The organism is Nonomuraea sp. NPDC026600 (assembly GCF_040638335.1).
GTDB lineage: Bacteria > Actinomycetota > Actinomycetes > Streptosporangiales > Streptosporangiaceae > Nonomuraea.
This window is the reverse complement of record NZ_JBEZYD010000004.1, coordinates 223,164-280,834: the sequence shown is the minus strand read 5'-3', so window position 1 is coordinate 280,834 and position 57,671 is coordinate 223,164. Positions and strand designations below refer to the sequence as shown.

The window sequence follows — 57,671 nt, the reverse complement described above, 5'->3', positions numbered from 1 at the left end:
TCGGACTCCGAAAGGTAGATCTCCGGCCCGCTGTCGTCGTCGGGCCGGTCCTCCACCGGGAGCCAGGTCTGCCAGGACTTCCCATCGAACTCCTCATAGGCCACGGTCAGAAGATGGTGGATGGGCTGTCCGCACCTCTCGCAGCTGAACGAGGTCGTCGAGCCGTTCCAGCCGCGCGGATGACCACCGACCTTGGTTCCGGGGGCGGTGCTCAGGTGGTAGAAGTAATCCCACCCGGTGGTCTCCTCGGACCGGTGCAGCCGGTCGTCGATCTCGTTGTGCAGTTCCTGCGGTATGTCGTCCCAGTCGGGGTACTCCGTCACCTGCTCTGGGTGCACCACGCAGGGGATGGGAACGTGACCCTCGGGAGCGTCGGAGGGTTCCGGGGGCGTGCCGAGCACATGGCGGACATCTGCCGCGTTCCTCCAGCGCACCTGCGGCAGGGGGCAGCGCTCGTAGGGCTCATCCCCGTGGTTGAACGGGCACCATAACACTTGGAGCAGATCGCTTCCCGGCGGGAACGGCACACCAGGCGCGTCCGCCGCGTAGAGCTGCACGACCGGCACCATGGGCACCACGGCCTCGTGGCGGGTGGCGTCCTCCAGACCATCGTCGTTGTAGTGTTCCTCGGCGCACCACGGCCACGGCTCATCGGCCGGCCACTTCAGCGGCCCCCCGACGGAGCTGTCCTCGTACGACGGGACTCCCGCACGCGGATGCAGCCGGAGCGCGTTTCTGCTGAGCGGCTTCAGCTCGGGAAAGAGTTCCTCCACGGCTACCGGCCGAGGCGGAGTATGACGGGCCATTGCTCACTTCTCCGATGACGTTCCGTTCCGGACGCGAGGACCTTACCGGCCGGCTCCGACACAGTCCGGTGCACTGATGGCGCCGCCCCCGGTTGTACTTGTGCACTAGCGACTACTCATGTTTTAGTACTCATATGCGAGCAACTCGCCTTTTCATTCTCGGCGCCCTGGCCGACGGCGGCCCCATGCACGGGCACAAGATCCGAACCGCTGCGCAACTCGACCGGGTCGAGCTGTGGGCGGACATCAAGCCCGGATCGCTGTACGGCGCACTACGCCGGATGGCGGACGAGGGCGTCGTCGAAGTGGTCCGCACTGAGCAGGAAGGCAACCTCCCCGCCCGGACGGTGTACGGGATCACCGACAAGGGCCGGACCGAGCTGGTCTCGGTGATCAGGTCCGTCCTGGCCGACACCGGGCTCCGGCCGGATCCGATCCAGCTCGTGCTCCTGCACGTCAGCGAGATCGGCCCCGATGAGTTGCGGACGGCTGCCCAGCAGCGACGCGACTCGTACGCCACGCAACTCGACTTCTGGCGCAATCTGCGCATCGAGGCCAAGCCCTACCTCACCAGGCTGGAAGCCATCGCCTTCGACCAGACCCTGATGCGGCTCGAGATGGAGGTCACCTGGCACGAACGCCTGCTGGCGGAGCTCGCTGACATGGCCGACAACCCTGACGGCACGGGCTCGCCTGGTAGCGCGCCCCTTACCGGAAAGTAGGAACTCCATGTTGTCTCGGCGCTTGAACGTCGCCGTGATCGGCGGCGGCATCGGCGGGCTCTGCCTGGCGCAGGGCCTGAAGCAAGCCGGCGTGCGCGTCACCGTGTACGAACGCGACCGCACGGCCGACTCGCGACTCCAGGGCTTCCGGCTGAACATCGAGCCGACCGGGAGCATCGCCCTGCACGCCTGCCTGCCACCCGCTCTGTGGGAGCTGCTCGTGGCCACCGCGGGCGATCCAGGGCCCGGGATCGGCTTCCTCGACGAGCGGATGCGGCCACTCATCCTCATCGGGCAGAACGGCCCAGAGCATGATCCGCTCGACCCCACCACCAGCGAGCACGCGGTCAGCCGCATCACCCTGCGCAAACTGCTGCTGGCCGGCCTGGACGACGTCGTCCGCTTCGGCAAGGAGTTCACCGGCTTCTCCCGGGCGGACGACGGGACGGTCACGGCGAAGTTCACCGACGGCACCACCGCGACCGCCGACGTGCTCGTCGCGGCCGACGGCGCCAACTCCCGGGTATGGGCGCAGCTCCACCCGGCGGCCGACCGCACCGCACTTCCGGCGATGGCGGTCGCCGGCAAGGTGTTCCTCACCGAGGAGAACCGCCGGTGGCTGCCGGAGCGGCTGCTGGCCGGCCGGAACGTCTTCTGGCCGCGCAGGGACTTCCTGTTCACCGCGATCTTCCGCAGGCGCGAGGACCCTGCGGCGATCATCGCCAGACTCGGCGACCGGGTACGCGCGCTCGGGCTCGATCCGGAGCACCTGCTGGCGGACTCGCGCGACGACGACTACGTCCTGTGGGCGTTCATCATGCACCGCGACTCCCTCCCGGCGAGCTTCACGTCGAAGGCTCAGGACGACCCGGCCGCGGTGCGGGAGTTACTGGCCGAACGGACGGCCAGGTGGCATCCCGACCTGCGGCGCCTCGTCTCCGCCTCGACCCCGGACACTCTGTACCAGACCGGGTTCAGCGCCGCCGAACTGCTCGACCAGTGGGAGACCGGCAACGTCACCGGGCTCGGAGACGCGGTCCACCACATGCCCCCGGTCGGCGGGCTCGGCGGCAACACGGCGCTGCGCGACGCGCACCGGCTCTGCGCCGCGCTCACCACGGCCGACCGCGGCGAGGAACCGTTGCCGCAGGCGTTGCGCGCGTACGAGGCGGACATGCTGCGCTACGGGTTCGAGACGGTCCGCGAGGTCGTTCGCAACACCGAAGGCGCGATCACCAGAAGCGCGCTGAAGCGATCAGCGGCGCGATGGTTCTTCCGGACCTGCGGGGCCGTCCCGCCCCTCGGACGCGCGGTGTTCGGGGAGCGCTGAGTCCGCCGCGGTCCTTGGCCTCAGGTTCGGTGGGCCTGTCGAGCGGGAGCGCGGCTCTGCTGAGCGCGTGCGCTTCATCGGGGAGCTATCGGCTCAGGCCGGCGACAAGGTTGATGGCGAGCGCGACGATGACCGTGCCGAACAGGTACGACAGCAGGGCTTGGCGGAGCACGTTCGCTCGGAACGTGGCGCTGCGCAAGTCGGTGTCGGAGACCTGGAACGTCATGCCGACGGTGAAAGCCAGGTAGGCGAAGTCGGAGAACTGCGGCTGCGCATCGGGTTCGCCGTAGTGGAAGTCCACGCCGCCGCGAGCCGCGTAGTACAACCGGGCGTACCGCAAGGTATAGACGGTGTGCACCACCGCCCACGAGGTGGTCACGCTGGCGACACCGAGCCCCGCGTGCATCACGACCACGGACGGCTCGGTGGTGTCACCCTGGACGATCATGTAGCCGACGGCCATCAGGCTGGCCACCGCGGCGACGAGCAGCAGCAGATCCGCACCCGCGCGAGTCGGGTCTTCCCGTACCGCGTCGGCGGCGGTCGCGGCACCGTCGAGCCGGGCGATCCGCCACCAGGTGACGAGCAGGAACACCAACGCCGCCACGTCCCAGCCGATCAACGGCACATATGGCAGCGGCACTGCCACCGCGGCCACAGCCAAGGCCAGCAACCCGCTGGCGGCAGCGATCAGCGCGGTCCGGCGCGGCGAGATTCCGGCCGGCCCTGACGCCATCTTCGGCCGCATCGCAGGTCACCCTCTCTCCGACCAACTCTTCCCAGAGTAGGGTCTTCCGGCAATCCGGCCTGTGACGGGGTCGCCCCGGCAGCCTCATCGCCATACGGCGCCGGGGAGGCGGTTCGGAGATCCTCACCGCCCTGCCCGACCGCCACGATTACCGAGGCAGCCGGTCTGCGTCAGCGGGATAGCTCTCAGCCGATGGCGTAGGCGCGGGTGATGGTCTGCGTGAGGCCGGCGCCGGACGCGTCGGTGGCCGTCACTCGCAGCGAGACGAATCCCGGAGTGCGCCGGCGTGACGACGATCGTGCCCGCCAAAAGGATGGTGACGAGTCCGTTGCCTAAAATCATGAAGTACCTCTTCGGTAATCAAGGGGGATCGCGGCGACCGCTTCAGGGCGTGCTTCGCCCCCGCGGGAGCACACCCTGAAGCTCGTGTTCCGTTGGCTGGAGTCAGCCCGTCGCGCAGCCCGTCTTCTTGTTCCGCGACGCCACCATCTCGGGGGGCATCGGTTCGTCGGCGACGGTGAGGGTGGCCATGCCGTACCTGCTCAGGTGGCCGCCGGTCACGTACACGGAGTTGGGCACCGACGTTCTGACCTGCTGCTCATTGCCTTGCGTCACGTACTCGCCGACGGCCAGCCCGCGCCCTTTCAGCAGCGCCCGCACCTCGCTCACGGGCCTGTTGTAGAAGGGCTTGCAGTGCAGGGGTTCACCGGGCGCGTCAAGGCTCCCGATGATCTCGTACTCCTCGCCGGGACGGGCTTCGCGGCCGAGCGTGATCTCCGCCGAGCCGGCGAAGTCCTTGGCGATGGTGACCCCGATCGGGCAGCTGCGGTGCAGGACGCACTGTTCTGGCCGGTCGATGGTCTTGATCTTGTCCTGGTAGCTGGACGGGCCTGGGTCGATCTCGCCGACGAAGCTCGGCGTGGCGGGTACGACACTCAGCGAGATGTCGAGACCGGCCCCCCGCAGCTGGCTCTCGTACACCTTCGGGTCGGCGGTCAGGTCTTTGACCTCGATGACGTAGTGGTCGCCCTCCTCCTTGATGTCGAGCGCGGAGGCGGTCGCGGGAGTCAGGATCGCCCAGACCGCCGCCGAGATGACCGCCGCGGTGATGGGGAGCGCGAAGAGCGGGCGGCGCCATCTCCTGCGAGTGACGGCCGCAGGCGCGGGCTCCGCGTCCATGATCGCGTTCATCATCTCTCGCGCGACCGGGGTCAGGCCGGGGCCGGGGGCGGAGGCGAGGCTTCTGATGGCTTCGTCGATGTTGGTGTTCACGCGCTCTCCTCCGCGAGCTTCACGGCTCGCGAGCCGTACCTGTTGAGATCGACATCGGTGGCGGCCAGTTCGGCCGCGAAACGCTTGCGGGCGCGGTGCAGGCGTTGCCGTACGGCCATGCGCGTGCAGCCCAGCACCTTGGCGATCTCGGCGTTGCCGAGCCCCTCCCAGCCGACCAGGGACAGCAGTTCCCTGTCGTCCTCGGACAGGCGCATGAAGGCCTCGCGCGTCGCCCCGGGAGCCTGGCCCACCTCCGAGCCGAGCCAGTCGGTGAGCTCTTCGCTCAGGCGCGTCGTCAAGGCCGTCCTGCGCGACTCGCCGCGGCGGTGGTTGGCCAGGGTGCGCCTGGCCACGCCGTACAGCCAGAGTCTGGCCCTGTCACCGGGCGGCACGTGGTCGAGCCGCCGCCACGCCGTCGTGAACGTCTCGGCGATCACGTCGGCGGTGTCGTCGGGGTGGTCGGTACGTCGCCGGACGTAGGTGGAGACGGCCGCGTAGTGCTCCGTATAGAGCGCCTCGAAACGCCGCCGGGGCTCCGCTGCTCCCACGTCGTCGTCCTTCCGATAAGGCAATGTCACGTGAGAGTAGGCGTCCGGATATTTCCTCCTGTGACACGACATCTCGTTCGCGATGCGCCGAGGCCGCAACGCCGCACGTGCCCCGCAAGCCGCCGCCCGCTACACCCCCGCCTGCGAACTCACCCGAGAGCGAGGAGAACCCGGCACCCCGACGACTCTGGAACTCGCCGCAACCGTTTCACGCTGGGGAGTGTGAGCAGGTACCTGCCCTGCTGGGCTAGCGCAGCCACCGTAGAGCCGCGTCGGCGCAGTCCTCGGGGCTGGTGTTGAAGGCGATGGCCGCGTCGGGCGCGTGCTGCCGGACCAGGTTGACCGCCTTCTCGAAGAATTCGAGTAACGGCTCGTGCTTGCGGATGCCGCCCCCGATCACCACGCAGGCGTAGTCTCCGCGGGTCAGCGCCTCCACGAGTGCTCCTTCGGGGTTCTTGTCGGGTGCCAGCAGGCACCAGTCGGCCTCGATGCCATGATCGTCGAAACGGGCCTGACCGCGTGCTATCGCCGCCTGGACCGGCTCCGGGTCCCAGCCCTGGATCTCGGCGGGATCGAGACCGACCACCAGTACTCGTGCCACTGTCACGCGTCCTCCCTCTCGCAGAACGTCTCCACGCCGGCGCGATGGTCGAAGGTGGAACCTGGGTCTTCCCGCGTGCGCCACGTATCCCGATCTTGCCACGCGCGCTTCTCGACGTGCTCTCGTCAGAGTGACAGGACATTGCGCTAGCAGGAGGGGCTGAGGACTGGGGCCGGCCGGGCATCCGGTGCTTACTGGATGCCCGGAATGGAGCTGTTACGTGTTGGTCGGGGTGACGTGCCACAGTCGGTCGGTGGAGTTCTGATCCACATCGAGATAGATGTGGTCCCAGGTGCCGGAAGCCTCGTAAGTCTGGAGCGTTATCGCAAGGGCGGTGTTGGTGCGTGGACGCAGGCTGCCCCACTCGGTGTTGACGTTGGTTTCGGCCACCTCGTCCCGGCGCGACCAGTCTTGCAAGGGCGAGTCGTCGCAGGTCTTGACGACCAGGGCGTCTCCCGCGACTGGGGCGCCCGTGGCGGGCTGGAGGCACTTACCGGCCAGTTCGTTTTTGAAGACGAAGAAACCGTCGGCCTTCTCGATGATCGTCCAACGGGCTGTCCTGTACTGCTGAAGGCCTGGGGACCGCACCGTATGGGCCCTCGTCCCCTCGGCTACGGCGTCGTTCGTGAGGACAAGGTGGCTGCCGTCCATCCGGTTGTTGATACGCGAGTTGAAGGTCGTGGTATCGGCATGTGCGGCGGGTGGGAACGCCACAAGGGCGACGGTGATGGCGGTCGAGGTCAGCACTGCGCAGCGCCTGGTGCTGGGCATGGGCAAGGTCCCTTTCCGTAGGGGATTCGGGTTGCGGATGTCACTGTGCGTAGTCAATCCGGCCGTCTGTTCGGACAGGCGTCACTAGGTGCAAAGCAGGGAGAAAGGCCAGCTCAAAGCGTCTTGACGGCGCGGGCGGCGGCCAGGTCTCGCGCGTGAATCGGTGAACACGCCGGACACGGTGATCTTACTTTGCGTGCGTTGATCGCTACGGTGTGCGTGCGTCTCTTCGACGCACCTAACCCCATCCGCTCAACTCGCTGGAAAAAGGGCATGCACCGCATCCGTATATTTCTGACATCGGCATTGGGGCTCGCCGCCGTCTGCGCCCTCACCCCTGCGGACTCAGCCGCGGCGGCGACGGCCGCCGCTTCCCCTATCGCCGCTGTCATCCAGTCCGATCCTCCGCCGGAGGAGCCCTGCCCGGGCGGTGAGCCGAAGCCGTGCGGCGCGTCGAACCAGGAACGGGACAGTGTCGACTCCGGCCGCCAGGACGCCAAGAAGGACTCGGCCCAGGCCAAGAAGGACATCGCCGAGGCCAAGGAGAAGACCGAGAAGTGCTCTCCCGGCTCCGCGCAGGGCAAGCAGTGCATGGGGGACCTCCTCGGTGCCGGCGCCGAACAGCTTGAGGGCATAGGCGCCAAGGAGCGTGCGGGTATGGACACGGCCCAGGAGGCGTTGGACGGTCTCCGCCCCGTGCCGACGGACAACGCCGGACCCGCCGTGGGCGCGACGTGCGAGGCGTTCGCCGCAGATCTGCCTGCCATGTTCACGGCCTCTGGCGACCTCGCCGAGCTGACCGGTGTCTGCGAGCTGATGAACCGATGATCGTCATGAACTCCCGAGCCTGGCGGATGGCGCTGCTTCCCGCCGCCGCCCTGGTCGCGCTCGTGCCGGTGGCCGCGTTCGCCGACCCGGAGCCGCACGTGCCCACCGCGCGGGCCTTCGCCGGCGACGAGCCGCTGCCGTCGACGAGGGGAGCGACCAAGTACTGCGCCACGCACCCCGGCGGCTGCCGGTTCGAGATCGACAAAGCCGCGTCCGGCGACTACTACAGCACGGTCAAGTCTTTGGGCAACGCGGCCATCAACTGCACCGACGACCCGATCACGGTGAACCGCCAGATCACCCTGAAGACCGGCAGCAGCGACAATCTCGGCGGCGAGATCACCGGCAACATCACGGTGGAGGGGCAGATCAACGCCTCCGGCGAGGTCTCCGCCGGAGTGAACGCCGAAGGCAACGGCAGCTTCGACACCCCCAACAAGCAGCAGGGCCCCAGCGCCACGGTCGGGGCCAAGGCCGGTGCCAGCGGCAGCGGCAAGCTGGCGGGCTCACTCGGTCTCAAGGGCGCTTTCCAAGGCGCCTTCAAGCTCCAGTACCAGCGCACTTGGACCACCGAGCACACCGAGTCCACCAGCTACAGCACCACCGTTCGCTCCGGCGACGCCCTGGCGTTCGCGGCCAGTTCCGCCATGCAGCGGATCGCCGGCACGATCACCACCCGCGGCGGTCTCCTGGTCCGCGACGTCGTCGTCACCGGCCCCTCAACCGTCAACACCAGCACCTTCTTCGCCCAGACCTTCACCGTGCCCGGAAACACCTGTGACCAGGTGCGTCCCCGCGGCAAGACCGCCGTGGACGACACCATCAACGCTCTCGCCCGCCGCGCCGATCTTTTGACGGTCGTTCCCGCGCTACCGCCAGGCTCCCACCTCAGGGAGCGCACCATGCTGCCCGTCGAGCGTTCCTGACCGTCCCGCCAGAGCACACCATTCCGTGGAGATCACTGTGAGAACCCCGCACACCCGGGTCTGGACCGGCGCGGTCCGCACCGTCGGCATCACCGGCACCCTATGCCTGGGCCTGTCCACAGCAGCCCAGCCCTCGCACGCCGACACATCCGCCAGCCGGCCGGTCGCGGTCATCAACGGCGACTTCGCCCTCCCCGCCTTCCCGCCAGGCAGCGTGAACTGGGCCGCGGTCCAAGGCTGGTCCGTGGGCTCGACCGCCGGATCCGGCACATCATCCGGCGTCGGCCGCTACGCGGGCGCCCAGTCCGGGCATCCTGACGCCAAGACCGCCCTCATGCTGCGTTTCCCGCTAGCCACCTACGGTTTCAAGCAGCGACTGCGTGGCGTACGCGCCGGCGCCCAGGTCACCGTCACCTTCGACGACAGTCCCGGCATCGCCGCCGCGTGCACCCCGGCAGCCGTCGCCGACGGCCAGCCCTACACCGTCGAAGGCGCCGGCGGCCCGGTCAGCGATCGGACCACCGCCCCCGATCCGGACAAGAAGCTCAACACCCTCGGCAAGGGCGTCTGGCGCACCGGGCAGACCTACACCTTCACCGCGAGCGAGCACGAACCGCTGCTCACCTTCACCTCCCAGGTGCCCGCCAACGCCAACGCCAACGGAAACTGCGGCCCCATGATCGCCGACCTACGGGCCGTCCAGACCCCGCCACCGGTGGACAAGACCATCCCCAAAACCGCCCTGCCGCCCTCCCAAGCCTTCTACGGCAACGACAGCAGGCCGGTGACCGAGGCGGTGAGCCACTGCAACAGTGCGCCGGGCAGGTGCACCTTCACCCCGGACAAGCCCTACTCCTACGCCTACTACGAGCCCGCGCAGGTCAACAGCGGCACGTACATCAACTGCACCCGCAACGCCCTCACCCGCACCCGCCCGATCACCGTCGGCGCAACCTCCTACGGCGACCTCCCCGCCGCCGCCGGACTGCCCGGCAGCGGGACCTCGACCAGCAACATGGCCCAGCAGTTCACCGCCGGATCCGCGACCAACCCCCCATGGACCACCACCGCCACCGAGAACGTCACCGAGGTCCTCCAACCCTCAGAAGCCTCATGGATCGAGACCCAGGCCGGGCGCCGGCGCACCGAGGGCTGGTTCACCTCCAACCCCACACCCGCCGACCCGAACACCGAATGGCGCCTGTACACCGTCCTGGACCACCCCGCCACCGAACTCTCCGACCGCGTCTACCAACGCACCGGCCCGATGACCCCTTCGGAGAAGCAGCGCTGCACGTCCGACCGCCCCACCGCCTCCACCCCAGTCGGTGCCGGAGCCCCCGCAGGCACCAACCGCTCCCTCCGCTAGCCGGCTCACTGTGGCCAAGCCGAGTCGGGCCATGAATCTGGAGGTCCACGACTTTCTGCTCGAGCACGACAAACGGGGCCGATCGGGCGGCGCGACGCGCGGTCCGATCGGCCCCGCCAACCATCTCCGCCTACTAAGGTGGGGCGTCCGTGGTGTGACGACAGCATGGCGGCGCAGTGAGCGGTAGCCGAACGCATCATCTGTGACCATGAAGTCGTCGGTACCAGCGCGCCTGAGGCAGCAAAGGAAGACCAGTGAGCACTGGCACCCCTCGCCCCACGGTCGGCGCCGTGGTCCTGACCATGAACGACCGGCCCGAAGAGTTCTCCGTCGCGATGAACTCCCTGCTCTCCCAGCAAGGCATCGACCTGGACGTGGTGGTGGTCGGCAACGGCTGCGCACCCGACCAGGTGCCGGGCGGCGTGCGGACCGTCGAGTTGCCGACGAACGTGGGCATTCCCGAAGGACGCAACGTGGGCGCCGCCAACGTGAAAGGCGACCTGATCTTCTTCTTCGACAACGACGCCGTACTCCCCGCCCCTGACGCGCTGTTCCGCCTCGCGGCGGAGTTCACCCGCGACCCACGCCGCGCCTTCGTCCAGCCGCGCATCGCCGACCCGGTCACCGGCCGTACCCTGCGGCGCTGGGTGCCCCGCCTGCGCGTCTCTCACCCCGACCGGAGCGGCACCGTGACCGTCATGGCCGAGGGCGTCGTCATGGTCCGCCGCGACCTGTTCGAGGCCGTCGGCGGGTGGCCCGGCCACTTCTTCCTCTTTCACGAGGGAGTCGACCTGGCCTGGCGGCTGTGGGACCGCGGTTGCATCGGCCACTACGCGCCCGATGTCATCGTTCATCACCCAGCCACCGACCCGGCCCGCCATGCGGCCTTCTACCGTCTCAACGCCCGCAACCGGGTCTGGCTGGCACTCCGCAACCTGCCCGCCCCGCTGATCCCCCTCAACCTCGCCATCTGGGCCCTGACGACTCTGTGGCGCTTCCGAGATCCCGCGGCGTTACGCGCTTCCCTTGCCGGACTCGCCGAGGGGCTGCGCGGAGGGCACGGCGCCCGTACACCGATGCGCTGGTCCACGGTGGCACGGCTTGCCCGGGCGGGCCGGCCCCCTGTCTGATCCAGGAGCCTGGTTTCTGCGCAGGACGACTGCTTCGTGTTGGTCTCCGCCATTGACCGAGCCGACCAGCCAGAGTTGTGAGGTGTCTGGCACGGGTTACAGGTGAACGCCGGTTTGGCGGGAGATCTGGGATGATGTTGTGGGTTTCGGTGATCGGCCTGAGGAGTCCCTGTACCGGGGCGGCTCGTTGCAGACGACGAGGAGACCATCCGTCTGGCGAACGCGGCGATGGATCTCGGCCTTGGTGGTGTTGAAAGGCCGTCTGAGTGAAGCATGAAGGTGGTGACCGTCCTGCCCGGCCGGATGTGGTTCACAGTGCTGGGCCCGCTGCGGGTGCTGCGGGAGGACCGTGAGGTTCGTCTGGGCGGGCCGCAGGAGCACGCGTTCCTGGCCCTCCTGCTGGCCGCCGGAGGACAGCCGGTCGGCGTTGAAGACCTGGTCGACGGGCTGTGGGGGCAGGACCCGCCGCGCACCGCGCTCAACATACTCCATCGGAATGTGGGGATGTTGCGCCGAGCGCTGGAGCCGGGATTGCGGGCACGAGAGGCGGGCCGCTGGCTTTCGCGCAGGGCGGGGGGATATCAGCTCGCGGTGGACGCGACCAGCGTGGACCTCCTCCGCTTTCGGCAGCATGTCGCTCAGGCCCGGGCGGCCGCCGCCGAGAATCACCCCGACGAGGCGGTGGAACGCTATACGCGGGCTCTGCGGTTGTGGCGGGGGGCCGCCGGCACCGGGATCAGGCCCGAGGTTCAGGCCCGGCCGGTGTTCGTCGCACTGGACCGGGAATATGCGGCGACCGTGGGCGAGGCCGGCGACTGCGCGTTGGCGTCCGGCATGCCTGAGCGGCTGCTGCCCACAGTGCGGGCGGTCGCCGAGCGGGATCCGCTGGACGAACTGTCGCAGGCCCGGCTGGTCCAGATGCTGACCGCGACCGGACGTCAGGCCGAGGCCCTCGCCGTCTATCAAAGGGTCCGCGCGCACCTCGCCGACGACCTGGGCATCGAGCCCGGTCCTGAGCTGACGGCGGCCGGAGAAGGTGTGCTGTACCGACGGGCCGTTCCTGGCGTTAGGAGCACCCTTCCACAAACCACCCGCACTGCGGACAAAGTCACCAAGCCCGCTCAGTTGCCCGCCGATCCGCCGGTCTTCGCGGGGCGGCGCGCGGAGTTGGCGCAGATGCCGGCGCTCGGGCCGGACACGCCGATGGTCAGGGTCATCTGCGGAATGGGCGGCATCGGCAAGACCGCCCTGGCCGTGCACTGGGCGCATCAGGTCGCCCACCGCTATGCCGACGGGCAGCTGTACCTGAACCTGCGCGGCTTTCACCCCAGCGGGCAGGCGATGAGCGCCGGTGAGGCGCTGAGCGTCCTGCTGGCCGGTCTCGGCGTGGCCGCGGAGGAGGTCCCGGCGTCGGTGGAAGCCCGAGCGGCCCTGCTCCGTGGCCGTGTCGCCGGACGGCGGTTGCTCCTGCTGCTGGACAACGCCCGGGACGCGCGGCAAGTACGTCCGCTGCTGCTCGCGGACACCGGTTGCCTGGTCATCGTGACCAGCCGCAACCGGCTCGACGGGCTCGTCGTCGACGAGGGTGTTCATACGCTGCCCCTCGGCCCGCTGTCCACGCGCGAAGCGGCCGACCTGCTTCGCGCGCGGCTCGGCGCGGCTCGGACGCAGGCGGAGCCGGACGCGGCCGCACAGATCCTGTCCCTGTGCGGCGGGCTGCCACTCGCGCTGGCCATCGTCACCGCCCACGCCCTGACGCATCCCACCTTCACCCTGGCGTCCATCGCGGCCGAACTGCGCCAGGCGTGCGACAGCCTGGACGCCTTCGCCGGCTTCGACTCGACGGCCGCCCCCCGGGCGGTGTTCTCCTGGTCTTACCACGCGCTCACTCCGGAGGCGGCACGGCTGTTCCGGCTCCTGGGTACCGCCCCGGGATCCGACCTGAGCGCGTCGGCCGCGGCCGGCTTGGCCGGCCTGAGCCTTCGCCGCGCGCGTCCCCTGCTGGTGGAGCTCACCGCCGCCCACCTGCTGACCGAGCACGTTCCCGGCCGCTATGCCTTCCATGACCTGGTACGCGGGTACGCCGCCGAAACGGCCGCCGCCGAAGATACGGGCCACGATCTCACGGCTGCCCTGCACCGGCTCCTCGACCACTACCTCCACACGGCACACCGCTGTTCGGAGACGATGAAGCCCGGCCAGAACACGCTTCCCTTCCCCCGGCCGCAGAGTCGCGTCACCCCGGACCGGATCGGCGACACGGTTCAGGCGCTGGCCTGGTTCACCGCCGAGGAGAGCGTCATCCGCTCCACGGTCGAGCACGCCGCTCAGCTCGGGCTCGACCACCATGTCGCGCATCTGGCCTGGTCCGCGCATACGTACCTGATCCTGTTCCGTTCAGGGGAGAGCGCGCTGGCACTGGCGCGGGTCGCGGTGCGGGCCACGGCCAGGCTGGGGGACGCTTCCATGCACGCCCACGCCCTGCACACCCTGGCATCGGCGTGTACACGTGCCGAACTGCCCGAAGAGGCGTACGACAACTACCGGCACGCGCTGAAGTCGTTCACCGAACTGGGGGACGTGAAGGGCCAGGCCATCGTGCACCTCGAACTGACTCGCCTGCACGACAGGCAGGGCCGGTTCCAGGAGGCGCTGCACCACGCGCGGCGATCGCTCGCACTCTCGCGGCGGGACGGGGCCGACGCCTTCGAGGAGGCGGGCGCCCTGAACGCGGTGGGCTGGGTGCTCATCCGGCTGGGCAACCATCGAGCGGGACTGGCCTACACCCGGCGGTCACTGACCCTGCACACCGAGGTCGGCAGCGTGATCGGCCAGAGCTTCAATCGCTACACCATCGGCTGGGCGCATCACGGTCTCGGGGAGCACCGCGCGGCCATCGACAACTATCGCAGGGCCCTGGCACTGGGCGATGGCCAGGCGTGGCACGGCCGTGACCACGACGCTCTGGTGCTGGAGCGGCTCGGCGACGCCCTGCACGCCGTCGGCGACCTCGATGCGGCCCGGTCGAACTGGCGGGCGGCCCTGGGATGCCTCTACGACTCCCGCACCGAGGCCAGGGCGGCCATCACCGCCAAACTCGGCGACCGGCGGTGATGGGCTCGTCGTCATCACCCGGAATCAGGCCATGGGGAGCGCCGCCGTGGCCGTGGGGCGTTGTGCGTGGAAGCGCATCAGCCTGCTCAACGCGGCCTCGCATCGTTCGACGCCCTCGCGTGTCCAGGCCTGTCGCCTGGCGAAGGCCTGCACCAGGCTGTGGTACCGATAGGTTCCGTACGGGCCGGCCAGCAGCAGGTGCGCCTCGACCAGCGACTCCAGCAGCCGATGCGCCTGAGGTCGCGGCAGGTCGAGCAGCGCCGCGGCCGAGTCCGCCACCAGCTCTCCGTAGTCGGGCAGCGCGGCCAGCCGGAACGCTGTGGCCTGCTGCGCGCCGAGCCGGCTCTGCGCCAGCAGCAAGGGCGCCTCGATCAACGCGCAGTCGTCGTTCCCACCCGCGGGCCGGTACAGGTCGTCCTCCAGCCGTCGGCCGACCTGTCGTACCGTCCAGTGTGGTCTGGCCTGCAGCAGGTCGGCGGCCACGCGTACGGCCAGTGGCTGGTGCGAGCACAGGTCGACCAGTTCGACGGCGGCTCGTCGCTCCTCCAGGACTCGCCGGTGGCCGGCCAGCCTGGCCAGCATCTCCAGCGCGTCGTCCCGCGGCAGGGCGTCGAGCCGGAACCAGCGGACGCCGGACAGGTCGATCAGGTGCCTCCAGGTGGTGACGATCGCGGCACAGCCTGGCGCCGCCGGCAGCAGGGGAAGTACCTGATTCGCGTCGCTCGCGTCGTCCAGCACGATCAGTACGCGCTGATCGGCCAGCACGGTTCGCCACAACGCCACCCGTTCCTCAAGAGAGGTGGGCAGCCGCTCCTCCGGCACGCCGAACGAGCGGAGGAACGAGCCCAGCACCGCGGCAGGAGCCGTCGGACGGCCGCTGGAGGTTCCGAGGTCGGCGTAGATCTGGCCGTCGGGAAACCGGTGCCGCATCGCGTGCGCGGTCTGGACAGCGAGCGCGGACTTTCCCATGCCGCCGAGCCCGGTGATCGCCACGACCGGCGTCCCTCCGGTGGGACGCAGCGTGTTCTCGATGGCGGCCAGCTCCGCCTCTCTGCCCACGAAACCGAGCGGCGCCGCCGGCAGTTGGGCGGGCGGCCGCCCGGTCGGCAAGGTCGCAACCGGGCACCGCGTCGTCGCGGCGAGCCCGGGGTCGGCGCGCAGGATGCGCTGATGCAGCTCGCGCAGGCCGCCACCGGGATCGATGCCGAGTTCCGTGGCGAGCAGCCGCCGTACCCCGTCGTAGGCCGACAGCGCCTCCGCCTGCCGGCCTGACCGGTACAGGGCGATCATTTGCAGCTCCCGCAGCCGCTCTCGCATGGGCTCGGCGGCGACAGCCGCGGCCAGTTCCTCATTGACCTCGGCGTGTTGGCCGAGCTCCAGCTCAAGCGCCAGTCGTTCCTCCAGCGCCGCCACCCTGTGCTGGGCCAAGCGCGTGCGTTCCTGGTCGATGTAGTCGCCGCGGGCGCCGCCCAGGGGTGTTCCTCTCCACAGCCGTAAGGCGTTGCGCAACAGGTCGGCAGCCTCGGCTGGGTTCCCTCCCGCGCGCATCGCCTGCGCCTCGCGTACGAGCCCGCAGAAGGAGACCCAGTCCACGCCCACCGCGCCAAGCGATATGGCGTAACCGCCGCCCGATGACCTGATCACCCGGTCCTCGTCCGCGCCGGAGTGCAGGACGCCGCGCAACCGGGACAGATAGGTGCGTGCGATGGCCCGCGCGGATCCAGGCGCCCGATCCCCCCACAGCGTGTCCACGAGCTCATCGAGCGACACGGTCTCACCCTCGCGTAACAACAGGAGGGCGAGCACCGCCCGCTGCTGGGGCGCGCCGAGGTCCAGCTCCGTTTCACCGCGCCACCCCCGGACCGGTCCCAGCAAAGCGAATCGCAACCCCGTACTCATGATCGATCGTCCTCCCCATGCTTCCTCGTGCCCGCGGGCAGCCTCCCCTCGGCGCCTGCGTGTCTGATGAAACCTCCAGGGCACGGGCCATCGTAGGGCGGCGTTTCTGCACAAGGACTGACTGAAATGTGACCGCCCTCCCGCACAGCCACATATACGGGCCGTCAACGTTCCTCATGCGGGTGAGTCCGTACGGTCATGCGCGGTGACCTGGCAAGACAGGCCAACTCTTGACAGACGGACGGCGGATAGCCGCGACTCTCTTTCGATCCACTCAACCGAGGAGAACGACCATGCTCTATTTCCTGATCGGCTGCGTAATCTCGGGTGCCATCGCCGGTGGCCTCGGCCGGCTGATCCTGCCCGGACGGCAGAACATCAGCGTGTTCGCCACCATCGCCGCGGGTACCGTGGCCGCTGCCGTCGGCACCGGAATCGCCTACCTGGTCGGCTTCGCCGACAAGGGGTGGCTGGTGCTCCTCGTGCAACTCGCCCTCGCCGTGGTCTGCGTGGCCACTGTCGCGAGCAGCATGAGCAAGAAGAGCAACTCCTGACGCTACGACAAAGAGGCGGCCGTCGCCGGAGCACTGGGCTCCGGCGACGGCCGCCTCTTTTGTATTGAGTTCGGGTCCGGACGGCGGGCGGGCCGACGATCTCGCCGGTTTCTCCCCCAAAGAGGGCATTGAGCACCCCTCAGCCCCCACGTACTGTCACGATGAGCTTGGGTTGCCGGATTTCAGCCCGCTGCAAGCCGATTGCATAGCCGATCCAAAATACTCCCGAATGTCAGTGCTGATGGAGGGAGTTGCGGCGGATGCGGTTCGCGGTGCTGGGGCCTGTGCGCCTCTGGCGAGGAGACGTCGAGCTGAACTCCGGTCCTCCGCAGCAACGGGCCCTGCTCGCCCTCCTGCTGGCGTACGCGGGACGGCCGGTGAGCCTGGATGAGGTGATCGACGTCCTTTGGGGGCAGGACCCGCCGCCCAGCTCGGTCAACGTCGTCCAGAGATATGTGGGCAACCTGCGCCGGTTGATGGAGCCGGGGCTTCCGTCCAGAGCGGAGGGCGGCTGGCTGCTTCGGGGCGCGGGCGGCTACCGCCTGAAGGCCGATGCCGGCACGCTCGACCTGCTGCGCTTCCGCCACCTGGCCGAACAGGCCCGCTTGGCTGCCCCTGCAGAGGCGGTGGAGCTGTACGCGGACGCGCTGGACTCATGGCAGGGGGAGGCGGCGGCGGGCCTTCCGGCCGAGGCACGGTCCCAGCCGGTGTTCGCCGCTCTGGAGCAGGAGCGGATCACGGTCGCGCTGGCGGCGGCCGACGTGGCGCTGGAACACGGCGGGATGGTCGGATTGCTGCCCGCGCTGAGGGTGGCGGCCACCCGGCATCCGCTGGACGAGCGGCTTCAGGCCAGGTTGGTGCTCGCCCTGGCCGCCACCGGCCGCCAGGTCGAGGCGCTGGACATCTGGCAGGCGGTCCGCGACGAGCTCGCCGAGGAGTTGGGCATCGAACCGGGTCCCGAGTTACGCGCCGCTCAACAGCGCGTACTGCGCGAGACGGCCGGACCCGTGGGTGAGGCGACCGGACTCGCGGTGGCGCCGACGGGCGAGGCGGCCGTCGTGGTGCGGCCCGCGCAGCTGCCCGCCGATCTCGCCGTCTTCGCGGGCAGGCGGGCTGACCTGGCCAGGGCCCTGGCCCTGCTCGACGGTGACGCGCTGGGGGCGGTCGTGATCAGCGCCATCGGCGGCATGGCGGGCGTCGGCAAGACGACGCTGGCGGTTCACTGGGCGCACCAGGTGGCCCACCGTTTCCCGGACGGCCAGCTGTACGTGAACCTGCGCGGCTTCGACCGCCTCGGCTCTGCCATGAACCCCGCCGAGGCCCTACGGGGCTTCCTGGAAGCGCTCGGCGTGCCGCCGCACCGGATCCCGGTCGCGATGGACGTGCAGGTCGGGCTGTACCGGAGCCTGCTGGCCGAGCGTCGGGTGCTGATCCTGCTGGACAACGCCCGCGACGCCGACCAGGTACGCCCGCTGCTGCCCGGCTGCCCCGGCTGCCTGGTGCTGATCACCAGCAGGGACCGGTTGCCGGGCCTGGTGGCGACGGAGGGGGCGCTTCCGATGACGCTGGACCTGTTCCCGGTCAAGGACGCCCGGGAGTCGCTGACCCGGCGGCTCGGTGAGGAGCGGGTCGTGCGGGAAGCACAGGCGGTGGACGAGATCGTCGAACGGTGCGGCGGTCTGCCGCTGGCCTTGGCCGTGGTGGCCGCCCGCGCCGCCGCCAACCCGGCCTTCCCGCTCTCCGCGATCGCCGCCGAGCTGCGCGAGACGCCCGAAACGCTGGACGCCTTCGCGGACGGCGACCCGGCCGTTGACGTGCGGGCGGTGTTCTCGTGGTCCTACCGGTCGCTCAGCGCGGGGGCGGCCCGCCTGTTCCGGCTGCTGGCGCTGCATCCGGGGCCGGATGTCGGCGCCGGTGCGGCGGCCGCTCTCGCGGGTGAGCCCGTACGGCGTCCACTGAACGAGCTGACCAGAGCCAGCCTGCTCACCGAGCACGCTCCCGGCCGGTACGTCGCGCACGATCTGTTGCGCGCGTACGCCACCGAACTCATGGAGGACTCCGAGGACGATCGGCACGCGGCCGTACGACGGCTGCTCGACCACTACACGCAGCAGGCGCATGGGGCATGCAGGAAGTTCGCCCCGTTCTGGAGACAACCGGAGCTGTCCGGGTCCGTGCCGGAGTTCGATGACGACCGGCAGGCGCTGGCCTGGTTCACGGCCGAGCACTCCGTCCTGATGTCCGTGGTGGAGCTGGCGGCCCAGGGCGGGTTCGACACGCACAGCTGGCAACTGGCCTGGGCGCTGGAACGCTTCCTCGATCAGCAGGGTCACTGGCGTGACGGCGCGACCGTACAGCGCCACGGGCTCGCCGCCGCCCTGCGGCTGGGACACAGGACCGCGCAGGCGCACCTCCATCGGGCGCTGGCCCGCGCCTCCGCGCGACTGGGGGACTACCACGTGGCCTGGCCCGGTATCCGGCATTCGCTGGAGCTGTACGAGGAACTGGGCGACCTGAGCGGGCTGGCCACCGCCCACCGCACCCACGCGTGGCTGCTCGACCAGGTCGGACGGTACGAGGAGTCAATCCAACAGGCCGAACAGGCGCTCGACCTGTACGCCGCCACCGGAGACCCCGCCGGCGAGGCCGGCATGCTGCACGCGCTCGCCTGGACCCACATCAGGCTGGACCAGGACTGCCGGGCCGCCTCGTACCTCCAGGAGGCGCTGATCAAGCTGAACGGCCTGAGCAACCGCTACGGCGACGCGGGGGTCCTGGACGGCCTCGGCTACGCCCTGCACCGGCTGGGCGAGTACGAGCGGGCCATCGTGTACTACCGGCACGCCCTGACCCTCTACCGGGAGGTCGGCGACCGGTACAACGAGATCGGCACTCTACGCCACCTCGGCGACAGCCACCGTGCGGACGGTGACCAGGACGCGGCCAGGGCCGCCTGGCAACGAGCCCTGGACCTGGTCGACGAAGCCGATCCAGCGACGGCGGGCGAGATCCGCGACAAGCTCCACTACCTCGACATGCCCGACCTGGTGGGCGCCGAGAGACGGGTCAGACGCTCCTGCCGCGGCGGCCCCTGACCAGGTCGGCGATCGCAGGTAGTGGGTTGTACGGGGCGATCTCCGCCCTGCTACCCGGACCCCGAATACCGGCGTATTCAATTCGTCATCGGGCTGTCAACCTCCGGCCTGCATCATGGTCGATGTCAACGAGATACGCCGAAATCTCCTCCATCTCGACACCGCCAATCCTGCGCGGTCCCTCCTCGCCCCCCAGCTGAACGGGTGCTGGGCGGCGACCGTCCGATCACCACGACGGCGCGGGCCACACAGTGTTTTATGTCCGGGGGGCATCCTGAAATAGGGAGACGGTGGCCTGTGCCCGCTTCCACCTCACTCAACGAAAGGCGTCTTTGAATGTTGCGTCACTTCAAGGGACGGATCGGCGTACGAGCGGCTCTCGTTCTGGCCCTCGCCACTGCCGTTGCCGGCGGCGTCGCGGTCGCCCCGGCCTCGGCCGGCACCGCGACGCAAGTGCAGATCTGCGTCGGCTCCGGTCACGATGACATTCAGAAGTATGACGTGTACGGATACAACCAAAATGGCGACTACGTGTTCTCGCCAAAGGACATCTTCGACACGCGGATCAATGGCCGTCGCTGCGGCATCGTCCCCGACTGGTGGTGGGTCGGCTGGGTCAGCGTCAATTTCTACACCAGCGACAACGAGCTCACGGGCACCCGGAAATGTTTTGCCGGCTATGAATTCGGGTCGACAACGTACTGCAATTTCGACTGATATCGCCTAGGCAGGGGTCGGCCGTGACAGGTCAACGGCCACAGCCGATCACACCTCCGCTGCCCTCCCCCAACCCGCAGAAAGCGAGTCTGAATGCTGCGTCACCTGCAGAGCTGGGTGCAAGCCATCCTCGTTCTGGCCATCGCCGTCGCTACGACCATCGGCCTCACCACCGGTCCGGCCTCAGCGGGGATAATCGGCGACGAGGTCCAGGTCAGGGTCTGCGTCGGACCCGGCCACAATGACATCTTCTGGTACGCGGTCCACGGCTACAACCAGGACAGCAACTGGGTCCAACACGAAAAGATGCCCCTGAACGGTTCGTCCGACCAGCTGCGCTGCAACATGCTCCGCAACTGGTGGTGGAAGGGGAAGGTCCAAGTCTACTTCTATACAGTGGACTTGAAGTTCCTGGGATCTCGCGAGTGTGATTTACCCGCACAACACGGTGGCGAAGTGCCGTGCGTATTCTACTGAGATTCATTCAGTAGCCGTCGATGACGGGAGCGGTATCGATGAAGATCCCGCTCCCGCCGTCGACGGCGTACGGGGATGTCCACGAGGAGGTTCAGTGTGGGTGCGCCCAACTGACAGTCATGGGCGAGCGTCTGTCATGCCGAGCCGATCATTCCGATCACGCGACCTTCAACATATGCAGCATCTACGTTCGTCGACGCATGGCCGATATTCTTGTGAGCGAATGCAAATAGGCCGGCACGCACCCCTGCGTAAAAGTCGCCCAGCCGGAGTCGAAAGCAGAAAATGATATGTGCGGACTGAATGCCGAGAGGTTTCACTTCGTTATCCAGAAGTGTAAGGAGATGCGGGCATGATCCGCGCGGTCCGGTCCAGATCGGGCACGAGGCCCAACGGCATCGTCACCGCCATGGTTGTGGCCGGCATTGTCGCCTCGCTCACCTCGACCCTGGTCGTGCCCATGATCAGCAAGCTGCCGCCCCAGCTCGGCACCACCGCGTCCAACGCCTCCTGGGTGGTCACGGCCACGCTGCTGGCCGCCGCCGTGACGACCCCTGTCATGAGCCGGCTCGGCGACCTGTACGGCAAACGCCGGATGATGCTCATCTGCTCGGTGCCGCTCGTCCTGGGCTGCGTCGTGTGCGCGCTCGCCTCCGACCTGACCACCATGGTGGTCGGGCGGGGCCTCCAGGGCATGGGGATGGGCATGATCCCGCTGGGCATCAGCGCCCTGCGCGACGTGCTGCCGCCCGAACGGCTTGGCCCCTCCATCGCGCTGATGAGCTCGTCCATGGGCATCGGCGGTGCGCTCGGCCTGCCGGTCGCCGCCGCGGTCGCCGAGTACGCGAGCTGGCGGGTGCTGTTCTGGGCCACGGCCGCGCTCGGCCTGCTGGTGGCCATGCCCATCCGGGCCCTGGTGCCCGCCACCCCCGCCACCCCCGCCGCCGTCCGGGGGCGCGTGGACATCGTCGGCGCGCTCGGCCTGTCCGCCGGCCTGGTGTGCCTGCTCCTGGGCGTGTCCAAGGGCGGCGACTGGGGCTGGGCGAGCGGCACCACGCTCGGGCTGCTGGCCGCCGCGGTGCTCGTGCTCCTGGCCTGGGGCCGGTGGGAGCTGCGCAACGGCGACCCGCTGGTGGACCTGCGGGTCGCCGCGCGCCCGCAGATGCTCATGACCAACATCGCCTCCATCGTGGTCGGCTTCTCCATGTACGCCCAGGCGCTGATCGTGATCCAGATCCTGCTGCTGCCCGCGGCCACCGGCTACGGGCTCGGCCAGTCGCTGCTCGCCGCCGGCCTGTGGATGGCCCCCGCCGTCCTGGTGATGATGATCGTCTCGCCGATCGGCGCGCGCCTGTCGGCCGCCCGCGGCCCCAAGGTCACCCTGATCGTCGGCAGCCTCATCATGGCCGCGGGGTACGGCTCCTCGGTGTTCCTGCTCGGCTCCACGGGGGGCCTGCTCATCCTCACCTGCGTGTGCAGCATCGGCATCGGATTCACCTACGGCTGCATACCTACTCTGATCACGAGCGTCGCCCCGCCGACCGAGAGCGCCGCGGCCAGCAGCTTCAACACCCTGATGCGCTCCATCGGCGCCACCGTGTCGGCCGCGGTGGTCGGCCTGATCCTGTCCCAGATGACCACCGAGTTCGCCGGGCGCGTCCTGCCGTCCGAGGCTGGGTTTCGCACCGGCATGCTCATCGGCTGCGGCACCGCCCTCCTGGCCGCAGCGATCACCCTCGCCGTGCCGGGCCGCCGCGCCGGCCCCGCTGTCCCCCAGAGCGATATGGCGCTTCGCGCGGGGCTGGGCTGAAACACTCTGGGCTGGGCGTCCCCTCCGTACGGCGGTGAAGATCCCCGAAGTGTTTCAGCCCTTTTCCGTGCAAAGCGCTACAGAAGACGCGCTAATTTAGTTACAGGCAAAAATCCTGTTCGAAACTTTCGACTCTATATAATTCAAGTCCGCGTCGTACGCGGTGACAACAGTGTCGTAGCTTCCAGAATCGCCGAAGCCGCACTTGAGGTCCGGCGCGCTGAACGTCATCGAAGTGCCCTTACGCCCCCAGTTGCAAGCGATACTACTTCTGACGCCACCGTCAATCAGGAATCCACGGAGTTTGACGCAGATATCGCCATACGCTCCTGACCCATTGGAGAAGCTCCCCGAACCCTTCACGTACCCGTCTTCCCACACGGTAAGGCCGACGTCGATCCTTGTCTCCACCTCGGCGCTTGCGGGAGTCGCGGCGACCACGCCCGCCCCGAGGCTCAGGGTCAGCGCGAGGCAGCCCCTGACGATCTTCTTGCTGAGGCGCATATACATTTTCCTTTCCGTGAGAGTGGACGCCGGCGATCCAGAGTTCGGACAGATGACGGAACCTGTGAGCTCGTTTCGCCGGCCGCCGTACGATTTCACTGTCCCTCGCATACTAAGATGGCTCGACTTACCAAGTTGTTACTGCTTGTGGATGATGCAGTGAAAATCACCCGTCCTGGCCGAGTACGTGCTGGGTGAACGGTTGCGTCAGGTTGCCGAGGCGGTCAACGAACGGCTCGACCACGTGTCCGGTGGTCGCTACCTGCTCCAGTACGACCGGGGAAAGTCGGCGGGTGATCGCAAGCCCGGCTCCCGGCTCGCAGTGAAGGAGTGCTGAGGCGCCGGTCGGGTGGTCGGCTCCGGGTGCATCTCTGTATCAGGGCCGATCGGCGCAGAAGGTGAAAGCGCCGAGTCGCCTCGTTCGGGCGATTCGGCGCTTTCGCGGTTCAAACAACCTACTGGATGGCGCAGTGGTTATTTGAAGACGCAAGTGGAGTTAGGGAAGGGCTTGTCCCACGGGACGGAGCACTGGCGGGTGCCCAGCTTATCCCCGTTGTCGGCATAGAAGTCCACGGCAAGCTTGCCTCCCCACCACCATGAATTCAGCTGGTTACAGCGCTGCTTACGCCTGTCGCCGTCGAGTAGAAGGTCTGGCGAATGGACATAGTCGTTGTTCTGGTTGTGGCCGTTGATCACGGCTGACCTGATGTCATAGTGCCCTGGCTCGACACATACAGTGACCACCACCCCGTTGGAGAGAACCGACTGAGAGTCCGCCGTGGCCGGACCGGCGAGACCGGCGGACAGTCCAGCGGCCATCGCCAGAGCGGCCAAGGTCCGCACGAGGGTTTGTTTCCTCGGGTGGAACGGCATGGAAACCTCCGTTGTCTTGGGAACGGGATACTGAGGATTTCGGCGCATCTCGTTGACATTGACCATGATGCAGGCCGGAGGTTGACAGGCCGATGACAAATCGTTGACGCCGATATCTCGCGTCTCCGTGGCAACGCGAAATTCTCCACTACATATACCTCTGACCGTGCGGGTCGCCGGGTGGCGCGACGGCCGGCGAAATCGGCGTGGGCAGCTTCGAAGGCCCCGCGCCGCCGCGGTCACTCGTCGGGTATGCCAGGCGTGGAGATCGCCGGCTGCGACCCGCTCGTCACGATCGCCGGTCTCGCTGAGGGCTGGGACGTGCCAACCGCCCGCTGATCCGAGCGTCTCGGCGTCTCGATTCCGGGGCGTATACGTTTTGTAGATCACCTGTAGATGCGCGCGCCGTATGTTCGTACGCCATGAGCGACCCACCCGCAGAGCCCGAGAACGAGAACCATGTTCTCGGGCTTCTTGAGCGCACCGGCTCCGTCATCGTCCCGATCGGAGTGGCGCTCTACGCCGTCCTGTACATCGGCATCGAGCAGATGTACGGAGTCTTCGGCATCAATCCACAGCAGGCGGGAATCGATCAGTCGGTTCTGCTGGGCCGCCTGATGGGCACCCTCGTCCTCCTCCTGCTGGTCGCCATTCCCGCGCTCGGCTTCTTGCTCGGGTTCGCCTGGCTGGTCGACAGGCTGACTCGCGGCACGCTCGCCAAGCTGGTCGGGGGAGTCCGGCAGCGCCCCTGGATAGCCGCCCTGATCGCCGCCCTGTGGTGCGGCGCGACCTACTGGGGGCTGTTCAATCTCGTCGGGGACCTCGACATCGCCATCATGGTCGTCATCGCCGTCGGGCTGGGCGTGCTGTCGTTCCTGGTCCCATTCCGTTTGCTGCGCCGCAAACCGGTCGGCCGTGCCGGGGCCAAGATCCTCGTCGGTGGTCTCACCGGTGTGGGCCTGGGGTTCCTGCTGATCCTGGCGATGATCGAGGGCGCCGTTGAGGTACAGGAGACAGGGCAGGCCAACGACCTGCTCGGCTACGTCGGCTTCCAAGACCAGTGGGCGGTCGTGAAGAGCGCCGACAACGACAAGCCGCTCTACGACGGTCGCTGGATGATGCTGCTCGGCGAGAGCGACGGCACGTACGTCTTCTACGACTGCGACAAACTCGAAACCTTCCGCCGCCCGATGGAGACCACCAATCTCGGGACCATCCAACTGGACCCCGAGCGGGAGCAGGACTTCACCTGCGGCGGAATGGCCAAGGAGAGATCATGAAGACGGAGATCCGGCACGCGGGCTCGTTCGCGGTGGCGCGTTGCCACCTGGAGGGCAATGAGTCTCTGCGGGTCGGGGCCGGGGCGATGTACGCGACCAGTTCGGGCGTACAACTCCGCGCCAAGGCGGAAGGCGGGCTGCTGCGCAGTTTCGCCCGCTCGGCCCTGGGCGGAGAGTCGATGTTCACCACCCGCTACACGGCACCGGCCACCGGCGGCTGGGTGGACGTGGCGCACCACCTGCCGGGTGACGTACAGGCCGCCGAACTACAGCCAGGCTGCGCGCTCATGCTGACCAGAGGAGCATGGATCGCGTCCGGTGAAGGCGTGGAGATCGCCACCAAATGGGGTGGCATGTCGAACCTCATCGGCGGCGAGGGCGGGTTCCTCATCAGGACGGAAGGCGAGGGTGCCGTCGTGGTGGGCTGCTATGGCGCGATGGACTGGATCGAGCTCGCGGCGGGGGAGAGGGTAGTGGTGGACGCCGGGCACCTGGTGGCCTACGACGAGACAGTTCAGAACAACCTTCGCAGAGCGGTCGAGGGGAAGTCGATACAGACCCTCAAGTCGGGAGAGGGACTTGTCTTCGAGTTCACCGGCCCGGGCAGGGTCCTCACCCAGACGCGGAACCCCCAGGCGCTGATCACGCACCTCACCGAGCTGCTGCCCTTCGAGCGCGCCTGACCCGTCGGCGTCAAGTGATCAGCACCCGCACCATGCCCCGGCTAGGCCCTGAGGCAGGTTGACGCGGCCGGAAGGCCCGCGAAGCGCGCCTTGGTCCAGGCGAGGATGTCGGGCATCGCGCCGTCGTCGATGCCGGTGAAGCCACCCCAGGTGTCGTGCTCCATACCGGGGTAGGTCCGATACTCGATGGTGGAACCCGTGCGGCAAAGGCCGGCGACGACCCGGTCGGCAGCGGCGCGCGGAGTAACGGTGTCGGCGTCGCCCTGCAGGAACAGGACAGGACCGGCGACGCGGGCGCGGCCGAGGGTGTTGTCTCTCAGATAGCCGGTGAACGCCTGGTTCGACAGCCAGCCGGCCTGGACGAGGGTAGGGCCGACCAGGTCGGAGTACACGGCGACGGCGACATTGAGGCAGCCGCCGCGGACGGTGTCCAGGCGTCGGAGAGCGGCTTGGGTGAGCAGTTCGTCGGGGCGGATGCTCGAGTCGCTGTAGCCGGTCCCTTCGGCGATGATCGGTACGAAACCGCCGTAGGGGGCGGTCACGGCGAGGTGGTCGACCAGTGCGGTGAGGTCGGCGGCGGGTGAGGTGACGACCGTGCCGAGGTAGCCGGGCTCAGGTTCGCGGGTCTGCCGTTCGGCGGCGGCCAGGGCCGCGCCGCCGCCCTGGGAGTGGCCCCACAGCACCCATTGGCGGGAGAGGCCGGGTACGGCCTGCGAGGCGGAGCGGACCGCGCCGACCAGGTCGGCGGCTTGCGCGGCCTTGTTGAGTAGCTCCGGCCGTCCGGTCGTGCCGAGACCGGCGTAGTCGGGTGCGACAACGGCATAGCCCTGCTCCAGGAACCGCATCATCTGGTTGCCGTGGTACAGGTCCCGCATCAGCGATGGCGCGCAGGCGGTGCCGATGCCGCTCGCGCCGTGCGCGTCCACGACGACCTTCCATCCGCCGCGGGGCCGGGGGCGGTCCTGCGGGACGAGCACCACCCCGGACGCGGCGACGTCTCGTCCCGCGGAGGTTCGCGAGTGGTAGAGCACTCGCGTGGCCGTCACGGGCTTGCCCTCGACCACGTACTCGCTGGTGTCCTGCTTGCGGATCAACGCCCCCAGCGGTCTCCACCGCAGCGGGTCGGGCGCGTCGTAGAAATCGGTGCGGGGTAACGCGTTCTGCTGCTGCGCCGCCCATGCCCAGCTGACCTGACAGGCCTGGTCGCACTCGTCGGCGTGTACCGCGGTCACTGGTGCCGCCATCGCGGCCGCAGCCATCACCGCCACCAGGGCGCCACGTAGGAAACGCACGTTCATCAACTCCAAGCTTCGATGTACGAACCAGACGGGTCAGACCGACTCCATGTGGCACGAGGGCCGGTGCGGCCATCGGCCGCATGGTCGCTCCTCAGAGGGTGGCGTGCAGGTGGCGGGCGACGTTGTCCACGGATTCGGTGACCGTGGGATCGGTGTCGTAGAAGTCGAACTGGCCGCGGCCCTCCAGCCAGACCAGCTCCCTGGCCCCGGTCAGCCGGTCGGCGAACCGGCGCGCGCCCACCGGGATCCCGGCGCTCTCGCTGTGCACGATGAGCACGGGCGCGGTGATGCGGTCCGCGGACGGTTGCGGCTCGAAGGTCAGCCATTCGGCCCAGGCCATGGTCGCCCACTTGTTCCCCCACTCGGGGATGGCGCCTCGGGCGGGGTCCAGGTAGTAGGCGTACGGGCCGAACATCGCGGCCGTGGAGTCGGTTTCGCTGACTCCGAGCACGTACTCGACCTCGCCGGTCGCCTCGAAGTGCGCGCGGGCCCGCTGTCCTGCCGTCAACCGCGTCGTGAAGGCCTCCTCGCCGCCCAGGGCGAGCCGCATCAGCTCGCCGTCCTGCAGGCCGGGCGCGACCAGTGCCAGCGAGGCGATGCGGGGATCGTCCGCTGCGGCCACCGCGGCGAACGCGCCACCGGCGCAGATGCCCAGCGCGCCGATCCGGGCGGGGGCCACCCGGTCCAGGGAGGAAAGGAAGGTGACCGCGTGGCTCAGGTCCCTGACCTTCAGGGAAGGCGACTCCACGTCACGCGGCTCACCGCCCGACTCGCCGAACCCGGTGAAGTCGAAGGCCAGCGCGGCGAAACCACGCTCGGCCAGGCGCCGCGCGTACAGCCCGGCCATCTGCTCCTTCACCGAGGTCCATGCCCCTGCCACCACGACCGCGGGCAGTCCGCGGTCGGCCGTGGCGGGCAGGTGCAGGTGCCCGGCGAGGGTGACGCCGTCGGCGTCGAAGGATACTTTTTCCACAGCGGTCTCTGTCATGTGGACAACGGTGACGGATCTCGACTGCCAACCGACTGCCACGCGACCGTCAGAGCATCGCCCGCACGTCCGCCGCCTCGGGAACGTCCAGGCGCTCGAAGATCTCCAACGCCTCCCGCAGCCGGGCTCGGCCGCTCTCCTCCTGGCCCAGCAGTGACAGCGCCTTGCCGAGTGTGGTCAGCGCCCGAGCCTGTTCCCAGACGGCGTCGATCTCGACGTTCACCGCCACGGCCTCCTCCGCTCGTACCCTGGCCTCGTCGAACAGGCCCGCCGCCAGATGGCATTCGGCCAGCCGGAACAGGGCGCCGCCCTCCATCAGGCGATCACCGGCGGCCCGGTGCCGCGTCAGCGAGTCCGCCCAGGCCTCGACCGCCTCATCGCACCTGCCGACCCCGTGCAGCACGATGCCGAGGTCGTACAGCCGGGTGCCGAGATTCCGTGATCGGCCCGTCTTCCGCACCAGCTCCACGCCCTGCCTGGCCAGGTCGACGGCCTCGTCCTGCCTGCCCAGCGCCAGGCAGGCACGGGACAGGATCCCCAGCGCCGCCCCGACTCCTGTCACGTCGCCCAGCTCGCGATGGAGGGAGAGTGCCTCGGTGAGATGACCGATGGCGGCCTCGTAGTCACGCTGGATCATCGCCGCGGCGCCGAGCACCTGCAGGTTCTCCACCACGATCACCGGGTCGCCCATCGCACGACCCAGCGCGAGGGCCGCCGTCCCCTCCTCGACCCCCTCCTTGAGCGACCGCTGGTAGATGAGCATCGCCGCGACAGCCGTACGGGCCAGCCCGTGGCTGCGCCGGTCGCCTCGCTCGGCCGAGGCCCGTGCGATCGCCTGGGCGATCTGCCGGATCTGCTCCCATCGCAGGTGAACGCGCGCCACGTACAGCAGTACGTACAGCAGATCCGCCACGGCCGGATCGGACGCGGCCTGCAGCGTCGTGTGGAACAGGTTGGCCACCTCGGCGTCCAGCCACCCCGCCACCGCCGGATGGCCGGCGAAGACCAGGCCGGGCGAGGCGGTGGGAAGCTGCCGGGCGGTCGAGAGCGCCTCCGGCTCCAGCAGTGACTGCGCGTTTCTGGCGGTGGCCAGGTAGAAGTCGACGAGCCGGTGCAACGCCGCGTCCCGGTCCTGCTCGGGGAGGCCGCGAGCGTACAGTTTGAGCAGGTCGTGGTAGCGGTACCGGCCCGGACTCGGCGCCTCCAGCAGGCCGGCGTCCGCCAGCGACTCGCACAGGTCTTCCGCCGACCGGTCTTCCAGATCCAGGACGGCCGCCGCCGCGGCCACCGAGAAGTCATCACCATCCGGTACGGCCAGCAGCCGGAACGCCCTTGCCTGGCCGACGTCCAGTTGGTCGTACCCCAGGGAGAAGGTGGCCTCCATCGCCAGGTCGCCAGTGCGTAACTCCGCTAATCGGCGGCGCTGGTCGGCGAGCCGGGCGACCAGCGAGGCGATGGTCCACCCCGGCCGGGCCGACAGCCTGGAGGCGGCGATGCGGACCGCGAGCGGCAGGCAGGCGCAGGCGGCGACCACCTGCTCGGCGGCCAGGCGTTCGGCGGCGACGCGGGCGGTCCCGACGATGCGGGTGAACAGCTCCAGCGCCTCGCCGGTCGTGAGCGCCGCCAGACCGATCATCCGGTCGGCGTTGAGACCGATCAGCCGGGCCCGGCTGGTGATGACGACCCCGCTGGCGGTCGCACCCGGCAGCAGCGGGCGGACCTGGGCGGCGTCGGCCGCGTTGTCCAGGACGACCAGCAGCCGCAGGTTCGCCAGGGTAGTGCGGTACAGCGCGGCACGCTCTTCCAGATCCTCGGGGATGGTGTCACCGGAGACGCCCAGCGCGCGGAGGAACGCCGCGAGCACGGCCGCCGGCGCCAGCGGGGCCGCCTCGACGCCGCGCAGGTCCACATAAAGCTGCCCGTCGGGATAGCGGTCGCGGACCAGATGGGCCACGTGGACGGCCAGCGCGGTCTTGCCGACGCCGCCGATCCCCGACACCGAGGAGATCACCAGGCTCGCGCCCGCCTGAAGCAGACCGGTCAGCTCCCCGACCAACGCCTGCCGTCCGGTGAAATCGACGACGTCGGCGGGAAGCTGGGCGGGAGCCGTACGGGCAGACGCCTGAACAGGAGCGGCCAGTGCCGGGTCGGCGCGCAGTATCGCCTGGTGGAGGGCGGTGAGTTCGGGACCGGGATCGACGCCGAGCTCGTCGGCGAGCAACCTGCGCGTGCCGGCGTGGACCGCCAGCGCCTCGGCCTGGCGTCCGGACCGGTACAGCGCGAGCATCAGCAGCCCCCGCAGGCGCTCCCGCAACGGGAACTCCTCGGACAACGACGTCAGCTCCGCGATCAGCTCATGGTGACGGCCCAACTCCAGGTCCAGCTCCAGCCGCTGTTCCAGGGCCAGCAGCCGCCGTTCGGCCAGCCGGGCTCGATGAGTCTCGGCCAGCGGCCCGGGCAGTCCCAGCAACGGAACGCCGGACCACAGCGCGAGCGCCTCGGACAGCAGGTCCCTGGCTCGGCTCGGCTCTCCAGCGGCCCGGGCCTTGCCGGCCGCGTCCACCCGTTCCTCGAACACCGCGGCGTCCAACGAGCCCGGCGGAAGCCGCAGCGCGTAGCCGCCGGAGACCGTGGTCAGCACCTTCCAGGGCGACCCGTTCGGCTCCAGGACCGGCCGCAACCGCGAGATCAGAATCCGCATCGCGTGCGTCGGCCGCGCGGGTGGCGCCTGACCCCACAGCCCGTCCACAATCGCCTCATCGGACAGTGGCCGGCCCTGCCGCAGCAGCAACAGCGCCAGCAACGCCTGTTGCTGCGGGCGACCGAGATCCAGAGGCTCCTCGCCTCGCCAGCCCCGCAGCGGCCCCAACACGGCGAACCGCAGGTCCATGGTCATCAGCCCTCCTCCGAAGGGCAGATTAGGACATGGACCTTGGACGGTGTTCTCGCGGGCCTTCGATCTTGGCGTAGTTCCCAGGGCTATTTCCCAGGGCAGATCACAGCTTTGGCCGCCTGGTCGATGGCGTCCGGGGAGTATTTCATGTTGTTGACGCTCTGTGTTTCGTCGCCGTTTCTGCGGTCGGGAGCTCCGGGTGGGCGGCGCCGGTGGCGGTGCCAGGGCATGCCACGTCGCTCCTCATGGTGCTGACGGTGTGAGAGATTATAAGGATTCGTGAAGGTCTCACCGATGCATGGGGAGTGCCGTAGGTGAAGTCACGCGCGGCCGGCGGGGCCACCAGGCGCCAGGCCATGGCGGAGCATGTCCTGCGGCACGGCTCGGCCTCGATGACGGAGCTCGCCGAGGCGTTCGGCGTGAGTGTGATGACCGTCCATCGTGACCTGGATCTGCTGGAGAGCCAGGGCATGGTGCGGAAGTATCGCGGTGGCGCGAGTGCCCAGGCGTCCAGCATCTTCGAGAGCAACATCGCCTACCGCAAGACCGCCCAGACGGCGGAGAAGGAGGCGATCGCCCGGCATGTGGTGGGGCTGATCGAGCCGGGCAGTTCGGTCATGATCGACGACTCCACGACCGCGCTGGCCGTCGCCCGCCACCTCGACGAGGTGGCCCCGCTGACCGTGGTGACGAACTTCCTGGAGGCGATCAAGCTGCTCGCCCCCATGCCGGGCATCCGGCTCATGGCGCTCGGCGGCGAGTACTACCCGACGCACGACTCCTTCCTGGGAGTGGCCTGTGTCGACGCGGTCGAGGCGATGAACACCGACACGGTGGTCGTCTCCACCTCGGCCATCTCCGACCGGCACGCCTTTCACCAGGAGCAGGAGATCGTGCTGGTCAAGCGGGCCATGGTGGCCGCGGGGACGCGCTGCGTCCTGGCGGTCGACCACACGAAGCTCGACCGGGTGGCCTTGCACAGGGTCGCTCCTCTCGACGCCTTCGACGTCATCGTGGTCGACTCGAACGCGCCTTCCGAGGCCGTACAACGGCTCCGCGACCGGCATCACCGGGTCGACATCGCCCAGGTCGGCGAGGTGTAGGGCCGGGAGGCGGATACGGGGGCGCACCCTCCTCCCGGAGAAGGGCTACGGGAGCGCGGTGCGGGGGAAGGCGAAGATGGCCCGGCCGCAGTTCAGCGGGGTGGCGGTCTCGGTGGCGCATTGGTTCTTGGTCCACTCGGTGAGCGACCAGACCAGGCCCGTGGCGTAGTCGTAAGTGAGCGACTCGGGGTGGAATGCCCAGCACTCATACGCCGAGCTGTAGGGGTTGGCGCAGGTGTGGGATCTGCCGGTGGAGGTGTTCAGGGCCCACAGCTCGCCTGGTTCGTCCGCCCAGCTGTGCGAGACGTACCAGGTGCCGTTCCACGACAGCACCCCCTGCATGTTGCCGACCTGGGTGCGGTACGCCTGGGCCGCCGGGGTGTAGCCGCTGGCGTTGGCGCTCAGCAGGTAGTTCGCGCCGCCGAGGTTGTAGCGGTAGACCCTGCCGTGCAGGTTGGGGTCGTTGAAGTACTCCACGGCGGTCAGGCTGTCGGGGCTGGTGCTGCGGTCCAGGGAGATGGAGGCGAAGCAGGGCACGCCCGTGTCGGTGCTCATGGTGCACGTGCCGCTGGCGTAGCTGTAGAAGCCGACCTCCGGCATCACGTACTGGTAGCCGTAGGCGGCGTACCCGCTGCTCGTCTTGCCGATGGCCGAACTCGCATCGTTCACCTGAAGGATCTCCGACATGCTGAAGACCCTGATGCCGGTGGAGTTGCCGCCGGTCGCGCTGACGTACAGCTTGTCGCCGTACCAGGCCATGCCGCCCATGTGCGCTTTTGCTGGTCCGTAGGTGTTGTTGGAGTAGCTGGTGACGTTCGGGTTGGTGGTGCCGTCCGTCGGCGCGACCAGGTAGACCCAGCGGTACTCCGGCGCCGCAGGGTTGGTGTAGTCGATGAAGGCGACCCTGGCGTCGTTGTTGCGGGTGTTCGCACCGCACTCGGCGGAGTTGCAGTAGTTCCAGCCGCTGATGATGGCCTTGTACCCGCGCCAGATGCCGTCGTCGTCGGCGTCCCCGGAGGTGGTGAGGCTCTGCGGGATCCAGGTCGTGGTGCTCGCGTCACCGCTGTCCCAGCACCAGCTGACGGTGGCGGCGGGCTTGATCGGCAGCCCCGCGGCCTCGGTGCTGTCGCAGGTGCGCATGGGGTGGTTGGCGCTCGTCATGACGTCGGCGAAGTCGACCTGTGTGAGGCCCGACTGCGCCTTGAGCGTGCTCAGCCCGGTCGTCGGGTGCCAGATGACGCCGGCTCCGGAGACGGCGACGAGCGGGGTTCCGTAGGCGGAGTCGTCAACGGGGTCGGCGTGCGCCGCGGTGGCGGCGGCGAGCGGGGCGGCGGCTAGCAGGAGGATGGCGGCGATTCTGGCCACGGCTTTGGACAAGGGGCGTCCTCTCCATCCGGCTCATGTCCCACGTGTTGAGAGACGGACAGCAGAAAGCATGGAAGCCGAAGTGGCCTCGCAGATAGCACTAAACACGTCTGACTCGGACGAAATTGATGTCAATCCAGGTGGTTAAGGTGGCTGCTGTGGTGGCTACCCCCCTGAAGTTGTCGCGCGGCCTGCTCTTCATCACCGACGGCTCGCCCGCCTACGCGCGGCGATACACGCACCAGGGCGAGGAGCCCGTGCACACGCACAGCTTCGTGGAGATCGCCGTCGTGGTCGCCGGGACGGGCGTTCACCTTTCCTCGTCGGGACGGCAGGAACTGCAGGCCGGGGACGTCGTCCTGCTGCGTCCGGGCGTCTGGCACGGGTACGAGGACTGCGCGCGGCTCGCCCTGTACAACTGCTGTGTCGGCACCGACCTCCTCCGCAACGAGCTGTCCTGGACGCGAGAGGACCCCCGGCTGGGTTACCTGCTCTGGACCGGGCCGCACTCGTTGCAGCGCCGCGGTCTGCTGACCACCCACTTGGAGGAAGTTGATCTGCGTACGTGCGTCGGCTACCTGGAGGCGCTCGACCGGCTGCGCGACCGCAGCATCCAGAAGCACCGGGCCGACGTCATCGGCTGGCTCTCGCTCTTCCTCGGGCACCTGTCCCGCACCGTCGGCACCGGCCAGGACGGGGCGGCGGCCGACTGCTCGGTGACGCATCCGACGGCCATGCGGGTGGTGGGCATGGTGGAAGGAGACCTCGCCCATGACTGGACGCTGGCCGAGCTGGCCGGGGCCGTGGCGCTCAGTCCCGCCTATCTGGTGCGGCTCTTCAAGTCGGCCACCGGGCTGCCGCCGATGGCCTACCTGGGGCGGCTGCGCGTCGAGACCGCGGCCGACCTGCTGCTGCGTACCGACGAGCCGGTGACGTCGATCGCCCGGGCGGTGGGCTGGCCGGACCAGAGCCACTTCGCCCGCCGCTTCAAGGCGTACTTCGGGCTGAGCGCGACCACCTATCGCAACCGGTTCCGCACCTAGCCGAGCAGCAGGCGGGCCGGACCGTACAGGCCGCTCGCCCGCTGTCCCGGGAAGACGAAGTGTGTGGGGCTGACCGCGTCGAGATGCGGCGCGAGCGTGCCGTACACCTCGACCTCGACCGTGTTCTCACCGGCCCGCAGCGCCGCGCCGACGTCGAACCGGTACGGCGAGCACACTCTGATCCCGCACGACTGGCCGTTGACCAGCACCTCCGCGGTGCCGCGCACCCGGCCGAGGTCCATGAGGCCGGTGTCCGGGCGCTCGTCGAGACGCACGGTGCGGCGGTAGCGGACGCCGCCGCTGTACTCCGGCAGGCCGGCCCGCTCCCAGTCGCCCAGCTCGATCGGGCCGGGGCCGGTCTCGATCTCGATCGGGCCGGTGAGTATGGCGCCGCCGGTGTACCCGGGCTCGGTCACCACACTCAGCAGGGCCTCGCGCGGCCCGGCCCGCCCGTCGAGGGACGCCTCCAGACAGCCGGAGCCCTCCGCCACCGTCTTCCCGTCGACCAGCAGTTCGGCCGAGCCGCGCAACGGCACCCGGAGGGCGGTCGCGCCCGGCGGGACCTCGAAGCGCAGCCACTCGACGCGCCCCGCCGTACCCTCCTCGGCCAGCACGACCGGCAGCACGACCGGCGACGCGGGGCTGTCCGGTTCGCCCCCTGACAGCCAGGCCGTGCCGGGGAGCGGGTGCGGGCGGCGCGGCAGGTGCAGGGCGGCGGGGTCGTGGTACTGCGTCCTGCGGGTCTCGGCCGGGGCGCGCTCGCCGTCGTGCACCGCCCACCAGCCGGGCCCGGAGGTGACGCAGCCGTCGACCAGGACCGGCTCGGCGCCGTCCCCCACGCGGATGGTCACCTCGTTCGCGCCGGGCCGCAGCACTCCGGCCAGGTTGTAGCGGCGCACCCGGGGCTTGCGCTCGTCGGCGTACGGGTCGAACCCGCCCTGCCGGCCCATCTCCACCCCGTTGACCAGCACCTGGCAGGCCGTCATCGAGGCCACCTGGAGCACCGTGCCCTTCGGTATGAACGCGGCGGTCAGCTCGGCCGGCCCCGCCGGACCGGTGATCCATTCCGGGCGCAGGTAGTGCTCGGGGCTGGTCACGACGGCGACGTGCGCGCGCAGCCACCCGTCGTCCTCGGGCACCAGCCGGACCTCCAGCAGGTGGCTGCCGGGCGAGAGCGGCAGGCGGGCGAGCGCCAGGTAGCCCCTGTCGTCCAGCTCGACGTCACGGCCGTCGACCCGCACCGCCTTGACGGCCGCGGCGCCGACCGCGAGGAACCCGTGCTCCGGCACGGTCAGCTCGGTTCTGAACCAGGCGCTCTTCCCCATGGCCACCTCGCCGAAGTCCAGGAACTCCTCCGGCACGTGACCCTTGGGCCCGAGGGTGCGGCGGTGGATGGGGTCCTTCCTGATGCCGCGCGAGGTCGAGAACACCACGGGCCGCCACTCGCCGCCGTCGATCCGCGAGCTGCCGTGCGACCCGTACGTCGCGTACGCGGGCCGCCAGTTCAGGCCGTTCACGCGGTGCTCGACCTCCCAGCGATGCAGGACCGGCCCGGAGTGGCCGAGGTCGCCCCAGGTGTCGTCCAGAGTGGGTACGAGCTCCATCTCCCAACCGGCGCCGAGATCGAGCTCCCGCGTCGGGGGCGCGGCCGGTTCGGGCGCCGCCACCTGCTCGCCGGTGAAGACGAGCAGCGCGGCGGGACCGGCGTCGAACGGCACGACGACCTCGGTGTGCTCGCCCTCCACCGTGTACGGCAACGCGCGCACGCCACCCCCGAACGGGTCCACCAGCAGCGGCGTCCCCGAGACGCCGCGCACCCGCACCGGCATCTCGGCGGCGTACCGGCCGGGGTCGAAGTCGATGGTGGCCGAGTCCCAGCCCTGGTCGGCGCCGCGGTCGTCGGGCCGTTCGACCGACACCCGGCTCGCCATGGGGAAGGTGGCCTGGAGGTAGACGATGGTGCTCCCGTCGAACTCCCGTACCAGCGGGGGAACCGGCGCCTCGACCCGGCGCAGCGGCGACAGCAGCGGGCCGAGGTCGGCCGTCGTCGCGGCGAAGCGGACGCGCGAGCGCAGCGGGCCGTCGGGGCGCGCGCCGACGGCGACGACCAGCCCGCCCTCGTCGGCGAACGTCACGAGCGCTGCTTCCGTGGCCGGATCGAGCGTGACGCACGCGGGCAGCACGATCACGCCATAGGACTCGTCGGCGACCTCCAGCCGGGTCCGGGCCGCGAAGGTCCCACCCGCGCCGGGCCTGACGGTGGCCCGCTGGACCGAGTCGTCGTCGATCACGTCGGCGTCCAGGCCGAGCCGGTCCAGGACGCCGGGCCGCATCCGGAACCACGCCATCTCGCCCACGATCTCGCGGTAGACCTCCTGCGCCCGCGCGGCCTCCGCCGCCACCCCGTCGAGCCGGGTGCTCGCCTGGACGGTCGCGGTGGGCATGAGGACCGCCAGGTCGCAGGCGTGCCGGCCCAGCGAGAGGATCGCGCACAGCCGGGTGACGGCGTCGGCGAAGACGCGGTGGTGCCGCCAGTACGGCTGGCGCCAGTCCGTGGACGGCGGCGCCCACTCCCACCATCCGGCCTTGGTCGTGTAGTAGACGGCGTGCGGGTTGTAGAGCGTGGCTCCGGCCCGCAGCCAGGGGAGCAGCCAGTCGAAGGTCTCCTCCAGCGTGCCGCCCCAGCCGCTGGAGTGGAACGCCTCGATCCAGGTGCGCGGCCGGTCGTACAGGTGGGCCAGCGAGGAGTGCACCCGCGCGTCACCGTGGTGGTCGGAGCCCGGCGCGCTGAACCAGCGGTGGGTGCGCGGGTAGTCGGCGTACAACTGGACGCCCTCCACCGGGTACCCGGCGCGGGCGGGGTCCTGCTGGTCGCAGCCGCTCAGCAGGCCGTGGCGGTCGTGCCAGGCGGCCAGCGGGCGGAAGAACGCCTCCTCCGCCAGCTCGGCCCGGGTGCGCTGGTAGTCGCGGCGGACCTCGCCCGCGCCCGCGCCGTCCGTCCACAGCAGCGGCAGCTGGGGGGTGAGGTCGTAGCCCCGGCGCTTCTCGAACTCCACGGCGAAGGTGTCGGACCAGGTGGGGAGCGAGGGCAGCTCGTCCTGGAAGGAACCGGCGATGACCCCGCCCAGCCGGTGCCCCAACCGGCGTTCGAATTCGCCGTGCACGCGGTCGATCAGCGCCGCGCACGCCTCCGCGGACAGGTAGTCGAAGCCGCGGGTGGTCACCGAACCGTCCGGAGACAGCCACCGGCCGGCGAAGCGGGGCTCCTCGCCGACCAGCCGGGCCTGGAGGTCGGCGCCCGAGAAGCCGAGCTGGTCGTAGAACCACAGGGAGATCCCCAGCTCCTCGGCGTTGGCGCACACCTGCTCCAGCAGGGCCCACCAGTCCTCGGAGAAGAACGGCGGGTCATCGGCGTCGGAGCCGAACATCGGTCCCGACGGCGCCAGGTTGAGTATCACGAGGTTCCACACGCCGCCCTCGGCGAACCGCTCCAGTTGCCAGCGCAGCCGGTCGTGTCTCAACCGCTCGCCGCTCCACCACCAGATGGCCGCGGGGGAGTACGCCCGGGGTGGGTGACGCAGGATGTCGGCAAGCTGGGCCGGCAGGGTCATGGCAGCTCCAAAGGGGAGGTGGCCACGGCCACCACGTCGTAGGACAGGTTCAGCTCGTCGAGGCCGGACAGCGCCTCCGGCGGGGCCCCGCCGTCCACGATGACATGGTCGAACGTCCGGAGGCTCGTGACCCGGTACAGCGCGGTCCTGGCCAGTTTGGTGTGGTCGATCAGCAGCACGCTGCGGGTCGCGGAGGCGAGCATCGCCCGTTTCACCGGCACGATGTGCTGCTCCTGGTGGTAGGTGTACTCGCCGGTCACCGCCGAGGTGGAGACGAAGCACAGGTCCGCCTGCAAGGCCGCGACCGCGTCGGTGCAGGAGACGCCGAGGAAGGAGTTGTGCAGTGCGTCGTAGTCGCCGCCCAGCGCGATCAGCCGGATGCCGGGCATGCCCGCGACCAGCTCGATCGTCGTCAGGAAGTTCGTGACGACGGTCAGCGGCGCCAGCGGCTCCAGCTTCCTGGCCAGTGCCAGGCTGGTGGTGGAGTCGTCGAGTATGACGGCCATGCCGGGCTCGACCAGCTCCACCGCCCTGGCGGCGATCGCGTCCTTCTCCCTGCGCATCGACTTCTCGCGGAAGGCGACGTTGCTCTCGAAGACGCTGGACGGCTGCGCCGTGACGCCGCCGCGCAGCTTGCGCACGATCCCCTGGCGTTCCAGCTCGTTGAGATCGCGATGGATCGTCATCACGCTGACCTGGAACAGCTCGGCCAGCTCGGCGGCCGCGAGCTCGCCCTTGGCGTGGATCCGCTCCGCGATGGCCTCCTGCCGCCGCGCGGGTCCCTGCCGGGGCTCCCTGTCGTCGGTCATCCCTTGAGCCCGCCCGTGCGCGGGGAAACGGTCATGGGAGTCTCCGGAAGGGGTTGCCGCGAAGCGGAGGGAGCATAACGCGATCTAACATTGACATGTGATTCTCACGCTGTCCAGCGTTACAAAGAGCCCTATCTCGTCACATCCCGCTGGGACCGGCGAGCGGTCATCGGAGATGAAGTCCCAGCTCAAGCTGGCTGGAGTGGCTCGGCGGGCGGAGCATCGCGGCGGCTGTTATTTTCACATCCGGCTTGGTAGGTTGCCAGCCGCGATATATACGCTTTCTTGACGCCCTCACCAGGCAAAACACCCATCTCTCCTCACTAATGTGCCTAGTGCGGGATGTTGATGGAGGGTGACCGGGATGGTGCTGGCGAAACGGCCGGTCGCTACGGAGGGGACGCTGCGGTCGTGGCTGCTGGAAGGGCTGCAGACCGACCGTAAGCAGATCGAGCACGGCCCGCACGTGAAGCACTCGTGGTGGCGGGTGATGTGCCTGACCGGCGTGGACTACTTCTCCACGCTGGGCTACCAGCCGGGCATCGCCGCGCTGGCGGCCGGGCTGCTGTCGCCGCTGGCCACGCTGTTCCTGGTGGCCCTGACGCTGCTGGGCGTGCTGCCGGTCTACCGGCGGGTGGCCGAGGAGAGCCCGTACGGGCAGGGCTCGATCGCGATGCTGGAGAAGCTGGCGCCGCAGTGGTGGGGCAAGATCTTCGTGCTGGCCCTGCTCGGGTTCGCGGCCACCGACTTCGTGATCACGATGACGCTGTCGGCCGCCGACGCCACCGCGCACCTGCTGGAGAACCCGTTCGTGCCCGACTTCCTGTCCGGACAGCGGGTGATCGTCACGCTGGTGCTGCTGGCGCTGCTCGGCGGGGTGTTCCTGATGGGGTTCAGCGAGGCCATCGGCATCGCCGTCCTGCTCGTCTTCGTCTATCTCGGGCTGAACGCGGTGGTGGTGGGCACCGCGATCGCGCACGTGCTGGAGGCACCAGAGGTGGTCGTGGACTGGAAGCAGGCGCTGAGCACGAGTTACCGCAGTCCGCTGGCGATGATCGGGTTGTCGCTGCTGGTGATGCCCAAGCTCGCGCTGGGCATGTCCGGGTTCGAGACCGGCGTGGCGGTGATGCCGGTGGTCAAGGGGGACATCCCGCAGCGGATCGCGGGGACCAGGCGGCTGCTGACGGTCGCGGCGCTGATCATGAGCGTGTTCCTGATCTTCTCCAGCTTCGTGACCACCGTGCTCATCCCGCACCACGAGTTCGAGGAGGGCGGCAAGGCCAACGGGCGCGCGCTGGCCTACCTGGCCCACCAGTACCTGGGCAACTGGTTCGGCACCGTCTACGACGTCAGCACGATCGCGATCCTCTGGTTCGCCGGGGCCTCGGCGATGGCGGGCCTGATCAACCTGGTGCCGCGATACCTGCCCCGGTACGGCATGGCGCCGGAGTGGACCGGGGCCGTACGGCCGCTCGTGCTGGTCTTCTCGCTCATCGGGTTCGCCATCACGATCATCTTCCACGCCGACGTCGACGCCCAGGGCGGCGCGTACGCCACCGGCGTGCTGGTGCTCATGCTGTCGGCGGCGGTCGCGGTGACGCTGTCGGCGCGGACCAAGAGGCAGCACCGGGCGACGGCGGGGTTCGGCGTCATCGCGGCCGTGCTGGCCTACACGCTGGTCGACAACGTCTTCGAGCGGCCGGACGGCGTGAAGATCGCCTCGTTCTTCATCGCCGCCATCGTCGTCACGTCGCTGATCTCGCGGGCGACGCGCTCCACGGAGTTGCGGGTCACCGAGGTGCGTCTGGACCCGCTGGCGGAGGAGTTCGTCAATGAGGCGTGCGGCGAGATCCATGTGATCGCGAACGAGCCGCACCAGCGCGACCAGAACGAGTACAACGACAAGCTGCGCGAGACGTGGATCAACCACCGGCTGCGCAGCTCCGAGCCGGTGCTGTTCGTCGAGGTGTCGGTGCCGGACGCGTCGGAGTTCGAGACCGAGCTGCGCGTCAAGGGCGAGGAGCGGTACGGCCACCAGATCCTCACCATCGAGAGCTCGGCCGTGGCCAACGCGCTGGCCGCGCTCCTGATCTACCTGCGTGACCGCACCGGCGGCGCGCCGCACATCTACTTCCACTGGGCCGAGGGCAACCCGATCGTGGCGATGCTGCGTTACCTGGTCTTCGGCGGTGGCGACGTACCGGCGCTGACTCGCGAGGTCCTCCGCAAGGCCGAGCCGGACCTCGAACGCAGACCGCACGTCCACGTCGGCTGAAGTCCGGTTGACAGGCGCCGATGACAGGAAAATCCGTATATGAGACGGACCATCCTGCGCGAGGCTGACGGCAGTACGCTGCTCTGCATGCGCAGACGGGTGATCGACGACCGATTCGAGCTGGTGGAACGGCTCGGCGGCGGCGGCATGGGCCTCGTCTGGCGGGCCTGGGACGTGGCCCTGCACCGGGAGGTCGCGCTCAAGGAGGTACGGCCGCCCGACCCCGACATGGACGAGCGTGACCCCGAGGCCGCCCGCGAGCTACGCGCCAGGGTGCTCCGCGAGGCCCGCGCCCTGGCCCGGCTGAACCACCCGCACGTCGTGACCATCCACCACATCGTGGACAACGGCGACAGCGGCTACCCGTGGCTGGTCATGGAGCTGGTCTCCGGCGGCTCGCTTCAGGAACGCCTCGAACGCGGCCCGATGACGCCGCAGGAGACCGCGCGGCTCGGCCGCGAGATCCTGTCCGCGCTGCGGGCCGCGCACGCGGTCGGCATCCAGCACCGCGACGTCAAACCCGCCAACGTCCTGCTGCGGCCGGACGGCGGGTCGGTGCTCACCGACTTCGGCATCGCCGCGGTCCGCGAGTCCACCAGCCTGACGGCGACCGGCTCGTTCATCGGCTCGCCCGAGTACATCGCGCCGGAACGCATCAACGGCTATGAAGGCGATCCGGCCTCGGACCTGTGGTCGCTGGGGATGCTGCTGTACGTCGCGGTCGAAGGCCGCCATCCGCTACGCAGGGCCACCACGCTGGCGACGCTGGCCGCGGTGCTCAACCAGGACGTGCCGCCGCCGCAGCGGGCCGGAGCGCTCGGTCCCGTGCTCGGCTACGTGCTCACGCGCGACCTGGCCGCGCGGCCGGACGGCGAGGCGCTGGACCGCATGCTCGCCTCGGTGACCGACGCCCCCGCGTCGATGCCTCCGCCTCCGGGCTGGGCCCCGGGCCCGCCACTCGCGCAGCCGAACAGCGGCCCGCCGTTCCCGCAGCCGAACACTGGCCCGCCGTTCCAGCAGTCGCCCACAGGCCCGTCTTACCCGCAGTCGCCCACCGGCCCGTCGTTCTCGCAGCCGAACAGCGGCCCGCCGTTTCAGCAGTCGCCCACCGGTCCGCGGTTCCCGCAGCCGCCCATGGGCCCGCAGTCCGGCATGGGCCCGCAGTCAGGCATGGGCCCGCAGCCGGGCATGGGCCCGTACTCGGGCATGGGCCCGCAGTTCGGCACCGGTCCGCAGTACCCCCAGCAGAACACCAGCCCGCCACTCCCGCGCCCGGTCACCGGACCCACGAGCCGCCGCCGCGCGCGGCGCGGCGCCCACCCGGCCGTGGTCGCGGTGTCCGCCGCCGTGGTCGTGGTGGTCGGCGTGCTGGTGTGGACGTTCTTGCCCACGGTGAACGGTGACGCCGACGACGATCCGCAGTCACTGAAGTCCGGACAGCCGACCAGCTCCGCCACCAGATCCACCCCCAAACCCACTCCCAAATCCACGAAGACGAGCACGAGCGAGCCCACCGAGGCCGCCGACCCGGGCAACCTGCTGACCCCGGCGGGGGTCCGGACCATGATCTCCAGGCTGAAGCCGATGATGGGCGGCACCAAGGTCTTCCGGCTGGCGCTGTACTCGGAGTACGCGAGCGTCGAGGCGCCGGTCAAGGGCGAGAAGGGTATCTACGACAGCTTCACCTACCGTGACGGCGCAGCCGCGAACCAGGGCACTGGCGGCAGCACGGACGAGACCCCGGTGGATCTGGCCAAGTTCAACTGGGACGTCCTCCCCGCCCTGTTGCGCAAGGCGGACAAGGATCTGGGCGTCCCCAAGCCCACCACCCACTATGTGCTTGTGGATCCCTCCTTCTCCTTCGTGAGCGGCGTCCACAATTCGATGCTCATCTATGTGGGCGACAAATACCGAACGGCCTACCTGGTGGCCGACGTCAACGGCAAGGTGATCAAGACCAATCCGGCGTGACCGGCATCTCCCGCTGTCCCCGCAGCGGTGAGAACACCAGCCAGAGCACCGCCAGCCAGGAACAGGTCACCGCGACGGCCAGGGTCGCGCGGGCGCCGAGCCAGGCGCCGAGGATCCCCGCCAGCAGACCGCCGATCGGCATCGCGCCGCGGATCATCCACCGGATGCTCGCGTTCATCCGGCCGAGCAGCTCGGGCGGGCAGATCGACTGCCGGAAGGCGATCTGCAGCACGTTGTACGCGACGGTGGACAGCCGCGAGGCGAACAACCCCGCCGCGACGGCCAGCACTCCCCAGCCGGGCCCGCCCATCGGGACGAGGAGCGCGAACCCCCCGAGGTACAGCTTCCCCGCCCATAACGCCCGGCCCGCGCCCACCCAGCGCGCGAACGACGTGGCGAGCACGCCGCCCACGATCCCGCCGGCACTGCCCAGCCCCAGCACCACCCCGAGCGTGGCGGGGTCGGTGCCGAGATCGCCGAGCAGGAAGACGACGACGAGTGTGGTGACCATGGCGTCGCAGAGATTGGAGATCGCGCTGCACGCCACGACGCGCCGCAGCACCGGGTGCCGCAGGACGAAGGTGATTCCCTCGGCCGCCTCCCTGCGCATGCTCCGGTCCCCTCGGTCGGCGGGCCGCGGTTCCGGACTGCGGATCAGCAGCAGGGTCACGATGCCGATCACGTACGACAGGCAGTCCACGACCATCACCCGTGCCGCGCTGTTCAGCAGCGTCATCAGGCCGCCCGCCAGGGAGGGGCCGCCGGCGACGGCCACCGCGTTGGTCGTGGCGATCTTGCCGTTGCCCTCGATGAGCCGCCGCCGCGACATCAGGACCGGCAGGTAGCTCTGGCCGGCGATCTCGAAGACGACATTGATCGAACCCACGAGGAAGGCCGTGGCGTACAGGTGAATCATCGTCAGCTGGCCCAGCGCGGCCGCGGCGGGGACCGAGGCCACCACCACGCCCCGCGCCACGCCGCAGCCGATCATCAGCGGCCGCTTGGTCACCCGGTCGGCGATCATCCCGGCGGGCAGCGTCATGACCAGCCAGGCGGCCGTGCTGAAGGCGGTCAGCACCCCCACCTCGAAGGTAGAGGCACGCAGTATGGTGATGGCCGCGAGCGGCACCGCCAGCGTCGTGACCGCGGCGCCCAGGTCGCTGATGCTCTGCCCGGTCCAGAAGAGCATGAAGTCGCGATTTTTCAGGAGTGTGCCGTCTTGTTCGGGGGCCTGCCGGTTGAGGGTCACGGCTTTGACCGTACGGAAAGCGGTCTCCAAGATTCGGCCATATGTCCGGATTCGACGGCAGTCTCGCCGGTGATGGCGTACATGTAGGGCCATGACCACGTACTCCGCCGTCGTCACCACCGGCATCTACTGCCGGCCCGGGTGCGGCGCGAAGCCGCTGGCCAAGAACAACCGGACCTTCGAACTGGCCGCCGCCGCCGAGGCCGCCGGGTTCCGGGCCTGCCTGCGCTGCCGTCCCTACCGCGTGGCCGGGCCCTTCGGCTCCGACGCGCCGGAGCTGGTGTGCCGGGCGTGGCAGCTGATCATCGACGGCGTGCTGGACGACGGCACGGAGGTGGTGCTGGCGGAGCGGGTCGGCCTGTCGCCCCGGCACCTGCGCCGACTGTTCCTCAAGCACCTGGGTGCCAGTCCGGACCAACTGGCCAGGTCGCGGCGGGCGCACTTCGCCCGCCGGCTGCTCGACGACACCGACCTCACGGCCCTCGACATCGCCATCGCGTCGGGGTTCGGGAGCCTGCGGCAGTTCAACCGGATCATGCGGGAGGTGTTCCGCGCGTCGCCGACCGAGCTACGCGCGCGCCGGCGCCGCGCCGACCGGCTCGTCGCCGACGGCGGGCTCGCGCTGCGGTTGCCGGTCCTGCCGGGCTACGACTGGGATGCCGTACGGACCTTCCTCGCGGTCCGGGCGACGCCCGGGATCGAGGCGATCGAGGGTGACACCTACCGGCGCACGGTCACCGTGGACGGCGCACCCGGAGTCCTGGAGATCTCACCCCACGGCGAGGGGAATCTCCTGCTGCGCGCCCACCTGCCGTACTGGGAGGGCCTGATCCACGTGGTGGGCCGGGTCGGGCGGCTGCTCGGCATCGACACCGACCACTCCGCCGGGATCACCGCCCTCTCCGCCGACCCGCTGCTCGGCCCGCTGGTACGCAAGCGTCCCGGCCTGGTCGTGCCGGGCGCGTGGAGCTCGTACGAGCTCGGTGTACGGGCGCTGCTGGACCGTGCCCCCGGGGGCGCCGCCCGCTGGATGGAGGCGATGGTGACGGAGCTGGGCACGCCCGTGGCCGGGCTGCCCGGCGGCCTGACCCATATTTTCCCCGCCCCGGAGGCGATGACCCCGGCCGGGCTCACCGCGCTCGGCCTGCCCGAGGCGGACGCGACCGCGCTCGCCGAGCTGGAACCCATCGGTGACGGCACGGACGTGGACGACCAGGTCGGGTTCCGTCTCGGGCGGCGCGCGGCGTTCCCGGCGGCCGACCCGTCGCTCGGCGCGGCGCTCGCGGACCTCGGCCTCCACCCGTCGGACGCCGGACAATGGCGGCCGTGGCAGGCCCTGGCGGCGGTTCACCTGATGGCCCACGGCGACAGCCTCACTTAAAGCGGCCTTGGCCGCCCGCCACTTGCTCAGGGTCCCGGTGATCTCCACCTGTACGAAACGGAAAAGGTCCCGCTCCTCGGCCCGTCCGGCGGACGGTAAAGCCCTGAACCTTATGGAAACACAAAGCCCTCTAGAGGAGAGGGCGGGCACTGCCTTAGCCGGAGAAAGTCAGTTCAGCTCATCGAACTCGCCGTCCTTGAGCCCTTCGGCGAATGCACGCCATTCGGCCGGAGTGAAGGCGAGGACAGGACCGTCGGGATCTTTGGAATCGCGTACGAGAAACAATCGATCGGAAGTCTCAGCCTTGTCGCCGGACAGAAGCTGAGCGTCCACGGCAGCTACCTCGACGCAATTTGCGCCGTTGCCGCTGCGCTTGCTCTTGAGCCACTTGACGCTAGACAGGTCCACTTGGGGCACCTGGGCTTTCTATGTGGTAAGCGGGCAGTTTCGTCTCAAGATGACCGCTTGGCCAGATCCAAGATGAGCGTCCTGGACTCCTCAGGGTCGAACGCCATTGCTCGGAGATGGTCAAACGCAAGCGTGTAGCGATATATCTCCATTTCACCCTCAACATACAGACTACTCGTCATGCTCTCGACATACACCACCTCGGGATCGTACGGCTCGCGGAACTCCATGATGGCGAACTGCCCGGCGGTCGCTGGATGGGCAGCCCTGGAGGAGGGGAGCACTTGAATGGTGACGTTGTCACGCTTGGAGCACTCTGCGAGCTTGGCGTACTGCGCAGCCATGATCTCTGGGCTTCCTACCTGCTGGCGGAGCACCGACTCGTTGATGATCGTCCAGAAGCGGAGCGGGCTGTCCTCCCGCAGCAGGAGTTGCTGTCGGGTCATGCGGACTTCGACGCGTCGTTGGATTTCGGCGGGTGGTGATAGGGCCATCAGCGCAGCCCGGATGATCTCCCGGGCGTAATCCTCGGTCTGTAGAAGCCCGTTGACGATCAGCGGATCAAAGCTCCGCATGAAGGCCGTGTCGGCCTCTAGCTCGATATATGTGGCGTAGTCGCTGGGTGTTGAGTCGGCGTATGCATCCCACCAGCCGCGCTTGCGTGCGGTCCGACCAAGCGCATGCAATGCCTCGCGCCGGTGGTCGTCCACTTCGTAGAGATCAAGCATGGCTGTGAGGTCGGGCGCAGTGATGCCGGTACGTGCAGTCTCGATGCGCGAGACCTTTGCTATCGACCACTTCAGGCGCTCGGCGGTGGCCTCGATGGTCATCTCGCTTCGCTCGCGCAGCCTGCGCAACTCACCTGCTAGCCGTCGGCGTCGCACTGTCGGGCCTTGTCGAGGCATCAAGATCTCCAGTATCCCCACATGTGCCAAGTCAGCACGCATCTTAGCGTGCCAGTCGGCCTAAGAAGTGATGTGTAAATTTACAGATCCTCTTGCAGCCTGAGGCGACATGATGGAACATCAAAGCCAGTTACGAGAGGCGCACCACCCGGCGTTAGGCAGTTCGGAGAGCACGGTGGCTCGGACCCGCTGCCGAAGATCAGAAGGGCTGCGACGTGATGACCGACGAGCAGGCAAGGGGTACGTACACCTCGTTCTCGGCAGAACTTGTGCATCTGTCGTATCTATCCGCTGATCTGGCGAGGTTGGTCGTCCACGCGAGGGTGCGGCTGGCGACAACCGAGCCTCTGGCGCTGGTGGCGTGGCGATCGGTAGGGATACGGGTCCGGGCGAAGCAACGACGGGGAACCTGGTTCTTCGTGTGGGGCCGTTGGTCGAGGTGTCGCGTGACGGCGGCTCAGGAGAACGCAGCCGAGCGACTGGTTCAGACGGTGTTGCTGTGAGCCGGGCCTTGGGTGGGTTCTGGTTGCCGGGCGTAAGGGCGTCAGTGCCGGTTGCGCGGCGGTGTGTGGCGGCAGTGCTGGCCGGGGCAGGCTGCCGTGACATCGATGCCGTGCTGGTGGTGGTCAGCGAGTTGATTACCAATGCCATCGTGCATTCGCGCTCGGGCTTGAACGGCGGGCGAGTGCGGGTCGAGATCGAAGAGGCCGGAGACGATCTGGTCGGCGTCGAGGTGACCGACCAAGGGGCCGCGACAGGGCCGGCTCAACGTACCCCCGACTGCGAGGGGGGCCGAGGGCTGTGGCTGGTCGGCGACCTTGCCCTGCGTTGGGGAGTACGCCAGTTGAACGCCGGGCGCTCGGTGGTCTGGGCACTGATGGACGTATCTCCAGCAGAGCAAGGGGCCCGGGCGGTGACTGGTGGAGGGCAAGCAGGCTCAGACGGACATGCTCCCGCGTTGCCCTCCCGCTCGTCGTGACAGTGCAGAGATGGGAGGTGGCGTGGTGAATGAGCGGTTTCTTGGTGAAGTCGTGTTGCCGGGGGTGGCGCAGTCGGTGGCAGTGGCTCGTCACTGCGTCGGAGAGATGCTGACGGTGGCTGGGCACCGGGACGCGGAGAATGCACGGCTGATCGTCAGCGAGTTGGTCACCGATGCGCTGATCCATACTGCCTCCGGGCTGTATGGCGGGGTGGTCACGGTGGAGGTCGTCGCCGTTGATGCCGAGATCGTTCGCGTTGAGGTGACCGATGACGGGGAGGTCACGGTTCCTCGATCGCGGGTGTCCGGCGATGACGACTGTCAGGGGCGGAGTCTGTGGCTGGTCGAGCAGATCTCGTTCAAGTGGGGTGTGCGCCTGTTGGGCGCAGGACAGCGCGCGGTCTGGGCGGAGACGTTCACGGGTCAGGCCGTGCCTGTCTGCGCTGGGGAAGGCGTGATGGCCGGGGTCGGGCGCAGAGAGCCTGAGGTGAAGAGGTGAGCTGGGTGCTCGGTCACTGGCGGTTTCCCCCTCATTGCACAGCACCCCACGTGTCGGTCGTGCAGTCGCACTACGACCAACTGGCATGGCACTCTCCACGCCGGGGCGAGCCGGACGGCCGGGTTATGAAATGGACCTGCGACTGCACGGAGGTCTTTTACGAACTGATCACGCTCGGCGGGTCGCGGTTCATTCGCCGGACGGCTCACCGGGCCGGGAAGACCATCATTCACGAGAGTGATCGCTGGCCTCTTCATGTGGCAAATGACATGTGGCTCGCCCTGCTTTTCGGTCGTGTCGTATGAAGTACGAGCTATAGATCTCTAAGTCCGCTAAAGAGCAAGTTAGGAGGATTGTATAGAGCTGGTGGCCGCCTATTTTCCGTCCCGCCAGCAGGTGTGTGCACTTTGAACTTCGGCCACGCATGGTCCCATCTCTGTTATCGCCTTAACGTCGAGGCCGGATCAACTCAATGAAGATTTCGGAGATTTTAGCTGCTATAAGACGCGGTCCTGCGAGGCCCGCCGAAACCAACGGGAGGTACGTTGCGCAAGCTCAATCTTCTCGATTTCGCATGGTGGGAGATCACAGGAAAGTGCCAGCTCGCCTGCGATCACTGCTACGCCTCGTCGGGGCCCAGCGGCACCCACGGGACCATGACCGTCGCCGACTGGCAGCGCGTCATCAGACAGACCCGCGAGGCCGGCGCGACAATGGGGCAGTTCATCGGGGGTGAGCCAACGCTGCACCCGGCGTTGCCCCAGCTCGTACGACACGCCCTCGACAGCGGAATGGAGGTCGAGATCTATACCAACCTCGTCCATGTCACACCGGCGATGTGGGAGACCTTCCGGCTGCCGGGGGTCCGACTCGCGACCTCCTACTACTCCGACCAGCCCGACGAACACGAGGCGATCACCAAGCGCCCCTCCTACAAGATCACAACGAAGAACATCGCCCGCGCGCAAGAGCTGGGTATTCCGTTGCGTGCCGGCGTCATCGGGGTTCTCAACAAGCAGCGCACCTCTCAGGCCATCGCCTCCTTGGAGCGGCTGGGCGTTCCGGCGATCGGTTACGACAACCTTCGAGAAGTCGGACGCGGAGTCCGGGAGAGGGGCCCTGGCCCCGAACAACTGTGCGGCAACTGCGGCAACCGACAAGTCGCCATCTCACCCACGGGAGAAGTCTGGCCATGCGTGTTCTCCCGCTGGCTGCCCGCCGGTAACGTCCGGCAGGCATCTCTGCCGGATATCCTCATAGGCGAGAAGTTCGCCCAGATCGCGAGCGAACTACAAGAGGAGTTCGGGGCGCGCGCCCGGCCATGCCGACCGGACCCGTGCAGCCCGGACTGTAGCCCGTCGTGCAAGCCGCAGAACAACTGCCGCCCGGCGAACAACTGCGGGCCGAACTACACCTGCGGGCCATGCGCGCCGAAGGATCAGAACTGCAAGCCTGTAATGAACTGCAACCCCAACAAGTGCCGCCCCACAGACAAGTAAGGGGAGCGACGTGATCAGCCGACACCGCGCCCCTGAGTCAGGGCAGCGCGCCTTTCTGCGTCGCATTCTCGCCGAGGGCTCAAACCGCCTCGGCGTGACTCTGACCGGGGATGCGGTGTTCGGCTGGCATGATCGCACGATCGGATCGGCCGCCCTGGCGGAGGAGGGCCGGTTTTGGCTTCGCGCGACCGCCGAACACCACGATTGGGCGCACGGCGAAGCATGGACGGGCAACCCGGACGCCACCGCAATCAGAGGTGTCCCCAAGCCCACATTGATCACCCGTACCGAGTGGGACGAAGCCCCGGTGTCCATATACGTCGAGTTGCTTACCTACGTTCCCGATATGCCATGCTCCCCATCCCCGGAACTGGCCGCGTCCCCGGTTCTGCCGACTTCGTGGTGGACTGACCTGCGCGCTGCCGTCGATGCCCTTGCCACGAATCTCACCCCGAGAGGCGATCATGATCCGGGCACACTGGCCGGCCGCGTTGAAGCCTTCTACGGCCGACCGCTCGACTTGCCGAAAACCCCGGTCCTGCGCACCGAGCACACCGACCTGCACTGGGCCAACCTCACCCAACCTCGCCTATGGTTGCTGGACTGGGAGTACTGGGGAAGCGCCCCCGCCGGATATGGCGCCGCCGTCCTCTACCTGCACAGCCTCTTGATCCCGGCCACGGCTGCCCGGGTCCATGAACTGTTCGCCGACGTTCTCGACACCCCGACCGGCCGTTTGGCGCAACTGTCTGCTGCGGCACATATCCTCGATCGCGCCACCCGGAGCGGTGACTACCCGAGCCTTGCCAGCCCCGTACGCACCCACGCTGCCAGGCTGATCCAGCCCGCGGAAAGGCACTAGCCGTGTTGCTCACCCAGCTGACTGCCCGCCGTCTCCCTCCAGGCTGGCCCGCTGCCCTGCCGCCGATTCGTCATCTGGCCGAGCGAGGTCTCACACTCACCGCCCCGATTGCCTTCCTCGTCGGGGAGAACGGCTCCGGAAAGTCCACCATCATGGAAGCGATCGCCGATGTGTGCGGCATCAACTCCGAAGGCGGCAAGGCCGGTACCAAGTACGCCAGCACCGGACCAGCAACCCCGCTGGGGGAGGTCCTTGACGCCGACCTCACGGCCACAGGGTTGCGGCTCCTTCACGGCCCCCGCCTCAAGCGGCGAGCGTTCTTCTTTCGCGCGGAAACACTCTTCAACCTCGGACAGAACGTGTCCGGCCGGTATGGATTCTGGGAAGACGACCTGACGGAGCAATCCCACGGTGAAGGGTTCTTCACCGTTCTTGAGCGCATGGTGTCCGGGCCGGGGCTTTACCTGATGGACGAACCTGAAGCCGCCCTGTCGTTCCAGTCCTGCGTGCGCCTGGTCGGCCTCATGAACCGTGTCGCCGGCGAGGGCGGACAGATCATCTGCGCCACCCACTCACCGATCCTCGCCAGCCTGCCGGGTGCGCAGATCATCGAACTCGGTGACGACGGCATCCGCACCACCGAGTGGGACAAGCTGCAGTTGGTTGACCACTGGCGACGCTTCCTCGCCAAACCGGACTTCTACCTGCGGTACGCCCTGGATATGGACTAGCGCCTTACCCGCACCTAACACCTGATCCGCCATGCTCGACGGGACCGGAAGGGGTCTTGTCGTGAAAGAGCGGGCCTGGGGCCGGGTACTCCCGTGGAACCGGCTGGGGCTCCGGATGCGGCTCACGCTCCTGTACGGCTGCTCGTTCTTCGTCGCCGGCTCGCTGCTGCTCTGGTCGACGTACCTGATCACCGGGCAGGCGCTGGACCAGCAGTTCTCGCCGGGACCCAGGGTGATCAGCGGCGAGAGAGCCGAGGGTGTGCCGGGGGCCGCGGTCAAGGGCGAGGTGTTCCTCGAGCGGGTCAACGTCAAGGCGCGGGCGGACGGCGTGCTCGACGAGATGCTGCGGTCCTCGCTCATCATCATGATCCTGATCGGGGTCATCGCGTTTGTGCTCGGCTACTTGATGGCGGATCGGGCGTTGCGGCCGTTGGATCGGGTGACCGAGACGGCGCGGCGGTTGTCGGAGAGTACGTTGCATGAGCGGATCGGGTTGCGGGGTCCGCATGATGAGGTCAGGCGGCTGGCCGATACGTTCGATGCGATGTTGGATCGGTTGCATCGGGTGTTCGAGGCGCAGCGTAGGTTCATCGGTAATGCCTCGCATGAGTTGCGGACGCCGTTGGCGATCAATCGGACGATTCTGGAGGTGTCGCTGGAGGAGCCGGCGGCCTCGCCGGATCTCAAGGCGCTGGCCCGGGCGCTGCTGGGCACCAACGCCCGTTACGAACGGCTGATCGAGGGCCTGCTGCTGCTGGCGCAGTCGGAGCAGGAGCTCGCCGTCCGCAAGAGCATCGACCTGTGCCAGGTGATCCGGGCCGTGGAGGAGCAGCTCGACCTGCAGCCCCGCAAGCGGCCGGTCACCCTCCACCAGGACCTGCGCGCCGCGCTCGCGACGGGCGACCCGCTCCTGCTGGAGCGGTGCGTGTACAACCTGCTGGAGAACGCGATCAAGTACAACGTCCGCGACGGTGACGTGTGGCTGCGCCTGCGCCAGGAGGGTGACGAGGCGGTCGTCGTGGTGGAGAACACCGGGACCCCCGTCCCGCCGTACGACGTGGACGACCTGTTCGAGCCGTTCCGCCGGTTGCAGGGCGACCGGGTCCGGTCGGCTCGCGGCGCGGGGCTGGGGCTGTCGATCGTGCGGGCCATCGTCGACGCGCACGGCGGCACGGTCACCGCCGAGGCGCGGCCGGAGGGCGGTCTGACCGTCACCATGCGGCTGCCCCGGCTGGAGCGCCGGGCCGCCCTGCGCGCCTGAGCCGAACGGCGGCGCGTACGTAGATTTTCCGATGTGCGGAATGCCCTCTATGTCTACTGTCTGCCGCATCGAGCGCCGTCCAAGCAAGGTGGGTTCATGCGCGGGCTGACCGTCCTCCTCTCCACCGTCCTGGTTTCCGCGACCCTGGCGGCTCCCGCGCCCGGCCTCGCCGCCACGCGACCCGAGGCGGCCACGGTGAACATCGTCTTTCAACGAGCCGACTTCGCCTCCGGTACGTCCGAGGGGATGGTCTCCGGCGACGGCCTGTCGTTCGCCGCCGCGGTCGGCACCACCACCTATACCGACGCGCTCGGCACCAAGAGCTGGGAGTACGCCCGCTGGACCGGCCCGGAGCGGACGATCGGCTTCGCGGCCACCCAGCTCATCGCCTCCTGGACCGCCGACGTCCCTGCGGGTAGCTGGCTGCAGGTCGAGGCCCGCGGCCGGCACGCGGCCGGGCTGACCAAGTGGTACGTGCTCGGCCGCTGGGCGTACGAGGAGGGCGACATCCGCCGCACCTCGGTGCCCGGTCAGGCCGACGCCGACGGCACCGTCTCCGTCGACACGTTCGTCGCGGCGACGGGCAGGCAGATCAACGCCTACCAGCTACGCCTCACCCTCTACCGGACGCCGGGCTCCGCCGTGACGCCGACCGTACGGACGCTGGGGGCGATGGCCTCGAACGTGCCCGAGCGCAAGACCGTGCCGGTCAGCCCGGGCGGCGGCGCGTGGGGCACCGAGCTGACCGTGCCGCGCCGCTCCCAGAACGTGCACGAAGGCCACTACCCGGAATGGGACGGCGGCGGTCAAGCCTGGTGCAGCCCGACCTCGACCACGATGGTCCTCGGCTACTGGGGCAAGTGGCCCAGCGCGCAGGACACCTCCTGGGTCGATCCGTCCGACCCCAGCCCAGAGGTCGACTACGACGCCCGCTACTCCTACGACCACGCCTACCAGGGCTCGGGCAACTGGCCGTTCAACACCGCCTACGCCGGACGCCACGGCCTGGACGGCTTCATCACCCGCCTGCGGTCGCTGACCGAGCTGGAGCGGCTGATCAGCGCCGGAATCCCGGTGATCACCTCGCAGTCCTTCAAGAAGGGCGAGCTGCCGGGCGCCGGATACGGCACGAACGGGCACATCATGGTGGTCGTCGGCTTCACCGCCACCGGTGACGTGATCGCCAACGACCCCGCCTCCGCCTCCGACGACGTCGTACGGCACGTCTATCCGCGGGCCGACTTCGAGAACATCTGGCTCCGCAGCTCCAGCAGCGGCGGCATCGTGTACGTCATCCACCCGCCCGGCCACGTTCTGCCCGCGACCACGCCGGGACTGCCCGCCAACTGGTGACGTGGTCTCTCAGTCCTGGTCGCGGTAGCGGCCGAGGACGGCGCGGGCCTGCGCGGTGATCGTCTCGATCACCGTGGCCGCCGGTTCGATCGAGTCGACCAGGCCCACTCCCTGACCCGCGAGCAGCGCCATCTCTTCCAGATCGCCGGTGGTCAGGCCGCGCATCGGGACCAGGAAGGAGAACTTGCGCATGTCCACCCGCTCCCCGTTGAGCGTCGTGTGCCCGATGACCTCCAGGCCCGAGGTGTCGCGCGGCACCTCGTCCGCCCGGCCGTGCCACTCGCGGACCACCTGGTTGCGCAGCACCCGCGTCGGGTTGAACCGCGGGGTCTCCGGGCCGAACACCCGGGTGCGCTCGGTGTCGGTGCCCCGCGCCGCCACCAGCCGGTTCTTGTAGCCTTCGTGCGCCGCTGACTCGGCCGTGGCCGCCAGCCGCGTACCGATCCAGGCGCCGTCGGCCCCGAGCATGAGCGCGGCGGCCAGCCCCCGGCCGTCCGCGATCCCCCCGGAGGCCAGGACCAGCGCCGGGGCGACCGCGTCGACCACCAGCGGGACCAGCGCGAACGTCGGCAGCGTCGCGTAGTTGTGCCCGCCCGCCTCCAGCCCCTGCGCCACCACCACGTCCACGCCGTCGTCCACCGCCCACTTGGCGTCGTCCACCGACCCGACCTGCTCGAAGACCCGCACGCCCGCGTCGTGCAACTGGCGGATGAAGCTCGACGGCGGATGCCCCCAGTGGAACGACGCCACCGCGACACCGGCCGCGCAGATCGCGTCGATCTGCTCGGGTTTGGCGAAGGGGGTGATGAGGTTGACGTTGAGCGGCCCGGTCGTGCCGGCCCGTACCGCGCCGATGGTCTCGACCATGGCGTCGGCCGGCATCAGCCCCACCCCGAGCGACCCCAGCGCCCCGGCGTTGCTCACCGCGATCGCCAGCTCCGGCAGCGCTCCGACGAACGCCATGCCGGCCTGCGCGATCGGGGTGGTCAGACCGTACGCGTCGGTGAAGCGTGTCCGCAGATTCATGTCTTAGAGGCGTTCCATCCCGTTCCACGGCGTTCGCCAAGAGAACACATCCGACCTATTGACTCGCCTGGCTACCAGTGGTCATATCGATAAATATTAGGAAAGTTTGTTAACGAGCGCACGTCACAGGGAGCTGCGCCATGTCCAGAGCGGTGCCTGTCTTAGCCGTACTCACCCTGCTGGCAACGGTATTGATCGGAGGTATAGCACAGGCTGCGACCACCCGCTACGAGGCGGAAGCCGCCACGATCTCCCAGGGCATCCTCGAGACCAGCCACACGGGCTTCTCCGGCACCGGCTACGTCAACGGCGACAACGTCTCGGGCAGTTACCTGGAGTTCTCCGTCACCGCCCCCTCGGCCGGCCCCGCGACCCTCGCCCTGCGCTACGCGAACGGCACCACCACCAACCGGCCCGCCACCATCACGGTCAACGGCACGGCCATCGCCACCGGCCAGGCGTTCAACAGCACGGGGAACTGGGACACCTGGGCCACCGCCACACTCACCGCGACGCTGCGGGCGGGCGCCAACCCGGTCAGGATCACCGCGACCACGGCCAACGGCAACCCCAACCTGGACTTCCTCGACGTCACCCCGTCCAGCACCCAGGACATCGCCTACCAGGCCGAAACGGCCGTACTCTCCCAGGCGGCGGTGGCGAGCAACCACACCGGCTTCACCGGCACCGGCTTCGTCGACTACGTCAACACGACGGGCGGCTACGTCGAATGGACGGTGAACGTGCCCGAGGCGGCCAGGACGACCCTGACCCTGCGCTACGCCAACGGGACGACGGCCAACCGCCCGCTGGACATCTCGGTCAACGGGACCGTGATCACCGCGGGCCAGGCGTTCAACCCCACGGCGAACTGGGACACCTGGGCGGACCTCGCCATCACCGCCTCGCTCGACGCCGGGACGAACACGGTCAGGGCGACCGCCACGGGCACCGCCGGCGGCCCCAACCTCGACAAGCTCACCGTCTCCGGGCCCATCGACTCCCACCCGCCCACGGCACCCGGCTCGCCGAGCCAGACGGACATCACCTCGGCGAGCGTCACGGTGACCTGGGCCGCCTCGGCCGATGACGTGGGCGTCGCCTTCTACGACCTGTTCGGCGACGGGCGGGCGTGCGGCACCGTCTCGGGACAGACCACCACGGGCACCTGTACGGGCCTGAGCGCCGACGCCGACCACGTCATCCACGTCGTCGCGCGGGACGCGGCCGGCAACCTCTCGCCGCCGAGCCCCGATCTCACCGTGCACACCCCCGTCGCGCAGAACCCGTACGGCGACCCCTATCTGGTCTCCATGTTCGACGGCACCACGCTGGCCGGCTGGACCCCGCACGCGGCGGCCGGCTGGACCGTGAAGAGCGGCGCCATCCACGGCACCGGTACGGCAGGCAGAGGCTGGATCTACTACAACAAGCAGCAGACCGGCACCTTCCGCTGGATCTTCAACGTCCGGCAGGTGTCGGGCGACCACGCGCCGACCGTACTGATCTGGGGCACCACCACGCCGATCAGGGACGCCCTCAGCGCCATCCAGTTCCAGCCGCCCAACGGCGGCCACTGGGACTACCGCCCCGGCCACAACAACGGCGGCGGCAGCCTGTTCACCCAGTTCCCGCACACCAAGTGGGACATCCACCCCTGGAGCCAGTGCGAGCTCGTGGCCGACCAGAGCACGGGCCAGGCCAGGATGGCCTGCTGCCCGCTCACCGCGAGCGCGCCCACGTGTACGGCGGTCGAGGTGCTGGCGTTCAAGGACACCACCGCCGGGCAGGCCGGCCCGCTGGCCATCCAGATCCACAACAGCGGCATCCAGGACGAGTACCGCGGCCTCTACCTGGAGTCGCCGGTGGTGGTGAACCCGGGCGGCTTCATCACGACGGGCTAGCGCGACACCCTGATCGGGGCCGCTACCGGAGGCGGCGGCTCTTCGACCGGGCCAGCAGGGTGAGCACTCCAGCGGCGGCGACGAGTGCCGCACCGCCCACCGCCCATGGCAGGCGGCCGTTCCCGGCGGGTGCGGGCCCGGCGGCCGCGGCGTCGGACCACACGTCGGCGGGTTCGGGTCTGGAGCGCGCGGTGGCGGTCT

The 57,671-nt window shown here is 69.0% G+C and carries 48 protein-coding genes (2 of these 48 cut by a window edge); 28 read left to right on the top strand and 20 right to left on the bottom strand.

Annotated elements, in window-relative coordinates; all coding sequences use genetic code 11:
- Nucleotides 1-806: the 5' portion of a DUF1963 domain-containing protein gene (locus tag AB0F17_RS11480; protein ID WP_358020024.1), read on the bottom strand. Its footprint begins 121 nt before the window's first position; the window shows 806 of its 927 coding nt (coding positions 1-806); the start codon lies at nt 804-806; the stop codon falls past the left edge of the window.
- 134 nt (nt 807-940) lie between these two features.
- On the opposite strand from AB0F17_RS11480, the gene AB0F17_RS11475 reads away from it, so the two are divergent.
- Both AB0F17_RS11475 and AB0F17_RS11470 read left to right on the top strand, forming a co-directional pair.
- Nucleotides 941-1,528: a PadR family transcriptional regulator gene (locus tag AB0F17_RS11475; RefSeq protein WP_358020021.1), complete on the top strand. Its 588-nt coding sequence runs from the start codon at nt 941-943 to the stop codon at nt 1,526-1,528.
- A 22-nt stretch (nt 1,529-1,550) separates the two neighbouring features.
- Nucleotides 1,551-2,858 (top strand): FAD-dependent monooxygenase, encoded by a 1,308-nt coding sequence (locus AB0F17_RS11470; RefSeq protein ID WP_358020018.1) that lies wholly within the window; start codon nt 1,551-1,553, stop codon nt 2,856-2,858.
- Nucleotides 2,859-2,943: 85 nt separating this feature from the next.
- Here the strand turns inward: AB0F17_RS11470 and AB0F17_RS11465 are convergent, their stop codons facing one another.
- From AB0F17_RS11465 to AB0F17_RS11445, 5 genes are all read right to left on the bottom strand, one after another.
- A complete protein-coding gene (locus AB0F17_RS11465; protein WP_358020015.1) occupies nt 2,944-3,606 on the bottom strand; it encodes a DUF1345 domain-containing protein in 663 nt (220 codons plus the stop codon).
- Between the two features lie 444 nt (nt 3,607-4,050).
- On the bottom strand, nt 4,051-4,878 hold the full coding sequence (locus AB0F17_RS11460; protein ID WP_358020012.1) for a hypothetical protein: 828 nt from the start codon (nt 4,876-4,878) through the stop codon (nt 4,051-4,053).
- Nucleotides 4,875-5,426 carry an RNA polymerase sigma factor gene (locus tag AB0F17_RS11455; protein ID WP_358020009.1) on the bottom strand — a complete coding sequence of 184 codons (552 nt, stop codon included), beginning with the start codon at nt 5,424-5,426 and terminating at the stop codon, nt 4,875-4,877. The genes AB0F17_RS11460 and AB0F17_RS11455 overlap by 4 nt, the downstream gene beginning before the upstream one ends.
- 247 nt (nt 5,427-5,673) lie before the next feature.
- A complete protein-coding gene (locus AB0F17_RS11450; protein ID WP_358020006.1) occupies nt 5,674-6,033 on the bottom strand; it encodes a hypothetical protein in 360 nt (119 codons plus the stop codon).
- Nucleotides 6,034-6,243: 210 nt separating this feature from the next.
- Nucleotides 6,244-6,798: an RICIN domain-containing protein gene (locus AB0F17_RS11445; protein WP_358020003.1), complete on the bottom strand. Its 555-nt coding sequence runs from the start codon at nt 6,796-6,798 to the stop codon at nt 6,244-6,246.
- A 273-nt stretch (nt 6,799-7,071) separates the two neighbouring features.
- Here AB0F17_RS11445 and AB0F17_RS11440 point away from each other — a divergent pair, with 273 nt between their 5' ends.
- From AB0F17_RS11440 to AB0F17_RS11420, 5 genes are all read left to right on the top strand, one after another.
- Nucleotides 7,072-7,626, top strand: coding sequence for a hypothetical protein (locus AB0F17_RS11440; RefSeq protein WP_358020000.1), 555 nt, complete (start codon nt 7,072-7,074; stop codon nt 7,624-7,626).
- 5 nt (nt 7,627-7,631) lie between these two features.
- Nucleotides 7,632-8,552, top strand: a complete 921-nt coding sequence (locus tag AB0F17_RS11435; RefSeq protein ID WP_358019997.1) for a hypothetical protein — start codon at nt 7,632-7,634, stop codon at nt 8,550-8,552.
- Nucleotides 8,553-8,589: 37 nt separating this feature from the next.
- Complete coding sequence (locus tag AB0F17_RS11430) at nt 8,590-9,921, top strand: hypothetical protein (RefSeq protein ID WP_358019994.1); 1,332 nt, start codon at nt 8,590-8,592, stop codon at nt 9,919-9,921.
- Nucleotides 9,922-10,175: 254 nt separating this feature from the next.
- Complete coding sequence (locus AB0F17_RS11425; RefSeq protein WP_358019991.1) at nt 10,176-11,051, top strand: glycosyltransferase family 2 protein; 876 nt, start codon at nt 10,176-10,178, stop codon at nt 11,049-11,051.
- A 273-nt stretch (nt 11,052-11,324) separates the two neighbouring features.
- The gene (locus tag AB0F17_RS11420) at nt 11,325-14,165 is read left to right on the top strand and encodes a BTAD domain-containing putative transcriptional regulator (protein WP_358019988.1); all 2,841 of its coding nucleotides are present in this window, start codon (nt 11,325-11,327) and stop codon (nt 14,163-14,165) included.
- 24 nt (nt 14,166-14,189) lie between these two features.
- On the opposite strand, the gene AB0F17_RS11415 is transcribed toward AB0F17_RS11420, so the two are convergent.
- On the bottom strand, nt 14,190-16,064 hold the full coding sequence (locus tag AB0F17_RS11415) for a BTAD domain-containing putative transcriptional regulator (protein ID WP_358019985.1): 1,875 nt from the start codon (nt 16,062-16,064) through the stop codon (nt 14,190-14,192).
- A gap of 293 nt (nt 16,065-16,357) precedes the next feature.
- Here AB0F17_RS11415 and AB0F17_RS11410 point away from each other — a divergent pair, with 293 nt between their 5' ends.
- From AB0F17_RS11410 to AB0F17_RS11390, 5 genes are all read left to right on the top strand, one after another.
- Nucleotides 16,358-16,618 (top strand): GlsB/YeaQ/YmgE family stress response membrane protein, encoded by a 261-nt coding sequence (locus AB0F17_RS11410; RefSeq protein WP_358019982.1) that lies wholly within the window; start codon nt 16,358-16,360, stop codon nt 16,616-16,618.
- 260 nt (nt 16,619-16,878) lie between these two features.
- Entirely contained in the window at nt 16,879-19,713 is a 2,835-nt protein-coding gene (locus AB0F17_RS11405) for a BTAD domain-containing putative transcriptional regulator (protein WP_358019979.1), read from the top strand.
- 336 nt (nt 19,714-20,049) lie between these two features.
- Nucleotides 20,050-20,430: a hypothetical protein gene (locus AB0F17_RS11400; RefSeq protein ID WP_358019976.1), complete on the top strand. Its 381-nt coding sequence runs from the start codon at nt 20,050-20,052 to the stop codon at nt 20,428-20,430.
- A gap of 93 nt (nt 20,431-20,523) precedes the next feature.
- Entirely contained in the window at nt 20,524-20,907 is a 384-nt protein-coding gene (locus AB0F17_RS11395) for a hypothetical protein (protein WP_358019973.1), read from the top strand.
- A 352-nt stretch (nt 20,908-21,259) separates the two neighbouring features.
- Nucleotides 21,260-22,717, top strand: coding sequence for an MFS transporter (locus AB0F17_RS11390; protein WP_358019970.1), 1,458 nt, complete (start codon nt 21,260-21,262; stop codon nt 22,715-22,717).
- A gap of 96 nt (nt 22,718-22,813) precedes the next feature.
- On the opposite strand, the gene AB0F17_RS11385 is transcribed toward AB0F17_RS11390, so the two are convergent.
- The gene (locus AB0F17_RS11385; protein ID WP_358019967.1) at nt 22,814-23,221 is read right to left on the bottom strand and encodes a hypothetical protein; all 408 of its coding nucleotides are present in this window, start codon (nt 23,219-23,221) and stop codon (nt 22,814-22,816) included.
- A 202-nt stretch (nt 23,222-23,423) separates the two neighbouring features.
- On the opposite strand from AB0F17_RS11385, the gene AB0F17_RS11380 reads away from it, so the two are divergent.
- Complete coding sequence (locus AB0F17_RS11380; protein ID WP_358019964.1) at nt 23,424-23,558, top strand: hypothetical protein; 135 nt, start codon at nt 23,424-23,426, stop codon at nt 23,556-23,558.
- Nucleotides 23,559-23,695: 137 nt separating this feature from the next.
- Here the strand turns inward: AB0F17_RS11380 and AB0F17_RS11375 are convergent, their stop codons facing one another.
- The gene (locus AB0F17_RS11375) at nt 23,696-24,160 is read right to left on the bottom strand and encodes a hypothetical protein (RefSeq protein WP_358019961.1); all 465 of its coding nucleotides are present in this window, start codon (nt 24,158-24,160) and stop codon (nt 23,696-23,698) included.
- A 356-nt stretch (nt 24,161-24,516) separates the two neighbouring features.
- On the opposite strand from AB0F17_RS11375, the gene AB0F17_RS11370 reads away from it, so the two are divergent.
- Both AB0F17_RS11370 and AB0F17_RS11365 read left to right on the top strand, forming a co-directional pair.
- Nucleotides 24,517-25,374, top strand: a complete 858-nt coding sequence (locus AB0F17_RS11370; protein WP_358019958.1) for a hypothetical protein — start codon at nt 24,517-24,519, stop codon at nt 25,372-25,374.
- Nucleotides 25,371-26,057 carry a TIGR00266 family protein gene (locus AB0F17_RS11365; protein WP_358019955.1) on the top strand — a complete coding sequence of 229 codons (687 nt, stop codon included), beginning with the start codon at nt 25,371-25,373 and terminating at the stop codon, nt 26,055-26,057. Before AB0F17_RS11370 ends, AB0F17_RS11365 begins: the two co-directional genes overlap by 4 nt.
- Before the next feature lie 41 nt (nt 26,058-26,098).
- On the opposite strand, the gene AB0F17_RS11360 is transcribed toward AB0F17_RS11365, so the two are convergent.
- The 3 genes from AB0F17_RS11360 to AB0F17_RS11350 form a co-directional block, all read right to left on the bottom strand.
- A complete protein-coding gene (locus tag AB0F17_RS11360) occupies nt 26,099-27,355 on the bottom strand; it encodes an alpha/beta fold hydrolase (protein WP_358019952.1) in 1,257 nt (418 codons plus the stop codon).
- Nucleotides 27,356-27,446: 91 nt separating this feature from the next.
- A complete protein-coding gene (locus AB0F17_RS11355; protein ID WP_358019949.1) occupies nt 27,447-28,343 on the bottom strand; it encodes an alpha/beta hydrolase in 897 nt (298 codons plus the stop codon).
- A gap of 49 nt (nt 28,344-28,392) precedes the next feature.
- Nucleotides 28,393-31,239, bottom strand: a complete 2,847-nt coding sequence (locus tag AB0F17_RS11350) for a BTAD domain-containing putative transcriptional regulator (RefSeq protein ID WP_358019946.1) — start codon at nt 31,237-31,239, stop codon at nt 28,393-28,395.
- Nucleotides 31,240-31,550: 311 nt separating this feature from the next.
- Here AB0F17_RS11350 and AB0F17_RS11345 point away from each other — a divergent pair, with 311 nt between their 5' ends.
- A complete protein-coding gene (locus tag AB0F17_RS11345) occupies nt 31,551-32,339 on the top strand; it encodes a DeoR/GlpR family DNA-binding transcription regulator (RefSeq protein ID WP_358019943.1) in 789 nt (262 codons plus the stop codon).
- A gap of 45 nt (nt 32,340-32,384) precedes the next feature.
- Here the strand turns inward: AB0F17_RS11345 and AB0F17_RS11340 are convergent, their stop codons facing one another.
- Nucleotides 32,385-33,716 carry a hypothetical protein gene (locus AB0F17_RS11340; RefSeq protein WP_358019940.1) on the bottom strand — a complete coding sequence of 444 codons (1,332 nt, stop codon included), beginning with the start codon at nt 33,714-33,716 and terminating at the stop codon, nt 32,385-32,387.
- Nucleotides 33,717-33,865: 149 nt separating this feature from the next.
- Between AB0F17_RS11340 and AB0F17_RS11335 the strand changes: the two genes are divergently transcribed.
- Nucleotides 33,866-34,747, top strand: a complete 882-nt coding sequence (locus tag AB0F17_RS11335; RefSeq protein WP_358019937.1) for an AraC family transcriptional regulator — start codon at nt 33,866-33,868, stop codon at nt 34,745-34,747.
- Here AB0F17_RS11335 and AB0F17_RS11330 read toward each other — a convergent pair.
- Nucleotides 34,744-38,358, bottom strand: coding sequence for a glycosylhydrolase-like jelly roll fold domain-containing protein (locus tag AB0F17_RS11330; RefSeq protein ID WP_358019934.1), 3,615 nt, complete (start codon nt 38,356-38,358; stop codon nt 34,744-34,746). The genes AB0F17_RS11335 and AB0F17_RS11330 overlap by 4 nt on opposite strands.
- Nucleotides 38,355-39,167: a DeoR/GlpR family DNA-binding transcription regulator gene (locus AB0F17_RS11325; protein WP_358019931.1), complete on the bottom strand. Its 813-nt coding sequence runs from the start codon at nt 39,165-39,167 to the stop codon at nt 38,355-38,357. Before AB0F17_RS11325 ends, AB0F17_RS11330 begins: the two co-directional genes overlap by 4 nt.
- A 364-nt stretch (nt 39,168-39,531) precedes the next feature.
- Between AB0F17_RS11325 and AB0F17_RS11320 the strand changes: the two genes are divergently transcribed.
- Entirely contained in the window at nt 39,532-41,442 is a 1,911-nt protein-coding gene (locus tag AB0F17_RS11320) for an amino acid transporter (protein WP_358019928.1), read from the top strand.
- 39 nt (nt 41,443-41,481) lie between these two features.
- Nucleotides 41,482-43,413, top strand: coding sequence for a protein kinase (locus AB0F17_RS11315; protein WP_358019925.1), 1,932 nt, complete (start codon nt 41,482-41,484; stop codon nt 43,411-43,413).
- Here AB0F17_RS11315 and AB0F17_RS11310 read toward each other — a convergent pair.
- Nucleotides 43,394-44,662, bottom strand: a complete 1,269-nt coding sequence (locus AB0F17_RS11310; RefSeq protein WP_358019922.1) for an MFS transporter — start codon at nt 44,660-44,662, stop codon at nt 43,394-43,396. The genes AB0F17_RS11315 and AB0F17_RS11310 overlap by 20 nt on opposite strands.
- A 91-nt stretch (nt 44,663-44,753) precedes the next feature.
- Here AB0F17_RS11310 and AB0F17_RS11305 point away from each other — a divergent pair, with 91 nt between their 5' ends.
- Nucleotides 44,754-46,043 carry an AlkA N-terminal domain-containing protein gene (locus tag AB0F17_RS11305; protein ID WP_358019919.1) on the top strand — a complete coding sequence of 430 codons (1,290 nt, stop codon included), beginning with the start codon at nt 44,754-44,756 and terminating at the stop codon, nt 46,041-46,043.
- Between the two features lie 168 nt (nt 46,044-46,211).
- On the opposite strand, the gene AB0F17_RS11300 is transcribed toward AB0F17_RS11305, so the two are convergent.
- Both AB0F17_RS11300 and AB0F17_RS11295 read right to left on the bottom strand, forming a co-directional pair.
- Nucleotides 46,212-46,451 carry a DUF397 domain-containing protein gene (locus AB0F17_RS11300; protein ID WP_358019917.1) on the bottom strand — a complete coding sequence of 80 codons (240 nt, stop codon included), beginning with the start codon at nt 46,449-46,451 and terminating at the stop codon, nt 46,212-46,214.
- Nucleotides 46,452-46,495: 44 nt separating this feature from the next.
- Nucleotides 46,496-47,356, bottom strand: a complete 861-nt coding sequence (locus AB0F17_RS11295) for a helix-turn-helix transcriptional regulator (RefSeq protein WP_358020863.1) — start codon at nt 47,354-47,356, stop codon at nt 46,496-46,498.
- Nucleotides 47,357-47,717: 361 nt separating this feature from the next.
- Here AB0F17_RS11295 and AB0F17_RS11290 point away from each other — a divergent pair, with 361 nt between their 5' ends.
- From AB0F17_RS11290 to AB0F17_RS11260, 7 genes are all read left to right on the top strand, one after another.
- Nucleotides 47,718-48,335, top strand: a complete 618-nt coding sequence (locus AB0F17_RS11290; protein WP_358019914.1) for an ATP-binding protein — start codon at nt 47,718-47,720, stop codon at nt 48,333-48,335.
- Between the two features lie 25 nt (nt 48,336-48,360).
- Entirely contained in the window at nt 48,361-48,834 is a 474-nt protein-coding gene (locus AB0F17_RS11285; RefSeq protein ID WP_358019911.1) for an ATP-binding protein, read from the top strand.
- A 545-nt stretch (nt 48,835-49,379) separates the two neighbouring features.
- Nucleotides 49,380-50,333 carry a radical SAM/SPASM domain-containing protein gene (locus AB0F17_RS11280; RefSeq protein WP_358019908.1) on the top strand — a complete coding sequence of 318 codons (954 nt, stop codon included), beginning with the start codon at nt 49,380-49,382 and terminating at the stop codon, nt 50,331-50,333.
- A gap of 10 nt (nt 50,334-50,343) precedes the next feature.
- A complete protein-coding gene (locus tag AB0F17_RS11275) occupies nt 50,344-51,195 on the top strand; it encodes an aminoglycoside phosphotransferase (RefSeq protein WP_358019905.1) in 852 nt (283 codons plus the stop codon).
- A gap of 2 nt (nt 51,196-51,197) precedes the next feature.
- The gene (locus AB0F17_RS11270; protein WP_358019902.1) at nt 51,198-51,926 is read left to right on the top strand and encodes an AAA family ATPase; all 729 of its coding nucleotides are present in this window, start codon (nt 51,198-51,200) and stop codon (nt 51,924-51,926) included.
- 61 nt (nt 51,927-51,987) lie between these two features.
- A complete protein-coding gene (locus AB0F17_RS11265; RefSeq protein WP_358019899.1) occupies nt 51,988-53,187 on the top strand; it encodes an ATP-binding protein in 1,200 nt (399 codons plus the stop codon).
- Between the two features lie 96 nt (nt 53,188-53,283).
- Nucleotides 53,284-54,540, top strand: coding sequence for a peptidase C39 family protein (locus tag AB0F17_RS11260; protein WP_358019896.1), 1,257 nt, complete (start codon nt 53,284-53,286; stop codon nt 54,538-54,540).
- Nucleotides 54,541-54,549: 9 nt separating this feature from the next.
- On the opposite strand, the gene AB0F17_RS11255 is transcribed toward AB0F17_RS11260, so the two are convergent.
- Nucleotides 54,550-55,566 carry a nitronate monooxygenase family protein gene (locus AB0F17_RS11255; RefSeq protein ID WP_358019893.1) on the bottom strand — a complete coding sequence of 339 codons (1,017 nt, stop codon included), beginning with the start codon at nt 55,564-55,566 and terminating at the stop codon, nt 54,550-54,552.
- Nucleotides 55,567-55,706: 140 nt separating this feature from the next.
- Between AB0F17_RS11255 and AB0F17_RS11250 the strand changes: the two genes are divergently transcribed.
- The gene (locus tag AB0F17_RS11250) at nt 55,707-57,470 is read left to right on the top strand and encodes a CBM35 domain-containing protein (RefSeq protein WP_358019890.1); all 1,764 of its coding nucleotides are present in this window, start codon (nt 55,707-55,709) and stop codon (nt 57,468-57,470) included.
- A 22-nt stretch (nt 57,471-57,492) separates the two neighbouring features.
- Here the strand turns inward: AB0F17_RS11250 and AB0F17_RS11245 are convergent, their stop codons facing one another.
- Nucleotides 57,493-57,671, bottom strand: partial view of a lytic polysaccharide monooxygenase gene (locus AB0F17_RS11245; protein ID WP_358020861.1) — the 3' portion only. The gene runs 631 nt beyond the window's last position; the window shows 179 of its 810 coding nt (coding positions 632-810); its start codon lies beyond the right edge, outside the window; it ends in the stop codon at nt 57,493-57,495.

Bases quoted from the DNA above. Each gene is read 5' to 3' on its own strand.
- AB0F17_RS11320 (WP_358019928.1), top strand. From the start codon at position 39,532: ATGGTGCTGGCGAAACGGCCGGTCGCTACGGAGGGGACGCTGCGGTCG.
- AB0F17_RS11465 (WP_358020015.1), bottom strand. From the start codon at position 3,606: ATGCGGCCGAAGATGGCGTCAGGGCCGGCCGGAATCTCGCCGCGCCGG.
- AB0F17_RS11305 (WP_358019919.1), top strand. From the start codon at position 44,754: ATGACCACGTACTCCGCCGTCGTCACCACCGGCATCTACTGCCGGCCC.
- AB0F17_RS11435 (WP_358019997.1), top strand. From the start codon at position 7,632: ATGAACTCCCGAGCCTGGCGGATGGCGCTGCTTCCCGCCGCCGCCCTG.
- AB0F17_RS11375 (WP_358019961.1), bottom strand. From the start codon at position 24,160: ATGGTCAATGTCAACGAGATGCGCCGAAATCCTCAGTATCCCGTTCCC.
- AB0F17_RS11330 (WP_358019934.1), bottom strand. From the start codon at position 38,358: ATGACCCTGCCGGCCCAGCTTGCCGACATCCTGCGTCACCCACCCCGG.
- AB0F17_RS11385 (WP_358019967.1), bottom strand. From the start codon at position 23,221: ATGCGCCTCAGCAAGAAGATCGTCAGGGGCTGCCTCGCGCTGACCCTG.
- AB0F17_RS11255 (WP_358019893.1), bottom strand. From the start codon at position 55,566: ATGAATCTGCGGACACGCTTCACCGACGCGTACGGTCTGACCACCCCG.
- AB0F17_RS11475 (WP_358020021.1), top strand. From the start codon at position 941: ATGCGAGCAACTCGCCTTTTCATTCTCGGCGCCCTGGCCGACGGCGGC.
- AB0F17_RS11390 (WP_358019970.1), top strand. From the start codon at position 21,260: ATGATCCGCGCGGTCCGGTCCAGATCGGGCACGAGGCCCAACGGCATC.
- AB0F17_RS11360 (WP_358019952.1), bottom strand. From the start codon at position 27,355: ATGAACGTGCGTTTCCTACGTGGCGCCCTGGTGGCGGTGATGGCTGCG.
- AB0F17_RS11250 (WP_358019890.1), top strand. From the start codon at position 55,707: ATGTCCAGAGCGGTGCCTGTCTTAGCCGTACTCACCCTGCTGGCAACG.
- AB0F17_RS11405 (WP_358019979.1), top strand. From the start codon at position 16,879: ATGCGGTTCGCGGTGCTGGGGCCTGTGCGCCTCTGGCGAGGAGACGTC.
- AB0F17_RS11410 (WP_358019982.1), top strand. From the start codon at position 16,358: ATGCTCTATTTCCTGATCGGCTGCGTAATCTCGGGTGCCATCGCCGGT.
- AB0F17_RS11440 (WP_358020000.1), top strand. From the start codon at position 7,072: ATGCACCGCATCCGTATATTTCTGACATCGGCATTGGGGCTCGCCGCC.
- AB0F17_RS11445 (WP_358020003.1), bottom strand. From the start codon at position 6,798: ATGCCCAGCACCAGGCGCTGCGCAGTGCTGACCTCGACCGCCATCACC.
- AB0F17_RS11350 (WP_358019946.1), bottom strand. From the start codon at position 31,239: ATGACCATGGACCTGCGGTTCGCCGTGTTGGGGCCGCTGCGGGGCTGG.
- AB0F17_RS11315 (WP_358019925.1), top strand. From the start codon at position 41,482: ATGAGACGGACCATCCTGCGCGAGGCTGACGGCAGTACGCTGCTCTGC.
- AB0F17_RS11420 (WP_358019988.1), top strand. From the start codon at position 11,325: ATGAAGGTGGTGACCGTCCTGCCCGGCCGGATGTGGTTCACAGTGCTG.
- AB0F17_RS11295 (WP_358020863.1), bottom strand. From the start codon at position 47,356: ATGCCTCGACAAGGCCCGACAGTGCGACGCCGACGGCTAGCAGGTGAG.
- AB0F17_RS11365 (WP_358019955.1), top strand. From the start codon at position 25,371: ATGAAGACGGAGATCCGGCACGCGGGCTCGTTCGCGGTGGCGCGTTGC.
- AB0F17_RS11415 (WP_358019985.1), bottom strand. From the start codon at position 16,064: ATGAGTACGGGGTTGCGATTCGCTTTGCTGGGACCGGTCCGGGGGTGG.
- AB0F17_RS11355 (WP_358019949.1), bottom strand. From the start codon at position 28,343: ATGACAGAGACCGCTGTGGAAAAAGTATCCTTCGACGCCGACGGCGTC.
- AB0F17_RS11400 (WP_358019976.1), top strand. From the start codon at position 20,050: ATGTTGCGTCACTTCAAGGGACGGATCGGCGTACGAGCGGCTCTCGTT.
- AB0F17_RS11260 (WP_358019896.1), top strand. From the start codon at position 53,284: ATGCGCGGGCTGACCGTCCTCCTCTCCACCGTCCTGGTTTCCGCGACC.
- AB0F17_RS11395 (WP_358019973.1), top strand. From the start codon at position 20,524: ATGCTGCGTCACCTGCAGAGCTGGGTGCAAGCCATCCTCGTTCTGGCC.
- AB0F17_RS11370 (WP_358019958.1), top strand. From the start codon at position 24,517: ATGAGCGACCCACCCGCAGAGCCCGAGAACGAGAACCATGTTCTCGGG.
- AB0F17_RS11325 (WP_358019931.1), bottom strand. From the start codon at position 39,167: ATGACCGACGACAGGGAGCCCCGGCAGGGACCCGCGCGGCGGCAGGAG.